The sequence below is a fragment of the Lysobacter sp. N42 genome (assembly GCF_004344885.1).
Genome location: NZ_SKFB01000018.1, coordinates 1 through 57,245, shown reverse-complemented (window position 1 = coordinate 57,245; position 57,245 = coordinate 1). Strand labels below are relative to the sequence as shown.

Genomic DNA, 57,245 nt, shown 5'->3' with positions numbered 1-57,245 from the left:
ATCCGGCTCGAAAGCGACGCCAGGCCGGCGCCACGATGCCGCAATCCGGGCGGCAGAGCGGGTTGTTCAGACCTTCCGTAGCGACGCTCGATGCGCGAATAGCGGTCGGTCTGCTGGTTCACCTCGCTCTTGCGCTCGCCCCGGATCGACAGGATGCCCTTGTCCATCAGGACCTCGACCTCCTGCGGGTCCACGCCCGGCAGGTCGGCGAGGATGACGAAGCGGTTGGGCTCCTCGCGCACGTCCACGCGCGGCGTCCACTGGCTGGTCACCACCGACGACTCGTCGCCATTGGCCTCGCCGATGTTGAAGAAGCGCTCGAAGAGCTGCTTGAACTCGTCCTGCAGCATCGACTGGCCCGGACGCTGCTGCTGGTATTGCATCAGGTTCATGGTCTGTCCTCATGTCCACTGCAATGCGGCAGGTGCCGCGATGCCTACCAATTGGTGGCAGGCGTCGCGGTTTCAAGCCCGCTGCCGCCGTCAACCGGCGGGTCGTACACTGCGTTAATTCACCAGACAGGAGTGGCAGCATGATCCAGCCGGGCGATCGCTTTCCCGAGGTCGTGATCCAGCACATCACCGACAAGGGCATCGAGAAGACCGATACGCACACGCTGTTCGGCACCGGCCGGACGGTGATCTTCGCGGTGCCGGGTGCGTTCACTCCGACCTGCTCCGAGCGGCACCTGCCCGGCTTCGTGGAGAAGTTCGACGAGTTCCGCGCGCGCGGCGTGCGGGTGGCCTGCATGGCCGTCAACGATCCCTTCGTCATGCAGGCCTGGACGCGCAGCCAGGCGGTGCCCGACGGCCTGCACATGCTGGCCGACGGCAATGCCGAGCTGACGCGCGCGCTGGGCCTGGAGCTGGATGCCAGCGCCTACGGCATGGGCATTCGCTCCAAGCGCTTCGCCCTGCTGGTGGAGGACGGGGTGGTGACGCGCGTCTTCGTCGAGGCCCCGGGCGAATTCCGCGTCTCCACCGCCGAGCACATGCTCGAGCGGCTGGGCTGAGCGCTCAGACGGTCGCGGCCGCCGGCTGCGCGCGCACCAGCCAGCGCGCGTAGTCGGCCGAGGCCATGGGGCGGCCGAACAGGTAGCCCTGCAGGACGTCGCAGCCCAGCCCGCGAAGGCAGGCCGCGGTTTCCTCGTTCTCGATGCCCTCGGCGGCCACGCTCAGGCCGAAGCGGTGCGCGAGCGACACCACGAAGCGCACCAGGTCGGCGCTGGGCTCGTCGCCCGGCAGCGGGGTGACGAAGGAGCGGTCGACCTTGAGCTCGTCGGCCGGGATCGAGCGGAAATAGGCCAGGCACGAGTAGCCCGTACCGAAGTCGTCGATGGACACGCGCACGCCCATGGCGCGCAACCGCGCCAGGATGGGGAACGCCCGCGCGGCGTCGACGATCGAGCCCTCGGTGATCTCCAGCACGAGCCGCACGTCCGGCCCAGACCACAGCTTGAGCGCGCTGTCGACGAGCTCGGGAAGGTCCGGCTCCACCGCCAGCATGCCCGGCAGGTTGATGGCCACGCTGTTGGGGCGGCCGTGCGTGGGCCACTGGCCGGCCTGGCGCAGCGCGGTGTTGATCGCCCACAGCGTGAGGCGGCGGATCTCGCCGCTGCGCTCGGCGATGGGAATGAACACGGCCGGCGACACCATGCCGCGGCTGGGCGAGCGCCAGCGCATCAGCGCCTCGGCGCCGACCACGCTGCCGTCGCGCGCGTCGATCTTGGGCTGGTAGAACAGCTCCATCTCGCCGCGCTCGACCGCGCCGGCCAGCTGCATCTCCAGGTCCCACATGTCGGAGATGTCGAGGTCGGCGCCGTCGGGCGCGACGCCGAAGCGCGCGCCGGCCTGCCGCGCGCGCGCCAGGGCCGACTCGGCGCGGCGCAGCAGGTGCTCGGCATGGCTGGCATGGTGCGGGCAGAGCGCGATGCCCGAAGTCACCGCGATGCGCAACCGTACCCCCGCCGCATCGCAGGGCACCTCGAGCAGGCGCGCCAGCTTCTGCAGGGCCAGCTCGACGTGCCCGCGATTGAGCATGCCGGTGAGCACCAGCGCGAAGCGGTCGTCGCCGATGCGGCCGACGTAGTCCTGCTTGCGGGCCACCGCCTGCAGCTGCGCGGCGAGGTGGCGCAGCACGGCGTCGCCCGCCTCGAAGCCGTGCACGGCGTTGACCTGCGCGAAGCCGTCGATGTCGACCACCACCAGCGCCATCGAGCTGCGGTGCTCGCAGGCCACCACCACCTGCCGGCCCAGCAGCTGCAGGAAGGCGCGACGCCCGCGCAGGCCGGTGAGTTCGTCTTCGCCGGGCAGGTTCATGTCAGTCCAGGAAGAGTTGCGCGGGATCGAGCCCGTAGGAACCCAGCGGGAGGCCCGCGCGAACGGTCAGCGGCTCGCCCCGTGCGTCGGTTTCCACGCGCGCCAGGTCGACCACCGCGAATTCCGCCAGCGGCTGCTTGGCGGCATCGAGCAGCAGCATCACCACCGGGCGCAGGCGCCGCAGCGCGTTCACGGCCATCACCACGCCGACCGTGCCGTCGCTCAGCTCCACCAGCGTGCCGGTGGGAAAGACGCCGCAGACGCGGATGAACTGCTCGACCAGCGCGCCTTCGAACAGGCGGTCGCGCACGCGGTAGAGCTCCATCATGGCCTGATGCGGCGAGCGGCGCGAGGCGTAGCCGCGGTCGCTGGTCATCGCGTCGTAGCTGTCGACCAGCCCGACGATGCGCGCCGCCAGCACGATCTGCGGGCCACGCAGCGCGCGCGGATAGCCGCTGCCGTCGTGGCGCTCGTGGTGCTCGGCCACCATGCGGGCGATGGCGTCGGACAGGCCGGCGCTCTCGGCCACGATGCGCCGGCTCTCGTCCACGTGCGCACGGAGGTGGCGGATCTCGTCGGGCTCGAGCGGGCCCGCCTTGAGCAGCAGTTCGGTGGGCAGCCGGACCTTGCCCACGTCGGACAGCAGCGCGCCCAGCGACAGCTCGCGCAATTCGTTGCGATCCAGCCCCAGGTGGCGGCCGAAGGTGGCGGCCCAGATCGAGCAGGCGATGCCGTGCCGGTAGATGTAGTCGCCCTTGCGCTGCATCTCCAGCACCCAGGACATGGCGCCGGGGTTGCGCCCCAGGGAATCGAGCATCGCGTCGACGCCCTCCTGCAGCTTGCCGGCGTCCAGCGCGACGCCGGAGCGGGCATTGTCGAGCGCGCTGCGGATGCCGGCCTCGAGGCGGGCGTGCGCGTCGCGGGCGGCGTCGAGTTCGTCGCCGAAGACCTCGCGACCGACGCGCTGCGCGGCCGGCACCACCGACAGCGCCTCGGGCAGTTCGGACACGGGCGTGGCGACCGCCGACACCCAGCCCTCGAGCACGCCCGGCGGCGCGCCGCTGGCTTCGATGGCCTCGCCCTGCCCTTCCGGGGCCTCCCAGCGCACGACCTGCAGCGGCCTGCCCTGCTCGCCTGCCGGGCCGGGCTCGCGTTCGATGGTCGGCGGCGGCTCGGCGTCGGCCTGCTCCCCGGGCGGCTGCTCCATGTCCAGCACCACGAAGCGCGAGTCGGGCGCCTTGCCGCGCAGGATGTCGACGTGCACGTACCGGCACAGCGCGCGCACCCGGCGCACGTCCTCCTCGTTGCGCAGCATCCAGCCTTCCAGCGCGAAGCCCGCCTCCTTCCAGGGGCGGTCGAGCTGGCTGACGTACATGCCCGGCTCCAGCCCCTCCGTCACGATGCGCAGGTCCATGGAGAAGCCGGGGTCGACGGCGGCGTCGCTCACGGGGCACCTCCACGGCAACAGCGGGCGCTGCGGCCGCATGCGCGGGTGCTCGCGCCGGGCGCATGGGAGCGTGAGCGCGGGATGGCGCGGGCGCGAGCGGGCACGGGGCAGTCCGATGGAGCGTCGCTTCGCTATCGGCCGCGCCGCGCGGGACTGGAGGGCCGGCCGACGGGCGGAAGCCCGACGGCGTCCACAAATACGAACGCCGCCCGAAGGCGGCGTTCGCGTTCGCTCCGGGCGCGTCAGCCCGCCGCGTCGTCTCCCGCGGCGTCGGGGGCGTGGCCCGCGGGGGTCAGCACGTGCTCGTCCACGGTCGGGTCGCCGCCCTCGACCGGCACCACCGGCCCGGACAGCATCTCGTCGTCCTCCTCCAGCGACACGTCCACGCGCTCGATGGCCTGCAGGCACTCGCCCTGCGCCAGCTTGATCAGCGTGACGCCCTGCGTGTTGCGGCTGACCTGCGAGATCTCCGCCGCGCGCGTGCGCACCAGCGTGCCGCGGTCGGAGATCAGCAGCACCTCATGGTGGTCGCTCAGCTGGATCGCGCCGACGAGCTCGCCGTTGCGGTCGGTGGTCTTGAGCGCGATCACGCCCTGCGTGCCGCGGCCCTTGCGCGGGTATTCCTCGAGCGGGGTGCGCTTGCCGAAGCCGCGCTCGCTGGCCGTCAGCACGTCGCCGTCGCCGTCGACCACGACCAGGCTGACGACCTTCGCGCCGCCCGCGCCGTCCTCGCCCTCGCCTTCGGCCAGGCGCATGCCGCGCACGCCGGTGGCGTTGCGGCCCATCGGGCGGACCTCGGACTCCGAGAAGCGCACGGCCTTGCCGTTGCTGGCGAACAGCATGATGTCGCGCGTGCCGTCGGTGAGTTCGGCATTGACCAGCGCGTCGCCCTCGTCCAGCGAGATCGCGATCTTGCCGCGCGCCAGGCGGAACGCGAACTCGGTGAGCGGGGTCTTCTTGACCGTGCCGTTGCGCGTGGCGAAGAACACGAACTTGCCCTCGGTGTACTCGCGCACCGGCACCACGGCCTGCACCTGCTCGCCGGCTTCCAGCGGGATCCAGTTGATGATCGGGCGCCCGCGCGAGGTCGCGCCGGCTTCGGGCAGCTGGTGCACCGGCAGCCAGAACACGCGGCCGGTGCTGGTGAAGGTCAGCAGCGTGTCGTGCGTGTTCACCAGCCAGAGCTGGTCGATGAAATCCTCGTCCTTGGTCTTGGCCGCATTGCGGCCGCGGCCCCCGCGCTTCTGCGCGCGGTAGGCCGCCACCGGCTGGCGCTTCGCGTAGCCGGCGTGGGAGAGCGTCACCACCACGTCTTCCGGCGCGATCAGGTCGAGGATGTCGAGGTCTTCCTCGCTCTCGCGGATCTCGCTGCGGCGCGCGTCGCCGAATTCGTTCTTGAGGTCGAGCAGTTCGGTGCGGATCACCTCGCGCAGGCGCTCGGGATTGACCAGGATCTCGATGAGGCCGCGGATGGTCTCCAGCAGCTCCTTGTACTCGTCGGTGAGCTTTTCCTGCTCCAGGCCGGTGAGGCGGTGCAGGCGCATCTCGAGGATCTGCTGCGCCTGCGTCTCGGTGAGCTGGTAGCGCTGCGCGCCGTTCTCGTCGACGAGGCCGACGCCGGCCGGCAGGTCGTCCGGACGCGACGCGTCCGCGCCGGCCGATGCGAGCAGCGCACGGACCAGGCCCGGCTCCCAGGTGCGCGCCAGCATGCGCTCGCGCGCCTCGACCGGGTTCGCCGACGTCTTGATCAGGTCGATCATCTCGTCGATGTTGGCGAGCGCGACCGTCAGGCCTTCCAAGATATGTGCGCGCGCACGGGCCTTGCGCAGGTCGAAGATCGTGCGGCGGGTCACCACCTCGCGGCGGTGGCGCACGAAGGCCTCGATGATCTCCTTGAGGTTCAGCAGCTTCGGGCGGCCGTCGACCAGCGCCACCATGTTGATGCCGAACACCGACTCCAGCTGCGTCTGCTGGTAGAGGTTGTTGAGCACGACGTCCGCGCTTTCGCCGCGCTTGACCTCGATGTAGATGCGCATGCCGTCCTTGTCGGACTCGTCGCGCAGCTCGGAAATGCCCTCGATCCGCTTTTCCTTGACCAGCTCGGCGATCTTCTCGATCAGCCGCGCCTTGTTCACCTGGTAGGGGATCTCGGTGACGATGATGGCCTCGCGGCCGTTGTCCATCGTCTCGATGTCGGCCTTGGCGCGCATGCGCACGCGGCCGCGGCCGGTGCGGTAGGCGGCCACGATGCCGGCGGTGCCGTTGATGATGCCCGCGGTCGGGAAGTCGGGGCCGGGGATGTGCTGCATCAGGCCGTCGACGTCGATCTCGGGATCGTCGATCAGCGCGATGGTGGCGTCGACCACCTCGCCGAGGTTGTGCGGCGGGATGTTGGTCGCCATGCCCACGGCGATGCCCGCCGAGCCGTTGACGAGCAGGTTCGGCACCCGCGTCGGCATGACGGTGGGCTCGAGTTCCTTCTCGTCGTAGTTCGGCTGGAAGTCGACGGTTTCCTTGTCGATGTCCGCCATCAGTTCGTGCGCGATGCGCGACATGCGCGCCTCGGTGTAGCGCATGGCCGCCGCACTGTCGCCGTCGATCGAGCCGAAGTTGCCCTGCCCGTCCACCAGCATGTAGCGCAGCGAGAACGGCTGCGCCATGCGCACCAGCGTGTCGTAGACCGCGGTGTCGCCGTGCGGGTGGTACTTGCCGATGACGTCGCCGACGATTCGCGCGGACTTGTAGTACGGGCGGTTGCTGTGCGCGCCCAGCTCGTTCATCGCGAAGAGCACGCGGCGATGCACGGGCTTGAGGCCGTCGCGCACGTCCGGGAGCGCGCGGCCCACGATCACGCTCATGGCGTAATCGAGGTAGCTGCGGCGCATCTCGTCTTCGAGGTTGACCGGGATGATTTCGCGGGCGAGTTCCGTCATCGGGCTTCCGTTTGGGCGGTGGACACGCCGGTCCGATGCGACCTCGGACGAGGCTCGGAGAGCCGGTCAGAGGGGCATCCACAGGCGGGGTCCTGAAGATGTGAAATGGTACCACGCGGGGCCATCGAAAGCACGCCGAATCTCGCGAAGAAACAAATACTTACGCGTGCAAGGCGGGGTGTTCAGGCGGGCGTGAGACGGTGGCTGCGCCCGGCGCGCGATCGGACGCGGGGCAAAGGCATGTCCAGCCACGGATGGACACGGATGGGCACGGATTGGTCAGCCGATGCGTGAGCGCGCTCCGAGGCGGGAATTGCCATGGACGCGGGCCTGCATGGACAGGCGCGGATGGAGGCAGCGGGCTTCCACTCCGTGTCCATCCGTGTCCATCCGCGGCTGAAAAACGAACCACACCCCGCGCGCTACCTCCCCGTGCAGGGGCGTGGCGGAGAAGGGCCTTACCCGAACGCCGCCCGCATCGCCGCCTCGTCGGGCCGCTCGATGATGCCCTTCTCGGTCACGATCACGTCGATCAGCTCGTGCGGGGTGACGTCGAAGACCGGGTTCCAGGCTTCGATCATGTCCGCCGCCGTGCGCACGCCACCGAGCGAGAACAGCTCCGTCGGCTCCCGTTCCTCGATGTGGATGGCCTGGCCATCCGGGGTTTCGAGGTCGACGGTGGACGAGGGTGCGGCGACCATGAACTTCACGCCGTGGTGCCGCGCCGCGATCGCCAGCTGGTAGGTGCCGATCTTGTTGGCCGTGTCGCCGTTGGCGCAGATACGGTCGGCCCCGACGATCACCCACTTCACCGCCCCGTGCTGCATCAGGTGCGCTGCGGCGGCGTCGGCGATCAGCGTGGGCGTGATGCCGTCCTGCTGCAGCTCCCATACGGTCAGGCGCGCGCCCTGCAGCCAGGGGCGCGTCTCGCCGGCATAGACCTTGTCGATGCGGCCCTGCGCGACACCGGCGCGGATCACGCCGAGCGCGGTACCGAAACCGGCGGTGGCCAGCGAGCCGGTATTGCAGTGCGTGAGCACGTGGCTGCCCGGCTCGATCAGCGCGGCCCCGAGCGCGCCCATGCGACGGTTCGCGGCGAGGTCTTCGGTGGCGATGGCCTCGGCCTCGCGTACCAGTGCCTCGCGCCAGTCGGCGCCGGCATCGAGCAGCACGCGGCGCATGCGCGCCAGCGCCCATGCGAGGTTGACCGCGGTGGGACGCGCGGCGTTCAGGCGTGCGAACGCGGGTTCCAGCCGCTCGAGCGCGCCCCGCCCATCCGGTGCGTCCACGGTTCGCGCCGCGAGGACGGCGCCCCACGCAGCCGCGATTCCGATGGCGGGTGCGCCCCGCACGGTGAGGTTGGCGATGGCGTCGGCCACCGCCTCGTAGCTGCCGCAGGTGATGTAGGCCACGTCGAAGGGCAGGCGGCGCTGGTCGAGCAGTTCTAGCGCGTCGCCGGTCCAGCGGATGGGACGGACGCGGTCGTAGCGGTCGAAATCGAAGTCGGGCGAGGTCATCGCCCGATTCTAGCTTCGGCGCGGTGATGCCCGGTCAGTCGCGCCAGCCGCGGCCGCTGACCTCGAACTCCGCCCGGCAGCCCTGCCCCACCCAGACGCCGTCGCGCTCGCGGCCCCAGGACTGGCCCTCGATGCAGGGCGCGCGCGAGATCTGCCGCACCATGCGCACGCGTCCGCGCTCACCGGCCGGGCAGAAGCGCGTGGAACCGTTGGTCGACTCGCAGACGAAGCGTCGCGCCGGGGCGTCGTCGTAGCCGTAGCCGCCGCGTGGCTCGACGCGGAACTCGGCGCGGCAGCCGCCGTTGACCCAGATCCCGCGGCCATCGGTACCCCAGGACTGGCCGCGCACGCAGGCGCTGCGCGAGAGCTGTCGTACCAGCTCGACGCGCCCGCGTGGCGCGGGGCAGCGGTTCCAGCGCCCGTTGTCGGACTCGCAGCGGACGTAACGTGCATCGCCGCGGCCGTAGTCGTCATGGCCGTAGTCGCGGTCGCGGCCGCGATCGTCGACGAGGAATTCGCCGCGGCAGCCGCGGGTCACCCAGATCGAGCGGCGGGTCACGCCCCAGGTTTCGCCTTCGATGCAGGCGCTGCGCGAGAGTTGCCGCAGCAGCCGCGCGTCGCGTACGTAGCCGACCGTGCACTCGCGGGTCCGTCCGTCGTTGGATTCGCAGCGGATCGCGCTGCCTGGGCCCAGCTGCGCATGGGCCGGTATGGCGATGCCGGCGGCAAGGCTCGACGCGAGAATCAGGACCGGTTTCATGCGGGCGACTCCGTGGCGGATGAGCCGACTGTAGCGGCGGAGAATGAATGGCGGCGTTCCATGGCGGGAATCCGGCGAACGCGTTGCTTCCGCATTAAGCGGCCGTTGCCCGCCGGCTGGTCAATGGAAGTCCCGCGATCCCATGCGCAGCGGGCCCAGCCATGCATCCAGGCACTGCAGCGAGCGGGCCACCAGGTGGATCACGCCCTGCCTGTGCTCGACGCATCCACGCACCGAGAGGAGCCGTGACTCCACCAGCGCACGCCGCTGGCGCTCGGCGAGGTCGCGCCGTACGACCACGTTGATCAATCCGAACTCGTCCTCGAGCGTGACGAAGGTGATGCCGCTCGCGGTCTGGGGACGCTGCCGCAGCGTGACCAGCCCGGTGCAGGTGACGCTGCTCCCATCCCCTACCCCGGCCAGCTCCTTCGACGAGCGATGGCGGCGTGCCCGCAGGCGCGGCCGCAGCAGCGCGACGGGGTGGTGATCCAGGCTCAGGCCGAGCATGCCGTAGTCGGCCTGCACCTCCTCGCGTGCATCGGGCAGAGGGATGGTGACGGGTGCTTCGACCGGCGCCCGCACCTGTTCGAACAGGGCGCGGCGCGCCTCGATGCCGGCCACTTCCCAGCGCGCGCGATGCCGGTGGCCGGCGAGCGCACGCAGGGCACCGGCGTCGGCAAGCCTGGCCATGTGCCGGGCATCGAGACCGGCACGCATGGACAGGTCGCTGACGTCCGCGAATGGTGCATGCGCGCGCGCGGTCACGATCCGCCCCGCCGCCGCCTCGTCGAAGCCCTTGACCATGCGCAGCCCCAGGCGGATGGCGAATGGCCCGCCATCGTGCGCATCGCCGGACGCGGACGCATGCGCATCCTCCGGGCGGCGTGCGGCACGCACCGCTTCGAGCGTGCAGTCCCATGCGCTGTAGCGCACGTCGACCGGCCGTACCTCCACGCCATGGCGCCTGGCGTCCTGCACGATCTGGCTCGGGCTGTAGAAGCCCATCGGCTGCGAGTTGATGAGCGCCGCGGCGAAGGCGGCGGGGTGGTGGCATTTCAGGTAGCTGCTCTGCCATGCCAGCAGGGCGAAGCTGGCGGCATGCGATTCGGGGAACCCGTAGCTGCCGAAGCCCTTGAGCTGGTTGAAGATGCGTTCGGCGAACTCGGCATCGCATCCTCCGTCCACCAGCCCCCGTACCAGCCGTTCGCGATGCGGCGCCATGTCGCCATGGCTCTTCCATGCCGCCATCGACCGGCGGAGCTGGTCCGCCTCGCCGGGCGTATATCCGGCGACCTTCATCGCGATGGCCATCACCTGCTCCTGGAAAAGCGGCACGCCGAGCGTCCTTTCCAGCACTTCCCTCATGGCGGGCGTGGGGTATTCGGGCAGTTCCTCGCCGCTCCTGCGCTTGAGGTAGGGGTGCACCATTTCGCCCTGGATGGGCCCGGGACGCACGATCGCCACCTGCACGACCAGGTCGTAGTACCTCGCGGGCTTCAGCCGCGGGAGCATGGACATCTGTGCGCGCGATTCGATCTGGAACACGCCGATGGTGTCGGCCCGCTGGATCATCTCCCAGGTCTTCGCATCGTCGCGGGGAATGTCCTGCATGGACATCGGCCTGCCATGCGCACGGAGCAGGTCCAGCGTCCTGCGGATGCAGGTGAGCATGCCCAGTGCGAGGCAGTCCACCTTCATGATGCCCAGGTCCTCGAGGTCGTCCTTGTCCCACTGCACCACCGTGCGCCCGTCCATCGCGGCGTTCTCCACCGGCACCAGCGTCGACAGCGGACGCTGCGAGATGACGAAGCCACCGGGGTGCTGCGAGAGATGGCGGGGGAAATCGCGGAGCAGCAGCGCGGCCAGTTCGACGAGGTGGCGCATGATGGCCGAGTGCGGATCGAAGCCGCGTTCGGCCAGGTAGTCGTCCGACGGCGGATCCATGCCCCAGCGGTCCATGCCCTGCACGATCCGGTCGACCTGGTCCGTGGGCAGGCCCAGGGCCATCGCGACGTCGCGCACCGCGCTGCGTGCGCGGTAATGGATCACGACCGCGACCAGCGCCGCGCGCTCGCGGCCGTACTTCGAGAAGACGTACTGCAGCACCTCCTCGCGGCGCTCGTGCTCGAAGTCGACGTCGATGTCGGGCGGTTCCTTGCGCTCTGCGGAGACGAAGCGCTCGAAGAGCATGTGGGCATCGCCCGGGTTCAGCTCGGTGATGCCCAGCGCATAGCAGACCAGCGAGTTGGCGGAGGAGCCACGCCCCTGGCAGAGGATCCCCTGCGAGCGCGCATGCCGCACGATGTCGTGCACGGTGAGGAAGTAGTGCTCGTAGCCGAGGCTGGCGATGATCGCGAGTTCGTGGTCGAGGGTGCGGCGGACCTGCTGGAAATCGACGTCCTTCCCCGCCGGCACCGGGCGCCGGGTCCGCCAGCGCTCGGCGATGCCTTCCTCGACCAGTTCGCGCAGCCGGGCGGCCGGCTCCTGGCCCGCGGCGACCTCGTGCGGATACTCGTAGCGCAGTTCGTCGAGCTCGAAGGTGCAGCGCCCGGCGATGCGCACGCTCTCCTCGAGCAGTTCCGCCGGGTAGATGGCCGAGAGCAGGCGGCGTGTCCGCAGATGGCGCTCGCCATTGGGGAACAGTGCATAGCCGGCCTCGGAAAGCGGTACGCGCAGGCGGATGGCGGTCAACGTGTCCTGCAGCATGCGGCGCCCGCGGACGTGCATGTGCACGTCGCCGCTGGCGGTGGCGGGAATGCCGAGCGTTGCCGCGAGCGCGAGCAGGGCCTGCAGGCGCCGATCGTCGTCCGGGCCGCGATGCAGCTCGACGGCCAGCCAGGTGCGGCCCGGAAGCCGGTCCCGAAGCCAGCCCCCCTGGGCCGCATCGGGATGCTCACCGGGCAGCCACAGGGCGAAAAGCCCCGGCAGTGGCCGCTCGAAATCCTCGCGCAGGCTGCGGTACCCGCCCTTGGCTGCACGGCGCCTGGCCCGGGTGATGAGGTCGCACAGGACCTCGTAGCCCGCACGGTTCTCCACCAGCAGCACGCAGCGCGGCCCGGCCTCGATCGCGAATTCGCTGCCCACGATCAGGGGAAGGCCGGTTGCCAGGGAGGCGCGGCGCGCCCGCACGATCCCGGCCAGCGTGCATTCGTCCGTGATCGCGAGCTTGGAATAGCGCTGGCTGGCGGCCCGCTCGAACAGCTCGGCGGCCGACGAGGCGCCACGCAGGAAGCTGAAGTTCGAGAGGCAGTGAAGCTCGGCGTATTTCGCGGGCGCGGCCTGCGGACGCACGTGCTCCAGCACGCGCGGAACCGGCAGGTGCCGCGACTCGTCCGGGCCGACCAGGCGCAGGCTCATGCGAACCACCCGTGCAGCATCACGTCCTCGCCCAGGCCGGGCGGCGTGGCACCGACGCTGCAATAGACCCATGCCCGCTGTCCGTCGCGGGTTTCGACCAGGTAGTAGTCGCGACGCACCTCCCGGCCGTCCCACCAGCCCGCTTCGATGCGTTCGGGGCCGGCGAGCACGCGCAGCCCGCGGTCGCGCCATGGCACCGCGTTGCGCAACAGCCAGCCCGGGCGCGGCAGGGGCGGCAGCGGCAGCGGGTGCTGGGGGCCCTGCGTGACCGCGAACTCCGGCCGGTGCTCCGCGCGCCAGCCCAGGTCGCGCACCGCTTCGTCGCCCAGCCGCGCGCGAAGACGCTCGCGAAGCCGCGGCCAGGGCATCGCCTGCTGGGTACGCATGTCGAACAGGTCGCCGGCCGCCGGAACGAAAGGCGGCAAGTCCTCCGCCACCACCAGCAATGCGCGCACGGGTGCGGGCACCCTCGCCTGCTCGAGCCGACCCCGTGCGAGTTCGAACAGCATCGCCGCCTCGCGCTCGGCCGATAGCAGGCCGATGCGGACGTCGGTGGGCGGCAGGCGCTCGTGCTCCATTCGCAGGACGAAGCGCTGCACACCGCCGTCGCGGGCGAGGAGGAACGCGGCCAGGTCGGCCGTCAGCCTGCGCAGCGGGAACAGCAGGCGCGGGCTCGACTCGACTTCCTGCTCGAACTCGATGCGCGCCTCGAACCGGTCGGGCGGGCGATAGAGCGGCAATGGCGATTCGACGTCGCCATACAGGCGATCCAGGTGGTGCAGCACACCGGGAGGAAAGCGGCGCGCGAGGGTGGCGCGCGGCAGGCCACGCACCTGGCCGAGCTGCCGCAGGCCCATGCGCCAGAACGCCTCGCCCACCTCGCGCGCGAAGCCGGCCCGCTCGACGGGTATCCGGCCCAATGCCACGGGCAGCTCCCGCGAGCCGACCGCGACGGAATCCTGCACATGCGCGATCGCATGGGCGGCATGCGGATGCGGCGCGAGCACCACGCGGTGCCGGCACCCCAGCCCGCGCAGGCCTTCGCGCAGCCGTGCCTCCAGGTTCGGCCATGGCCCGAACAGGCGCAGGCTGCGCGCGACTTCCAGCACCACCGCATGCGGCAAGGCCAGGCTTACCTGGGAGCTGTAGCCATACGCCCAGGCCGCGACCAGCTCGCGCGCACGCTCGCAGGCCGCCGCGTCATGGGGTTCCATCTCGAAGCGGGCCCCGATGGCCTGTGCCTGCGCGAGCGGCATGCCGGGCCGCAGGCCCAGCGCACGCGCCGAGGGGTTCACCGCATGCAGTACGCGGCGCTGCAACGGGCCGCTCACCAGCGCGAACGGCGCCCCGGGATCGTCGCGCCTGCGCAGTACGGCATCGAGCGCGAGCTGCGGCAGGAACAGGCAGGCCCACTGCATGGCCTAGCTCCACGGGAAGGCGATCGGCCGCGGCGGCGCCAGGCCACCGCGGCACTTGACGACGCGCAACCGGCGCCCGCCTTCGGGTTCGATGGCGATGCGCAGCGCCGCGGGCGATGGATTGCGCACCGCCGCCAGCGGGCGAATGGCGAATCCATGCGTGCCGCCGGTCTCGGCGGCCACCTGAAGCCGCCGCAGCAGCCTGTCGTCCGACGTGCGTGGCCAGCACAGCACCGCGGCACAGGTACCCGAGCGCATGCACTGCTCCGCCGCCCACAGCGCATCCATGGGGGGCGCTTCGATCAGCTGCAGCATCGGCAGGCGAACACCCGCGGCCTGCCAGGCCGGTGCATAGGGAACGTAGGGAGGCGCGACGAGCACGATGCGACCGCCATCCGCACTCAGGCGCGACAGCGCGGGCCAGAGCAGGTGCAGCTCGCCCATGCCATCGACCGGGATCAGGATTTCGGTGAGCGCCTTTGGCCAGCCCTTCGATGGCAGCACGCTGTCGAGCTCGGCCAGGCCGGTGGGACAGACCACCCCGGGCGCGGGAGTGGCCGGGGCGCCACGGCCCCGCCAGACCTCGCGCGAGGCGAGAACCTCCTCCAGCTGCACCAGGCGCGCCATGTCATCGCCCCCTGGCAGGCGGATGGAAGCCGGACGTGGCGAAGCGGCGGTTCATTAGTAGCAATACTACTAACAAACGGCATGCGCATGCGAGAAATCGATGCCGTCGTCTCAACGGAATCGGAGAACTTCGCCGGCTTAAAGACTTACGCGATCAAGCTCGCGCGAAGTCGAATGCAAGCACGTCCGCGATCCTCGACGTGCCCAGCATCGCCATCAGCAACCGGTCCACGCCCAGCGCGACACCGGCGCAGGCCGGCAGCCCCGTATCCAGCGCGGCGAGCAAGCGCTCGTCCAGCGGGACATCACGATCGCCGCGCATGCGGCGCACCTCGAGATCGCGCAGGAAGCGCCCGCGCTGCTCGCGGGCGTCGGCGAGCTCGTGGTAGCCATTGGCGAGCTCGAGCGGCCCCAGGTAGAGCTCGAAGCGCTCGGCCACCGGTGGATCGCCCTCGCGGATGCGGGCGAGCGCGCACTGCGTGGCCGGATAGTCGTGCACGATCGTAATGGCGTCGGGCGCGAACGCGGGCTGGATCCGGTGCGTCATCAACAGGTCCAGCCAGTCGTCGCGGGTCAGGCCTTCGGGGTCGATCACCACCTCGCCCAGCGCAACGCGCAACACGTCGACGCCGTCGCGGTGCGCATCCACCCCCAGTACCTGTTCGAACAGGCCGGCATAGGTGGTCTCGCGCACCGTCGCCGTACGTCCCGCCAGCGCCAGGCATTCGACGACCAGCTCCGCCACCTCGCGCGCGAGCGCGACGTGGTCGACGCCGAGCCGGTACCACTCGAGCATGGTGAACTCGGGGTTGTGGCGCCCGCCGGCTTCGCCGTCGCGGAAGACGCGGCCGAGCTCGTAACAGTCGCCGATGCCCGCCGCGAGCAGGCGCTTGAGCGGGAACTCGGGCGAGGTGCGCAGCCAGCGCGTTCGCGGCGCGCCGTCGGTGCGGCCGCTGAACTCCAGCGCGAACGACGCGATGTTGGGGTCGGTATTGCCCGCACGCGACATCACCGGCGTCTCGACTTCCAGCACGCCGCGACGCGCGAAGAAATCACGTATGGCCGCATTGACGCCCGCGCGCAGGCGCAGCGCCGCGGGCGTCGCGGATGGACGCCAGTCGACGTGGGCAACCTCGTCCGAGCGGCTCACCGCGGCGCTCCAGCGCGGCGATGCGAGGCCCGGGGGATGCCGGCATTGCGGCGCGCCGACACCGGGTCAGCCGCCATGGGTGTCGAGGAAAGCGAGCAGCCGCGCCTCGTCCCAGACGTCGATGCCAAGCTGCTGCGCCTTCTCGAGCTTCGAGCCGGCCGCTTCGCCCGCGACGACGAAACCCGTCTTCTTCGACACGCTGCCCGACACTTTCGCGCCCAGTGCTTCCAGCCGCTCGCCCGCCTGCTCGCGCGTCATCGAGGAAAGCGACCCGGTGAGCACGACCGTCATGCCGTCCAGCGGCCTGGCGCCGAGCGCATCGGCCTCGGGAATGCGGGCCAGCAGGTCGCGCTGCGCCGCCAGGCAGGCGCGCAACAGCGAGGCATGCGCGTCCTCGTGGCGCCATTGCACGAACGCCGCCGCCACCGCCGACGGCACCCCGCCCGCCTCGAGTGCCGGCGCGCCGATCGTCGCAAGTGAATCGCCGCCGCCACAGGCCGCGACGATCTGCTCGGCCCGGATGCGCGTCACCTTCGGGATTTCCAGGTCGACCAGCAGCGTGGCCGGGTCGAGCCCTTCGCGTGCCCGTGGCGAGGGCGCGCCGGGCTCGGCCGGCGTCACGCCGCGCTCGAGCAGCACGTCGATCACGCGCTGGTTGCCGGGCTGGTCGAAGAAGTGCCCGAGCGAGCGCGCCACCTCGCCACCCACGTCGGGCACGCGCTTGAACAGCGGCCACGGCAGGCGGCGGATCGTCTCCAGCGAGCCGAACCACGCCGCCAGCGCCTTGGCCGTGCTCTCCCCCACGTGCTCGATGCCGAGCGCGAAAAGGAAGCGCTCCAGCGTGGTCGTGCGGCTGCGATCGACGGACGCCAGCAGGTTCTCCGCCCAGCGCGTGGCGATCTTGCCCTTCGCCCTGGGCGCGGGCATCCCGCCTTCGGCCTCGGCTTCGCGCGCATCCACGCGACGCTTCATCTCGACCAGATCATCGAGCGTGAGCGCATACAGGTCGCCCACCTCGGTGACATAGCCGAGGTCGCAGAGATCCTCGATGAGGCGATCGCCCAGGCCCTCGATGTCCATCGCGCGCCGCGAGGCGAAATGCCGCACCGCCTCCTTGCGCTGCGCGGGACAGGCGAGCTCGCCCGAGCAGCGCCACACCGCCTGCCCTTCCTCGCGCACGATCTCCGAGCCGCAGACCGGGCACCGGGAAGGCATCGTCCACGGCTCGGCGCCGTCTGGGCGGCGCTCCTCGACCACGCGAACGATCTCGGGAATCACGTCGCCCGCGCGTCGCACGATGACGGTGTCGCCGATGCGCACGTCCAGGCGCGCGATCTGGTCGGCGTTGTGCAACGTCGCGTTCGTGACCACCACACCGGAAACCTGCACCGGCTGCAGCCGCGCGACCGGGGTGGCCGCGCCCGTGCGGCCGATCTGGATGTCGATGGCCTCCAGCACCGTCGACTGCTCCTGCGCCGGGAACTTGTGCGCGATGGCCCAGCGCGGTGCGCGCGAGACGAAACCCATCTCGCGCTGCGCGGCGTAGTCGTCGAGCTTGTACACCACGCCGTCGATGTCGAACGGCAGGGCCGGCCGGCGCGCGCCGATCCCGCGGTAATAGCCGAGCAGCCCGTCCAGCCCGCGCACCACCGCATTCTCGGTGCAGACGGGAAAACCCCAGTCCGCCAGGCGCTGGAGCGTCTGCGAATGCGTGGCCGGAAGCTTTCCGCCCTCGACGGCACCGACGCCGTACGCGAAGAACGCCAGCGGACGCTGGGCGGTGACGCGGGGGTCGAGCTGGCGCAGCGACCCGGCCGCGCCATTGCGCGGGTTGGCGAGCGGGCGCGCGCCCTCGGCCAGCGCGCGCTGGTTCCAGGCATTGAACTCGGCCACCGGCATGAAGACCTCTCCACGCACTTCCAGCACCTGCGGCCAGCCCGAGCCGAACAGCTCCAGCGGGATGCTGCGGATCGTGCGCACGTTCGCCGTCACGTCCTCGCCGGTGGCGCCGTCGCCGCGCGTGGCGGCCACGACGAGGCGGCCATCCTCGTAACGCAGGCTCAGCGCGAGCCCATCGAGCTTGGGCTCGACCGAGAACACGGGGTCGCGGACGTCCAGGCCCTGCTCGATGCGCCGCACGAAGTCGGCGACCTCTTCATCGCTGAACGCGTTCGCGAGCGAGAGCATCGGCACCGCATGGCGTACGGGTGCGAAGGCCGAGGACGGCGTGGTGCCCACGCGCTGCGTCGGCGACGTCCCGCTCGCAAGTTCCGGATGCGCCGCCTCCAGTGCTTCAAGTTCACGCAGCAGCGCGTCGTACTCCGCGTCCGGGATGGCCGGGTCGTCGAGCACGTAGTAACGGTGGTTCGCCTCGTGCAGGCGGCGACGCAGCGCCTCGACGCGTCGTGCGGGGTCGGCCATGCGTCAGCGGTCGTTCGAGCGGGTGGAGAGCCAGTCGTGCACGGTCTGCGGCACGTCGCGCTGCGCACGGCCGGAGACGTAGATGCCGATGTGGCCGCCGCGGAAGGAGTACTCGCTGTAGTCCTTCGTGCCGACCAGCTTCTCCAGCGGGCGCGAGGCCGAGGGCGGCACGAGGTGATCCTGCGTGGCGTAGATGTTGAGCACGGGCATGTCCACATCGCGCAGGTTCACGGCGCGATCGCCGATGCGCACGCTGCCCTTGACCAGGCCGTTGTCCTGGTAGAACTGCTTGATGAACTCGCGATAGGCCTCGCCGGCGAGATCGGGCGAGTCGAAGATCCAGGTCTCCATGCGCAGGAAGTCCTCGAGCGCGCGCCTGTCGTCCAGGATGTCGACCAGCCCCACGTACTTCTGCACCAGCAGCCGCCAGGGTTTCAGCGTGAGGTAGCACCAGTTCATGACGTCGGCCGGCACGTTGCCGAGCGTGTCGACCATGAGGTCCACGTCGATGCGGCGCGCCCAGCCGGCGAGCATGTTGTCTTCGGTATGGAAGTCGACCGGCGTCACCATGGTGACGAGGTTGCGCACCTTGCGCGGATTGAGCGCGGCGTAGCAGAGCGAGAACGCCCCGCCCTGGCAGATGCCCAGCAGGTTGATCGCGTCCACGCCGTGGCGTTCGCGCAAGGCGTCGACGGCGCCGCCGAGGAAGCGCTGGATGTAGTCCTCGAGGGTGAGGTAGCGGTCGGAACGGTCGGTATAGCCCCAGTCGATGATGTAGACGTCCTGCCCGCGCTCGAGCAGGCCGCGCACGATCGACTTGTCGCTCTGCAGGTCGACCATGTAGGGCCGGTTGACCAGCGCGTAGCAGATCAGCAGCGGCGTCTTCTGGGTGGGCTCGCCCTCACCGCGGAAGCGGTAGAGCACGACCTTGCCGTCGCGCCAGACCTCCTCGCGCTCGCTGGCGCCCACCTGCACGTGATCGAGCGAGCGCAGCGTTTCCAGGCCGGCCCGCAGCTTGGCCTGGGCCTGCAGCGCCTCGCGGGTGAGTGCTTCCAGGCCCATGTTGATCGGCGACGTGAATCCGTCCATCAGCGCTTCTTCCCCGTGCTCTTGGCGGCCCTGGCGCGCGCGGGCCCGGTGGGCGCGGCGGCATCCCCGGGAACGGACGACGAAGCCGGCCCCGCGCCCCCGCGGCGCTCGAGCGCGTCGAGCCGGTCGCGCAGGCGACGCAGCTCGCGCTCCAGCCCGGCCACCTTGCGATGCGCGGCGTCGACCTCCGCCCGGCCGGGAATGCCCCACTGCGCGCAGGCCAGCTCGACCTCCTTCTGCATCGCCGCGCGCAGGCGCATCTGTGCGTTGACGTAGTCACCGAACGCGCGCTGGAAGCGTTCGCCCAGCGCCATGTCGGCATAGGCGTCCTCGGCGGCGTCGATCCACAGGTCCAGCAGGGCACGCGAGCTTTCCAGCGGCTTGCCCTCGCCCATGCGGCGGACCAGAAGCGACTCGAATCGCGAGAACGCTTCCTGCCCGACATCCGCGAGCAGCGACTGGAAAGCCTGCGCCGCCTGCTGGAAATCGGCAGCGGCGCGCGCGAACGCCTGCAGGCGCTCCTGGTGCTCGCGGGCATAGCCGAAGGCGGGCATGTCGAAGGGGCCGCGGCCGGGCGTGCCGAAGAACGACATGGGCATGAACGCCGACGCGGCGGCGCCCGCCCCGAAGGGGTTGTCGCCCAGCATCGCGCGCCAGGCCCGTGCGATCTCCGCCGGCCCGGCCTCGCGGCCGGCGAACTGCGCGGCCAGCTGCTGCATCCGGGTCATCCACTGGCTGGCCAGATCGCCCGGATCGGATGCGCCCTGCGCGGCCGGTTCGGCCGGTCGCCACCACGCGAACGGATCGACCGCCGCGGGCCGTGCGGCCGCCGGGGCGGGCGGGGTGAACCACTGGCGCGCCAGGCGCTCCCAGTCGCCCGGATCGAACGGTGGGAATCCGAAGCCCGCGGCTCCGAAAGGCGCTGTCGACATGGGGTCCTCCGGCTGTGCGTCGATGATACCAACGCGTGCGGGGCCGCCCCGTTACGGCTTGGGGATGCGCAGCGTCTTGCTGATCATCAGCGAGCCCGAGAGCGCGAACAGCAGCACCAGGGGATGCAGCTGCCAGGGCCCCAGGTGCACGACGCCGAACCAGACGTCCTCGCCGATGTTGCCGGTGAGCGCGGCCGCCGCCAGGACCACCACCAGCACCAGGCTGGTGGGGATCGGCGTGCCCTCGAAATACGGCACCTTGTCCCCGTCCCCCGCCAGCTGCTCGGCGGTGACGTTGTAGCGCGCCAGGCGGCTGACGCCGCAGCCGACGAAGTAGCTGAGCACGATCCAGTCCCAGCCGCCCTGCAGGCCGCAGGCGTAGGCCAGCGCCGCCGGCGCCAGGCCGAACGAGATGACGTCGGCCAGCGAGTCCAGCTCCCGCCCCAGCGTGGATGCCGCCTTGCGCCAGCGCGCCACCCGCCCGTCCAGCGCGTCGAAGACGAAGGCCAGCGGGATCAGCGCCATGCCGGTGAGCAGGTCGCGCACCACCCCGTCCTGCAGGAAGCGCATCGCCGCGAAGACCGCGCCCGTGCCGCAGAAGGCGTTGGCGAGCGTGAACCAGTCCGCAAGATGGAAGTCGCGGATCATCGAGAAGTGGCGCTTCATGCGGCTCGCCTCCGGGGTGGTCGCTCCAGCCTGCCAACGAAAGTGTGAAGCACGCAACATTGCCGCCTGAACCGATCCATTGCTGCGCCTGCGCGTCACCTTTGGCGTGACAGCGACCCCGGTTTGACGCGCAGCGTCACGCCACCATGCCGTCCACTGGAGGGGGATCCAGGGACAGGTGATGAAGCAATCGATCCTTGCGGCGCGCCGCATGCGCGCCCAGCCCCGTGCAACGTTCTGGGTGCGCAACCGCCCCGTACAGGCCGGCAACAAGACACTGGCGCAGCGCTATGGCGACGGCCGGCGCATCGCGGCGCAGCCGTTCCAGCGCAGCGTGGCGGACGGAACGCAGCTGGCCGGGGCGGGCGCGATCTCGTCGGCCGAGATCCTCACGCTGGCACCCCCGCCGTTCGCGGTGCGCATGCTGCGCAACCTGAGCTTCGGCCCCACGCCTGCGACGATCGCCGAGTTCAACGCACTGGGCTCGACCGACGTGCAGCGCCTGGCGAACTGGGTGGACTGGCAGCTGGACTGGCGCAACATCGACGACGGCGCGCTCGACGCCCGCATCGCCGCGCAGGACTACACCACCCTGGCCAAGAGCGTGCCGCAACTGTGGGCGGACCACGTCGTGCCCAACCCCGACTGGCTCGTTCGCCTGCGGCCGGCGTTCGAGATCCAGCGCCTGCAGTGGGTTCGCGCGACCTACTCCCGCCGCCAGCTGCGTGAGATGGTCGTCGCGTTCTGGCACAACCACTTCCACGTGCAGGGCACGCACTGGTCGGCCGGCCCGCTGTTCGTGCATTACGACCGCGACGTCATCCGCCCCAATGCCCTGGGCAACTTCCGCACGATGCTGGAGGCGGTCGCGTCGAGCCCCTCGATGCTGTACTACCTCAACAACAACTCCAATACGCGCAACGGGCCCAACGAGAACTACGCCCGCGAGCTGATGGAGCTGCATACGCTCGGGGCCATGCATTACTTCGGCTTCGCGGACCCGGCCACGCTGCCGCGCGACCCGATGGATGCGAACGTCCCCGCCGGCTACACCGACATCGACGTCTACGAGGTCGCCCGCGCGTTCACCGGCTGGACGGTCAGGGACGGCCACTGGCAGTTCCCCGCCGAGAACGACGGCACCTTCACCTACCGGCACACCTGGCACGACACCAACGCCAAGACGGTGCTCGGCATGTCGCTGCCGGCGAACCAGACGGCGATGAAGGACGGACGCGACGTGCTCGACCGGCTCGCCAGCCACCCGGCCACCGCACGCTTCGTCTGCACCAAGCTGATCCGCCGCTTCGTGACCGACGCGCCGCCGGCCTCGCTCGTGGCGAGCGCGGCGCAGGTGTTCCGCCAGAACTGGCAGGCGCCGAACCAGATCGAGCTGGTGCTGCGGCACATCCTCAACTCCACGGCGATGTTCAACACCTGGGGCCAGAAGGTGCGCCGCCCGTTCGACTCGCTCGTCGCCGCCATGCGCGCGGGCGGCTCGGACTGGACGCTGAGGATGGGCGCGGATGGCGATACCTCCAGCCACTTCGCATGGCTGGCCGGCCTCACCGGCCACACGCCCTTCAACTGGGCGCCGCCCAACGGCTATCCAGACGTGGCGGGGGCATGGTCCGGATCGAGCGCCATCGCGATGACCTGGAAGATGCTGAACTGGCTCACCGAGGCCAGCGACAACGGCAGCGCGCTGCTGCCGGTCGTCGCGCTGACGCGTGCCAACGTGCCCACGTGGACCGCGAACGCGCTGGTCGACTACTGGTGCATGCGGCTGCTCGGCTACCTGCCCGCACCGGAGCGCCGGCAGACGCTCGCGAAGTTCATGGCGCAGAACGGCGACCCCGCCACCTACGTCATCACCGACACCGACGCCTGGGCAGGCAACGACCTCAAGCGCCACTACAACCACCAACGGCTGCGCAGCATGGTTTCCCTGATCATGCTCTCGCCGGAATTCATGAGCCGGTGACGCCATGAACACGCCCCGCATCACGCGTCGCCAGTTCCTCAAGGGCTGCTGCACGGCCGCCGCCGTGGGCGCGGTCGGCCCCCGCCTCGTATTCGGTCCGGAAGCGCATGCGCAGTCGGCAGGCAGCGACCACACGGTGGTCATGCTGTTCCTGCGTGGAGGCATGGACGGCCTGAACTTCGTCGTGCCCCTCTCCGGCGCGGACCGCACGCACTACGAGACCGCCCGGCCCACGCTGCGCATCGAAACCAGCGGCACGTACGGCGCATTGCCGCTCACGCTCGCCGGCGGAACACCGACGGGATTCGGCCTGCACCCCTCGGCCAGCGGCCTGCGCGACCTCTGGCAGGCCGGCCGGCTCGCCATCGTGCATGCCTGCGGCGTGCTCGGCTCGGCCTCGCGCAGCCATTTCGACGCGCAGATGGCGATCGAGCGTGGCCTTGCGGTCGGCACCACCTCCGGTTGGCTCGCGCGCGCGGTCGACCAGGACGCCGTCGCTGCAGGCAGCGTGATGCCGGCGCTGGCGGCCGGCTACAACACCCCGAGCTCGTTTGCCGGATCGTCGGCGCCGATCGGCATGGACAACCCGGCCGACTTCCGGCTCAACCACGGCGCCTGGGCCTGGCAGACCACCCGGTCCGACTCCCCGCCGGGCCACGTCGGGCTCAACGAGACGTTGGCCAGCCTGTGGGGCGGCTCGACCGGCCTGGAGATGGCCGGCGCGCGCGCCGATCGCGCGCTTCGCGTGATCGCGCAGCAGCCCTACTCGGCCGTCCCGGCCGGCTGGCCCACCACGACGGTGGCGCGCCAGCTGTGGACCATCGCCCAGTCGATCAGGTTCGGCATCGGCCTGCGCTATGCCACCCTCGACCTCGGCGGCTGGGACACGCACGACGGCCAGGGCACCGCAGGCGCCGGCTACAACTACTACCAGAACAAGATCGCCGAGCTTTCCCAAGCACTCTCGGCCTTCCAGGCCGAGCTCGAAGCCAGTGGCATGGCCGGCCGCGTGACCACCATCGTGCAGTCGGAGTTCGGCCGCCGCATCAAGCAGAACAGCTCGGGCGGCACCGACCATGGCTACGGCAACCCGGTGCTCGTGATGGGCGGCAGCGTCGTCGGTCGCCGCTTCTTCGGCACGTGGCCGGGGCTTGCACCGGAAATCGTGGCCGCGGCCAACGGCGACGTCCCGGTCACCACCGACTACCGCCGCGTGCTGTCGGAGATCCTCGTCAGCCGGATGGGCCTGTCCAACCCCGGCCAGGTCTTCCCGCAGCTGGCCTACAGCCCGCTGGGCCTGATGCAGGGCACGGGGGCCTCCGCATCGGTGCCCATGGCGGCCAGCGGCGCGAGCCTGGCCGATCCGGAAGGGGCCGTGCAGAGTCCGGAGGATCTCGCGATGGAGCAGCAACTGCGCTCGCGTGGCAGCTTCCGCGACTACGTGCTGCGCCGGCACTTCTGACGCAGCCGTCTTCCGGCCGCACAAACGAAAAGCGGGCCTCGCGGCCCGCTTTCGCGGTTCCGGCGCTGGCCGTGGCGTCACTCGGACGCCACGCCCTCGCCTTCCTCGACGGCCTTCATCGACAGGCGGATGCGGCCCTGCTTGTCGACTTCCAGCACCTTGACCTTCACCACGTCGCCTTCCTTGAGCTTGTCGGACACCTTCTCGACGCGCTCGTTGGAGATCTGCGAGACGTGCACCAGGCCGTCCTTGCCCGGCAGGATGGTCACGAACGCGCCGAAGTCCATGATCTTGGCGACCTTGCCCTCGTAGATGCGGCCCGGCTCCACGTCCGAGACGATCTGGTCGATGCGCGCCTTGGCAGCCTGCGCGGCGGCGGCGTTGACCGAGGCGATGACGATCGTGCCGTCGTCCTGGATGTCGATCTGCGTGCCGGTCTCCTTGGTGATCGCCTGGATGGTCGCGCCACCCTTGCCGATCACTTCGCGGATCTTGTCCGGGTGGATCTTCATCGTGAGCAGGCGCGGCGCGAACTCGGAGAGCTCGGCGCGCGGCGCGGTGATCGCCGCTTCCATCTCGCGCAGGATGTGCAGGCGGCCTTCCTTCGCCTGCGCCAGCGCGATCTTCATGATCTCCTCGGTGATGCCCTGGATCTTGATGTCCATCTGCAGCGCGGTGATGCCTTCCGCGGTGCCGGCCACCTTGAAGTCCATGTCGCCGAGGTGGTCCTCGTCGCCCAGGATGTCCGAAAGGACGGCGAAGTCGTCGCCTTCCTTGATCAGGCCCATCGCGATGCCCGCGACCGGCGCCTTGATCGGCACGCCCGCGTCCATCAGCGCCAGCGACGAACCGCAGACCGACGCCATCGACGAGGAACCGTTCGACTCGGTGATCTCCGACACCACGCGCACGGTGTAGGGGAACTCCTCGATCGTCGGCATGACGGCCAGGACGCCGCGCTTGGCCAGGCGGCCGTGGCCGATCTCGCGGCGCTTGGGCGCCAGCATGCGGCCCACTTCACCGACCGAGTACGGCGGGAAGTTGTAGTGGAACAGGAAGTTCTCGCGGTACTCGCCGGCAACGGCGTCGATGATCTGGCCATCGCGCGCGGTGCCGAGCGTGACCACCACGAGCGCCTGCGTCTCGCCGCGCGTGAACAGCGCCGAGCCGTGCGTGCGCGGCAGCACGCCCACCTTCGAGGTGATCGGGCGGACGGTGGTCAGGTCGCGGCCGTCGATGCGCTTGCGGGTGCGCAGCACCGACTGGCGCATCGTCTGGTATTCCTGCTCGCCGAACTCCTTCGACAGCTCGTTCGGGTTCCAGCCCTTCGCCTCGGTATGCGGCTGCAGCAGCTCCATCGCCGCCTTCTTCAGCGTCTGGATGGAGGTGCGGCGCTCGGCCTTGTTGACGATCTGGTAGGCGGCGCCCAGGCGATCACCGATCGCATCGCGCAGCGCCTCGATCATCGACTGGTCCTTGGCGGGGGCCTGCCAGTCCCACGGCTGCGTGCCGGCCTCGGCGACCAGCTCGTTGATCGCATTGATGGCGACCTGCTGCGCCTGGTGGCCGAACATCACGGCACCGAGCATCACGTCCTCGGACAGCACGTCGGCTTCCGACTCGACCATCAGCACGGCGTCCTTCGTACCGGCGACGACGAGCTCGAGCTTCGACTCCTTCAGCTGCGAGGCGGTCGGGTTCAGCACGTACTGGCCGTTGATGTAGCCGACCTTCGCCGCGCCGATCGGGCCCTGGAACGGCGCGCCGGTGAGCGCGAGCGCGGCCGAGGCGCCGATCATCGCGGGGATGTCACCGTCGATTTCGGGGTTGAGCGAGACCACCGTGGCGATGATCTGCACTTCGTTCTTGAACTCTTCCGGGAAGAGCGGACGGATCGGGCGGTCGATGAGGCGCGAGATCAGCGTCTCCTTCTCGGTCGCACGGCCCTCGCGCTTGAAGAACCCGCCCGGGATGCGGCCACCGGCGTAGAAACGCTCCTGGTAGTCGACCGTGAGGGGGAAGAAGTCCTGGCCTTCGCGCGCCGTCTTGGCCGCGACGGCCGAGACGAGCACCACGGTGTCGTCCATCTTGACGATGACGGCGCCGCCCGCCTGGCGGGCAATTTCGCCAGTCTCGAGCGTGACCTGATGGGCGCCGTACTGGAAGGTTTTGGTGATTTTCGCCACGTTGGTTTTTTCCTGGTCTCTTGATGCGTTCGGCGCGGGGCCCCTGCCCCGCCCGGTGGCCGGCTCGCGCCGGCCGTTCTCGTTGGTCACGGCTGCCGTGCAGGCGCCGCGGTGTCACCGTCCTGCCGCCGCCGGGGCAGTGCCCGGGGCGCGCAAAACAAGACCGCGGCGCATCGCTGCGCCGCGGTCGGGTATCGTCTTATCGACGCAGGCCCAGCTTCTCGATCAGGGCCTTGTAGCGCTCGTTGTCCTTGCGCTTGAGGTAGTCGAGCAGGCTGCGACGGCGGTTGACCATCTGCAGCAGGCCACGACGCGAGTGGTGGTCGTGCTTGTGCTGCTTGAAGTGCTCGGTCAGCTGCTCGATGCGGGCCGTCAGCAGGGCCACCTGGACCTCGGGCGAGCCCGTGTCGTTGGTGCCGCGGGCGTGCTCGCCGATGATCTTTGCGGTATCGATGGACATCAGTTTTCCTTGAGTCGCGGGACCCGCAGGAACGTTCCGGCACGGAAATCGCCGTGCCGACGCACCGCCTGGTCCGCCGGTTGGTAGAGAGGGGTGCCCGAAAGGGCGCGCGTATTGTAGCCGCCGGCGTCCCGGCCCAACAAGGCAAGCTTCAGGCCAGCCGCCCGGCGGTCGTGCCGTCGAGGTGGAACAGCCGCTGCGGCAGCAGGCGCCCGCCCTCGGCGCGTGCCAGGCCCAGGAGCCGGTGCCCGTCGGCCTTCACCACGACGGGAGCCTCGGGATCGGACATGGCCAGGCCGCTCGCGTCGAACGCCACGGGCTGGCCGTGCGCGAAGCGTCGCGCCGCCTCGGCATCCAGATCGACCGCCGGGAACCCGGCCAGGCCGTCGGCGACCGGCAGCAGATGCGCCATCAGCCGCTCCTCGTCGTCCGCCGCTTCGGCCTGGAGGGTTTCGAGATCGACCATCCCGGGGGTGCGGAAGGGCTCGACCCACAGCCGCCGCAGTTCGGACACGTGGGCACCGCAACCCAGCGACTCGCCGAGGTCGCGGACGAGGCTGCGCACATAGGTGCCGGAGCCGCATTCGACGTGCAGGCGAAGTGCATCCGGCGAGCGCGCGATCACGCGGAGATCGAAAACCTCGACATCGCGCTCGGGCGCTTCGACCGGCAGGCCTTTCCGCGCCATGGCATACAGCCGCTCGCCTCCCTGCTTGAGTGCGGAGTAGATCGGCGCGCGCTGGCGGATCGGGCCGCGAAGCGGCCGCAGCGCGGCTTCGATGTCGTCGTCATCCAGGGGCGGCACCGGCCGTTCGAGCAGGACCTCGCCGGCCGCGTCGTCGGTGTCCGTGGTCCTGCCGAGCCGGGCGACGGTCTCGTAGGCCTTGCGCGAACCCAGCAGCAGCCCGGCGATCTTGGTCGCTTCACCGAAGCAGACCGGCAGCAGGCCGGTGGCCAGCGGGTCGAGGCTTCCCGTGTGCCCGGCCTTCTCGGCGCGGAACAGGTGCCGGACGCGCTGCAGGGCCTGGTTGGAACTCATGCCCGCGGGCTTGTCGAGCAGCAGGATTCCGTCCACGCGACGGAAGCGCGACTTGCGGCTCATGGGGCCGGGCGGCTCAGGCGTCGCTGCGTTCGTCGCCCGGCTCGTCGCCTGCCGGACGGATCTGCTGCAACAACCGGTCGATCTTCTCGCCGCGGTCCAGCGACTCGTCGTAGACGAAGTGCAGTTCCGGCACATGGCGCAGTTTCACGGCGCGCGCCAGCTCGTAGCGGATCTCCTTCGCGGCCTCGCGCAGCCCCTTCACCGCCTCGGCGGAGCGCTCGGGCTGCAGGGCGGTCACGAAGACCTTGGCATGCGCCATGTCGCGCGTGACTTCCACGTCGGAAACACTCACCGACGGCAGGCCAAGCTCGCGCACCGCCTCGTGCACGAGCGTACCCAGCTCACGGCGGAGCTGCGCGGCGACACGGTCGGTGCGGTGGAAGGACTTGGAAGGCACGTGATGGGCGGTTCGTGAGGAGGATGGATGACGGGTAACGCGGAGCGGAACGACCAGCAAGTCCGGCTCGGTCCGTGAACCGCCTTCGCGGATCACGGATCCCGAGCCGGGACGTCACAGCGTGCGCTGCACCTCGATGCGCTCGAAGCACTCGATCTGGTCGCCCGGCTTGACGTCGTTGTAGGCCTTGACGCCGATGCCGCACTCGGTGCCCATGCGCACCTCGTCGACGTTCTCCTTGAAGCGACGCAGCGATTCCAGCTCGCCCTCGAAGATGACCGTGTTCTGGCGCAGCACGCGGATCGGCTTGCTGCGCTTGACCACGCCCTCGACGACCATGCAGCCGGCCACCGCGCCGAACTTCGACGAGCGGAACACGTCGCGCACTTCGGCGATGCCGATGATCTCCTCGCGGATCTCCTTGCCGAGCAGGCCCGACGCGACCTGCTTCACCTGGTCGATGACGTCGTAGATGATCGAGAAGTAGCGCAGGTCCACGCCCTGGTTCTCGATGACCTTGCGCGCCGAGGCGTCGGCACGCACGTTGAAGCCGATCACCGTGGCCTTCGAGGTCGCGGCCAGCTGCGCGTCGGACTCGGTGATGCCGCCCACGCCCGAGCCGATCACGTTGATGCGGATCTGCTCGTTCGACAGGCCGGTCAGCGCGTCGCGCAGGGCCTGCACCGAACCCTGGACGTCGGCCTTGACCACGAGGTTGAGCGTCTGCTGGCTGGCGCCCTCGCCCATCTGGGCCAGGATGTCCTCCATGCGGTTGCCGGTCTGCGCGACGAGGCGATGCTCGCGGCGCTTGGCGTCGCGCTGCTGCGCGACGTCCTTGGCCAGGCGCTCGTCCTCGACGACCACCAGGTCGTCGCCCGCGTCAGGCACGCCCGACAGGCCGAGCACCTGCACCGGAATCGACGGCCCGGCCGACTGTACCTGCCGCCCGCCCTCGTCGAACAGCGCACGGACGCGGCCGTACTGCACGCCGCAGACCACGTAGTCGCCCTTCTCCAGCTGGCCCTGCTGGACCAGCACCGTCGCCACCGGGCCGCGGCCCTTGTCGAGCGAGGACTCGATGACCACGCCCGTGGCGCGGCCGGTCGGAACCGCGCGCAGCTCGAGCACTTCCGCCTGCAGCGTGATGGCATCGAGCAGGTCGTCGACGCCCTGGCCGGTCTTGGCCGAGAGCTCGACCATCTGCACGTCGCCACCGAATTCCTCGGCCACGAGCTCGTGCGCGAGCAGCTCGTTCTTGACGCGGCTGGGGTCGGCGTCGGACTTGTCGATCTTGTTGATCGCCACGACCACCGGAACGCCGGCCGCCTTCGCGTGCTGGATCGCCTCGATCGTCTGCGGCATGACGCCGTCGTCGGCCGCCACGACCAGCACGACGATGTCGGTCAGCTTCGCACCGCGTGCGCGCATCGCCGAGAACGCGGCATGGCCCGGGGTATCGAGGAAGCTGATGACGCCCTTCGGCGTTTCGACGTGGTAGGCACCGATGTGCTGCGTGATGCCGCCGGCCTCGCCGGAGGCGACCTTCGTGCGGCGGATGTAATCGAGCAGCGAGGTCTTGCCGTGGTCGACGTGGCCCATGATGGTCACCACCGGCGGACGCGGCGTCTTCTCGCCCTGCGCTTCCTCGACGTGGGCGATCAGCAGGTCCTCGGCCGTGGTGTCGTCGGCGCGCACGGCGGTGTGGCCGAGCTCCTCGGTCACCAGCACCGCGGTGTCATGGTCGATGGTCTGGTTGATCGTCGCCATCACGCCCATCTTGAAGAGGGCCTTGACCACGTCGCCGCCCTTGAGCGCGAGCTTCTGGGCAAGTTCGGCGACCGTGATGGTCTCGCCGATCGCGACCTCGCGCCTGACCGGTGCTGTCGGCCTCTGGAAGCCGGCGCCGGTGCGCGACTGGTCGAGCTGGCGGCGCTGCTGCGGCCTGCCACCCGGCTTGCCCCGGCCGCCCGCACCGCGGCGCGCACGGTCGGCGGCACTGAGGTGCATCTGGCCGGCGAAGCGGCTGGCGCGGTCGTCGTCCTCGGGGCCGGCCACCATCGCGTGCGAGCCGCGGGTCTTGTGCTTGGGATCGTGGTGAGCGCGAGCCGGCTCGGCTGCGCGCGGCGCGGGGCGGGCGTGGCCGCCCTTGCGGGCCTCGTCGCCGGTTTCGGCGGACGCGGCTGCAGCGCGCTCGGCCTCCAGGCGCGCACGCTCGGCCTCCTCGGCCTCGCGACGGGCGCGCTCGGCCTCCTCGGCGCGACGACGGTCGGCCTCCTCCAGGCGTCGCTGCTCCTCGAGGTTGCGCTGGCGCGACTCCTCGAGCTTGCGCAGGATCTCGGCACGCTCGTCGCTCACCGGGCCCTGCGATGCCGCCGACTCGGCGTCCGGCCGGACCAGCGTGACCTTCTTGCGCACGACGACGTCGACCGTCTGCTTCGCCTTGCCGCCGCCGACCGTGATTTCCTGCTTGCGGCTGCGGTTGAGCGTGATCTTCTTCGGCGCGTCGACCTCGACGCCCGCGTCGCTCTTGCCGTGCGCCCGCTTGAGGAAGCCGAGCAGCTTCACTTTCTCGATGCTGGTCACCACCTGGTCGGGGCCGCTGAACTTCATGCCGGCCTCGGCCAGCTGTTCCAGCAGCTTCTCGACCGGCGTATTGACCAGTTCGGCAAGCTTGCGAATGGTGGTTTGCTGCGACATTCGGATTCCGTTTCTCGTGGCGCGGCCGGAGGCCGTGCGTGAATTCGTGATTCTACCGCGGGGGTGGCGGGGGCCGACCGGCCACCCGCCGCTCACGGCGGCCGCAGCCGCCGCTTCCGCTTACTCGCCGCGCTCCAGGCGCGCGATCTCCTCGGCACGGGCGGCGAGGATGAGCTTCGCCGCGCGCTCCTCGTCCAGCCCTTCGATGCCGAACTCCAGCACCTCGTCGGCGCCCAGCTCGGACAGGTCCTCGCTGGTGCGCACGCCGTGCAGCGCGAGCGCCCGCGCGGTGTCCTCGTCCATGCCCTCGAGCGCGAGCAGGTCCTCGGACGGCTGCTGGCTCTCCAGCTGCTCTTCCTCGGCCAGTGCGTCGTTGAGCAGCGAGTCGCGGGCACGCGAGCGGAGTTCCTCGACGATGTCCTCGTCGAAGCCCTCGATCGCCAGCAGCTCGCCGACGGGCACGTAGGCGATTTCCTCGACCGTATTGAAGCCTTCGGAGACCAGGATGCCGGCGATCTCCTCGTCGACCTCCAGCTTGTCCTGGAACAGCTGGCGGGAGGCGGCCTGCTCGGCCTCGCTCTTGGCCTGCACCTGGTCGGCGGTCATGACGTTGAGCTGCCAGCCGGTCAGGCGGCTCGCCAGGCGGACGTTCTGGCCGCCCTTGCCGATCGCCTGCGCGAGGCGCTCTTCGGCCACTGCGAGGTCCATCGAATGCTTGTCTTCGTCGACGACGATCGACTGCACCTCGGCCGGCGCCATCGCGTTGATGACGAACTGCGCCGGATTGTCCGACCACAGGATGATGTCCACGCGCTCGCCGTTGAGCTCGTTGCTCACGGCCTGCACGCGCGAGCCGCGCATGCCGATGCAGGCGCCGATCGGATCGGTGCGGTTGTCGTGCGCGAGCACGGCGATCTTCGCGCGGTCGCCCGGGTCACGCGCGCAGGCCTTGATCGAGACCAGGCCCTGGCTGACTTCCGGCACCTCGAGCTTGAACAGCTCCATCATGAATTCGGGCGCGGCGCGGCTGATGAAGATCTGCGGGCCGCGCGGCTCGGGGCGCACGTCGTAGAGGTAGCCACGCACGCGGTCGCCGGTGCGCAGCACGTCGCGCGGAATGCCCTTGTCCTTGGGGATGATCGCCTCGGCGTTGCCGCCCAGGTCGACGTAGATGTTGCCGCGCTCCACGCGCTTGACGATGCCGGTCACCAGCTCGCCCACGCGGTCCTTCCACGCGTCCACCACCTGCTGGCGCTCGGCCTCGCGCACGCGCTGCACGATCACCTGCTTGGCGGCCTGCGCGGCGATGCGCCCGAACTCCGGGTTCTCGATCTGTTCCTCGATGAAGTCACCGACCTCGACGCCCTCGACTTCCTCAATGGCATCCATCAGCCGGATCTGGCGGTCGGGCGACTCCATGACGACGTCGTCGGCCACGACCTCCATGCGCCGGAACGTCTCGTAGCTGCCGTCCTTGCGGTCGATCGAGACGCGCACGAGCACGTCCTCGTCGTGGTAGCGCTTCTTGGCGGCCGAGGCCAGCGCGGCCTCGATGGCCTCGAAGATGACCTCGCGCGGTACGCCCTTTTCGTTGGCGACCGCGTCGACGACCAGCAACAGTTCCTTGCTCATCTCGCTTTACTCCGCACGGGACGGCCCATCGGCCGCCGGCTTCTGGTTGGTGTTCTTCTTTGGCGCCTTGCCGCGCCCCCTGGATTCCTTCGACGGCGCATAGCCCAGCGCGACCCAGTCGGGTACCAGGCGCGCCTTCTCGACATTGCCCATGCCGAACGCGATCTCCTGCGGCACTCCGCCCGGGCCTTCGACCTGCACGTGCACCGTCTCCTCCTCGACCTTGAGGATGCGGCCCTGCAGGCGGCGGCGGCCGTCCTGCGGCAGCTTGAGCGTGACCTTGGCCTCCTCGCCGACGAAGCGCGCGAACTGCCCGGCGGTGAACAGCGGGCGGTCCACGCCCGGCGAGGACACCTCAAGCGTGTAGTGGCCGCTGATCGGATCCTCGACGTCGAGCTGGGCCGAGACCTCGCGGCTGACGGACTCGCAGTCGTCGATGGTCACGCTCCGCTCGCCTTCGCCGCCGGGGACGTCGATGTACAGGCGCAGCGTCGCGCCGCCCGGCGCGGGCAGGTATTCGACGCCCAGCAGTTCGACGCCGAGGGCCTCGACCGTCGGCGCGAGCAATTGGGCGATTTGGGTGGCCTTGTCCGCCATGTCCGCCTCCGTGGGCAGGAAACGCCCGAAAACAACAAGGGGCCCGATGGGCCCCTTGTCCGGTACTGCTGGATGTCGGTCGATCGCGTGGAGCCGCGACCGTCGAGCCCAAGCATCGGTTCGAGATACTGCAATCGAACCTGAAGCTGGTAGCGGGGGCAGGATTTGAACCTGCGACCTTCGGGTTATGAGCCCGACGAGCTGCCAGACTGCTCCACCCCGCATCAGGCCGACGATTGTACGGTCGGCACGTTTTCAACGCAAGCCCCGGGACGAACTTCCGGGCCGTTTCGCATCACTCCATGAACGCGCGCTGGCACCAGGCCATCAGCGGATTCCACGCCAGCCCCAGCGCGAGCAGGGAAAGCGCGTTCACGCCGAACACGAGGCGCAGTGGACGGCTGGCCGTGCCGGGCACCGTGGAAGGATCGGGTTCGTCGAAGTACATGGCCTTCACCACGCGCAGGTAGTAGAACGCGCCGACCACCGCGAACACCACGCCCACCAGCGCCAGCCACAGCATCCCGCCCTCGAGCGCCGCACGCAGCACGGCGAGCTTGGCCCAGAATCCGAGGAACGGAGGCAGGCCCGCCAGCGATGCCATCACGCAGAGCACCAGGCCGGCCATCCACGGACTGCGGGCATTGAGCCCGCGGTAGTCGTCGATGCGATCGGCCTCGAAGCCGCGCGAGGACAGCACCACGATGGTGCCGAAGGCCGCGACCGCCATCAGCGCGTAGCTCATCGCGTAGAACATCGCCGCCGCGAAGCCCTGCGCGCCGCCGCCGGCGATGCCGATGAACAGGAAGCCGACGTGCGATACCGTCGAGTAGGCGAGCATTCGCTTGAAATTGCCCTGCACCATCGCCGCCAGGTTGCCGATGGCCAGCGACGCCACCGCGATGATCGCGAACAGCAGGCGCCAGCGATCGTCCAGCCCGCCCGCCCCCACCTCGAACAGGCGGTAGGCCATGCCGAACGAGGCCAGTTTGGGCGCCGAGCCGACGAACAGCGTGACCGGCGTCGGCGCGCCGGTATAGACGTCCGGCAGCCACATGTGGAACGGCGCGCCGCCGAACTTGAAGGCCACGCCAGCCAGCATGAACACCACGCCGGTGAGCAGCAGCATGCCCTGCCCGGTGCCGCCGTCGGCCGCCTGCGCGATCACCTGCAGGTCGAGCGAGCCGGTGGCGCCATAGACCAGCGACATGCCGTAGAGCAGCAGGCCCGAGGCCAGCGAGCCGAGCACGAAGTACTTGATGCCGGATTCGGAAGCGAGCGGGCTGTCGCGATCGATCGCGACCAGCGCGTACGAGCACAGGGCCAGCATCTCGAGGCCCAGGTAGATCATCACGAGGCTGCCCGCCGAGACCAGCAGCATCATGCCCAGCGTCGCGAACAGCACCAGCACCGCGACCTCGCCCCGGTACAGGCCACGCTGGCGCAGGAACGGCCACAGGTAGAGCATGGAGAGCGCCGCCGTCACGAGGATCGCGACCTTGAGCACGTCGGCGGCCACGTCGCGCACGAACATGCCGCCGAGCACCGTGCCCTGCCCGCCCACGCCGGCCAGCACCAGCAGGGCGACGCCGACCAGGGTGGCGACGGCGGCCGCATGCGTCACGATCCGACGGCCCTCGTCGAGGAACATGTCGAGCATCAGCAGGGCGAAAGCGGCGCCCACCAGCACCAGCTCGGGAATGAGCGGCGCGAGGTCGGCGGCGGTGGGCATCGTGGCGATCATGGGTGGCGGTATTCCGTCAGCGGAGTCACAGCTTCGAGGACGCGACCTGGGCCGCGAGCTGTGCGATCGAAGGTTCCATCAGGTCGGTCAGCGGCTTCGGCCAGATGCCCAGCAGCAGCACGCCCACGGCGAACGCGCCCAGGACGAAGGCCTCGCGGCGGTTGACGTCCGTGAGCTCGGCCACCTGCGGATTGCGGATCTCGCCCCAGACCACGCGCTTGACCAGCCAGAGCGTGTAGGCCGCGCCGACGATTAGCGTGATGGCGGCGAAGAACGCGAGCATCGGATGTCGCTGGAAGCTCGCGAGCACCACCATGAACTCGCCAACGAAGCCCGACGTGCCCGGCAGGCCGGAGTTGGCCATGGCGAACAGCACCATGAAGCCGGCGAACCAGGGCATCACGTTCGCCACGCCGCCGTAGTCCCGGATCATGCGGCTGTGCATGCGGTCGTAGAGAACGCCCACGCAGCTGAACATCGCGCCGGAAACGAAGCCGTGGCTGATCATCTGCACCATCGCGCCCTGCAGGCCCAGCTGCGCGGCGGCCGCATTGCCCTGGTCGCGGACCAGGCCCATGGCGATGAACGTGCCGAGCGTGACGAAGCCCATGTGCGAGATCGACGAATAGGCGATCAGCTTCTTCATGTCGTCCTGCACCAGCGCGACCAGACCCACGTACACGACGGCGATCAGGCTCAGCGCGATGGCCAGCCAGGCCCATTCGGCGCTGGCGTCGGGCACGATCGGCAGGTTGAAGCGCAGGAAGCCGTAGCCGCCGATCTTCAGCATGATCGCGGCCAGCACCACCGAGCCCGCGGTGGGTGCTTCCACGTGCGCATCCGGCAGCCAGGTGTGCACCGGGAACATCGGCACCTTCACCGCGAACGCCACGAAGAAGGCGAAGAACAGCCACGTCTGCTCGGTCATCGACAGCGGCAGCGCGTACATGTCGGCGAGCTGCCAGCTGCCGCCCTTCAGGTACAGGTAGACCAGGCCGACCAGCATGAACAGCGAGCCGAGGAACGTGTACAGGAAGAACTTGATCGACGCATAGACCCGGCGCGGGCCGCCCCAGACGCCGATGATGATGAACATCGGGATCAGCATGCCTTCGAAGAAGACATAGAAGAGCATCGAGTCCAGCGCCGCGAACACGCCGACCATGAGCCCCTCGAGGATCAGGAAGGCCGCGTAGTACTGGCTCACCCGCTCGTCCACCGAGCCCCATGCCCCGATCAGCACGAGCACGGAGGTGAACGTCGTCAGGCCGACCAGCGCCGCGGCGATGCCATCCACGCCGAGGTGGTAGCGGATGTCGTACGCGGCGATCCAGCTGCGATCCTCGACGAACTGCATGCCGGGATTGGCGTAGTCGAAGCCGGTGAACAGCGGGATGCTCAGCGCGAGCGTGGCGACGGCCACGAGCAGCGCGAACCATCGCGCGCCGTTGGGGCGCTTGTTGCCGAACGCGAGGGTGGCGGCGCCACCGAGGATCGGCAGCCAGATGAGGAGGCTCAGCAAGGGAAAGGTCCCGTTGAGGGGCGCGGGGGTCACGTGGTCGTCCCTCTCAGATCAGTTCCAGCCGCGGATGACGAAGGCCAGGAGCACGATCAGGCCGACGATCATCGCGAACGCGTAGTGGTAGAGGTAACCCGACTGCAGGCGTCGGGCCAGTCGCGCGACGACTTCGACGATGCGCGCGCTGCCGTTGACGGCGACGCCATCGATCACCGCGCTGTCGATGGCCCGCGACACGCGGCCCAGGCCGATGCCGCCGCCCGCGAAGCCGTCGATCCACAGGTTGTCGAAACCGTACTTGTTCTCGAGCACGCGCACCGGCAGCGCGAAGGTGCGGCGCGCGGCCGAGGCCCACTCGGGCTTGACGAGGTAGAGCAGCGTGGCCGCGAGGAAGCCCATCACGGTCAGCCAGAACGCCGGCGTCTGCACGCTGTGCAGGGCGAGCTGCCACGGGCCGTGCCAGAGCTGGTCCTTCAGGAGCATGACGGTGTCACGCGCCGGCGCCAGGTCGATCGCGCCGAGGAAGAACGGCCACTGCGGGTGATGCCCCGTCCAGTCGGTGCCGAACAGCATGGGCCCGGCGGTGAACAGACCGATGAAGATCGACGGGATCGCCAGCAGGATCAGCGGGACCGTGACCACCCAGGGCGACTCGTGCGGCTCGACGGGACCGTGATGGTCGTGGTGGCCATGGCCGTCGTCGTGCAGGGGCTCGTGCAGCGTCTGGCTGCCCTCGTGCTCCGCGTCGACGTTGGCATGCGTATCCGACGGCACGGCGTGGCGGAACCGTTCCTCGCCATGGAAGGTCAGATAGAGCAGGCGGAAGCTGTAGAACGCCGTCACGAACGCGCCGAGCAGCACGGCCCAGTAGGCATAGTGCGCGATCCAGGACGCACCCTCGCGGCTCGCCGCCAGATGCGCGGCCTCGATGATCATGTCCTTCGAGTAGAACCCGCTGAACAGCGGCGTGGCCACCAGCGCCAGCGTGCCGATGAGGCTGGTCCAGTACGTGATCGGCATGTACTTGCGCAGGCCGCCCATCTTGCGCATGTCCTGCTCGTGGTGCATGCCGATGATCACGCTGCCCGCCGCGAGGAACAGCAGGGCCTTGAAGAAGGCGTGGGTCATCAGGTGGAAGACAGCCGCGGAGTACGCCGAGACGCCGAGAGCGACCGTCATGTAGCCCAGCTGCGACAGCGTGGAGTACGCGACGACGCGCTTGATGTCGTTCTGCACGATGCCGATCAGGCCCGTCCAGAACGCCGTGGTCGCGCCGATGAACAGCACGAAGTTCAGCGCCGTCTGGCTCATCTCGAACAGCGGCGACATGCGCGCCACCATGAAGATGCCCGCGGTCACCATGGTGGCCGCATGGATGAGCGCGGAGATCGGCGTCGGGCCTTCCATCGAGTCCGGCAGCCAGACGTGCAGCGGCACCTGCGCCGACTTGCCCATGGCGCCGATGAAGAGGCAGATGCACGCGACCGTCATCGCGTCCCAGGCCCAGATCCCGGCGGTGGGATCCTGGCCGAACAGCCCGCCGAGCGTCTGGTTGGCGAGCGTCGGCGCGCGGGCGAAGACCGTGCCGTAGTCCAGCGAGCCGAAGGCCATCAGAAGCAGGGCGATGCCCAGCAGGAAGCCGAAGTCGCCCACGCGATTCACGAGGAACGCCTTGAGGTTGGCGAACACCGCCGTCGGCTTCTTGAACCAGAAACCGATCAGCAGGTACGACACCAGGCCAACCGCCTCCCAGCCGAAGAACAGCTGGAGGAAGTTGTTGCTCATGACCAGCATGAGCATGGAGAAGGTGAACAGCGAGATGTAGCTGAAGAACCGGTGGTAACCCGGGTCCTCTTCCATGTAGCCGATCGTGTAGATGTGCACCAGCAGCGACACGAAGGTCACCACCACCATCATCATCGCCGTGAGCTTGTCGACCATGAAGCCGACGTGCGCCTGGAGCCCGCCGACGTCGAACCACGTGTAGAGGTTCTCGTTGAACGGCGCCGCGCCCTGGCCGGCGAGCTGCCAGAGCACCTGCATCGACAGGACACAGCTGACCGCCACGCCGATGATGGTGACCCAGTGCGCGCCGGAGCGGCCGATCTTCCGGCCGAAGAGCCCGGCGACGATGGAGCCGATCAGCGGCGCCAGGACGATGGCGACGAGGATGGACTTGGAAATGGCGTATTCCACAGGCGATCAACCCTTCATCGAATCGATTTCGGCCACGTTGATCGTGCGCCGGTTGCGGAAGAGCGTGACGAGGATCGCCAGCCCGATCGCGGCCTCCGCGGCCGCCACCGTCAGGATGAAGAAGACGAAGACCTGGCCCGACGCATCGCCAAGGTGGCGCGAGAAGCCCACGAAGTTGATGTTGACCGAGAGCAGCATCAGCTCGATCGACATCAGCAGCACGATGATGTTGCGCCGGTTGAGGAAGATGCCGGCGACGCTGATGCACAAGATCACCGCGCCGAGCGCCAGGTAGTGGCCGAGCGTGATGCCACCTTCGAGCAGGTTCATGCCTGGCCTCCGTCGTTGGAGCGGGCCGGCGCCGGGCGGACGGGCGCCATCTTCACCATGCGAAGGCGGTCGCCCGCCTTCACGCGCGCCTGCCAGGCGGGATCCTGCGAACGCACGCCCTCGCGATGGCGCAGGGTGAGCATGACGGCCGCCACCACGGCGATCGTGAGGATCACCGCGGCCACCTCGAACGGCAGCATGAAATCGGTGAACAGCGTGCGCGCCAGCCAGACGGTGTTCGGCACGTCGCCATCCGCCGCGGCATTCGCCGGGAACGCCTGCGTGGACGCTGCACGCACGCCGATGAGGGTCACGATCTCCACGAGCATGACGACGGCGACCAGCAGGCCCACCGGCAGGTAGCGCACGAAGCCGCGGCGCAGCGGCCCCACGTCGATGTCCAGCATCATCACGACGAACATGAAGAGGACCATGACGGCGCCGACGTAGACGAGGATCAGCGCGATGCCCAGGAACTCGGCGCCGGCGATGATCCACGTGCAGGCGACCGAGAAGAACGTCAGCACCAGCGACAGCACGGCATGGACCGGATTGCGCAGGCTGATGACGGCGATGGCCGAGACCGTGGCGGTCGCGGCGAAGAACAGGAAAGCGATGGTCGCGAAGTCCATGGCGGCCTCAGCGGTAGGCGGCGTCGGCGGCGCGACGCTCGGCGAGCTCGGCTTCGAGGCGATCGCCGATCGCCAGCAGCTGCGGCTTGGTCACGACGTTCTGTCCGCGCGCATCGAAGTGGTACTCGAGGATGTGCGTCTCCACGATCGAGTCCACCGGGCACGACTCCTCGCAGAAGCCGCAGTAGATGCACTTGAACAGGTCGATGTCGTAGCGCGTGGTGCGGCGCGTGCCATCGGCCCGCTTTTCCGAATCGATGGTGATCGCCAGCGCGGGGCAGACGGCCTCGCACAGCTTGCAGGCGATGCAGCGCTCCTCGCCGTTCGGGTACCGGCGCAGCGCATGGATGCCGCGGAAGCGGTGCGACTGCGGGATCTTCTCCATCGGGTACATGACCGTGTACTTCGGCTTGAAGAGGTACTTCAGCGTCAGCCACAGGCCCTGCAGCAGCTCGAGGAGCAGCAGGCTCTTGAAATAGGCGGCAATGCGGTTCATGGAGTGCTCGCGTCCCTCACCGGCCCGGCTCGAAGACGCCGTAGTACGCCATCAGCGCGGTGGCGCAGATCCACGCGATGGTCAGCGGAATGAAGACCTTCCAGCCCAGCCGCATGATCTGGTCGTAGCGGTAGCGCGGGAACGACGCACGGAACCAGATGAACGCGCTGGCGAAGAACGCCACCTTGATCAGCAGCCACCACCAGCCATCGGCCGACAGGAACGGAATGCCGAGGCCGTGGAACGGGCTGAGCCAGCCGCCGACGAAGAACAGCGACGTCAGGAAGCTGATGAGGATCATGTTCGCGTATTCGGCCAGGAAGAACAGCGCGAACTGCGATCCCGAGTACTCGACCATGTGGCCGGCGACGATCTCCGACTCGCCCTCGACCACGTCGAACGGAGCGCGGTTGGTTTCCGCCACGCCCGAGATGAAGTAGACGACGAACAGCGGCAGCAGCGGCCACATGAACCACTCGAACAGCGCCGCGTCACCCGCCTGCGCCATCACGATACCGCTCAGGTTCAACGTGCCGGCCGCGATGAGCACGCCCACCATCGCAAAGCCCATGGCGATCTCGTACGAAACCACCTGCGCCGCGGCGCGCATGGCACCCAGGAAGGCGTACTTCGAGTTCGATGCCCAGCCGGCGAGGATGACGCCGTACACGCCCAGCGAGGTCATCGCCAGCAGGTACAGCAGGCCCGCATTGACGTCGGCGAGCACCAGGCGCGTGTCGAAGGGCACCACGGCCCAGGCCGCGAACGCCGGAACCAGCGCGAGCAGCGGCGCGAGCACGTAGAGGCCCTTTTCCGCACGTACGGGCTGGATCACTTCCTTGAACAGCAGCTTGAAGACGTCCGCGAACGCCTGGAAGATGCCCATGCCCACGTACATGGGCCCGTGGCGAACGTGCATCCAGCCGATGAGCTTGCGCTCCCAGACGACGTAGAACGCCACCGCGATGATCACGGGCATCGTGATCGCGAGGATCTTGAGCACGATCCACGCCACGGCGCCTGCCGCACCGAGGCCCAGCAGCCAGTCGCGCAGCGGATCGACGAGTTCGTTACCGATCATCGGCCTCAGGCCCTCCCGACTTCGACGCGTCCCGCGCCCAGCGGCGCGGTGGCGGCATGGCCGCCCTCGACGTACACCGTGCCCGGCGCCACCTTGGTGCTGAGTTCCACCGGCAGCGCCGCACGGCCGCTGGCCACGGCGAAGCGCGCCATCGCGCCGGACTCGATGCCGAGCGCGTCGGCGTCCTGCGGGTTGAGCAGCGCGCGCGGCGCATGGTTGAGCGGATGCGCCTGCAGCGCGGGCGAGCGGCGCACGACCGCGTCGCTGCGATAGATCGCGGGCGACGTGGCGATCTCCAGCCCGCCGCCCTGCCCCAGCGTCGGCGCGGCTTTGGCCGCGGGCACGACCGCGCGGGGCGTCACGAGTGCACGCGCGCCCGCGAAATCGACGAAGTCGAAACCGGATGCGCCGAGTTCACCGGCAAGTGCGCGGATGACGCGCCAGCCCGGCCGTGCATCGCCCGGCAGCTTCCCACCCGCCACGGCGACCTGGTCACGGCCGTCGAGGTTGGTCAGCGTGCCGTCGATTTCCGGCAGCAGGCCGATCGGCAGGATGACGTCGGCCACCGCGCGCGTAGACTCGCAGGCGAAGTGGCTGAAGGCCACGACCTGCGCGCCATTCAGCGCGGCCAGCGCCTGTGCCGGCGACGCGAAATCCAGGCCCGGCTCGATGCCGTAGAGCAGATAGGCCGAGCGGGGCTCGACGAGCATGGCCACGGCGTCGCGCGACGTCGGCAGCACGCCGTGGCGCGCGAGCCCGAGCGCGTTCGCACCCTGGGGAACGCGGCAAAGCCGGGCATCGGTCGCCGTCGCCAGCTCGCGGGCGGCGCTGCGGATGGCCGAGGCATGCGGGCCGTTCTCCGCGATGGCACCCACGATGACGGCAACCGACTCGACACCGTGCAGCGCATCGCGAAGCCCGGCATCACCGAGCACCTGCGCGATCGCGGAAGGCGCGACGATGCGTCGGCTGGCGACCTCGAAGGTGAAGTCGAAATCGACCGGGTTGACGACGTGGACCTTCGCGCCGCGCGTCCAGGCCTTGCGGATGCGCGCATGCACGAGCGGCAGCTCGTGGCGGATGTTGGAGCCGACGATGACGATGGCGTTGGCCCGCTCGATATCGGCGACCGGCATCGCGAAGGGCTCGGCGACCGCCCCATCGGAAAGATCGACCTGCGACAGGCGGTGGTCGATGTTCCCCGTGCCCAAGGCCTCGGCAAGGCGCGCCAGCAGCGCGCCTTCCTCGTTCGAGGTCGACGGATGCACGAGCATGCCGAGCTCGTCGGCACCGTTGTCGCGAAGGATCTGCGCCGCACGCGCGAGCGCCTGCTCCCACGAGACCTCGCGCCACTCGCCGCCTTCCTTGACCATCGGCGCGACCGCGCGGTCGCCCGCGTACAGGCCTTCATGCGAGTAGCGGTCGCGGTCCGACAGCCAGCACTCGTTGACCGCCTCGTTCTCGCGCGGGACCGTGCGCAGCACCTCGCCGCGGCGCACGTGCAGGAACAGGTTGCTGCCGAGCGCATCGTGGTAGCCCAGCGACTCGCGCGCCATCAGCTCCCACGGACGGGCGCGGAACTGGAACACCTTGTTGGTCAGCGCGCCGACCGGGCAGACGTCGATGACGTTGCCGGAAAGCTCCGTCGTCAGCGGCTTGCCGTCGTAGGTGCCGATCTGCAGGTTCTCGCCGCGGTACATGCCGCCGAGTTCGTAGGTGCCGGCGACTTCCGCGGTGAAGCGCACGCAGCGCGTGCACTGGATGCAGCGCGTCATCTCGGTGGCGACCAGCGGACCGATGTCCTCGTCGGGCACCGTGCGCTTGCGCTCGGAGAAGCGGCTGATCGACCGGCCGTAGCCCATCGACAGGTCCTGCAGCTCGCACTCGCCGCCCTGGTCGCAGATCGGGCAGTCGAGCGGATGGTTGATCAGCAGGAACTCCATCACGTTGCGCTGGCTCTTGAGGGCCTTCTCGCTGCGCGTGGCGACCTTCATTCCGTCCATCACCGGCGTGGCGCAGGCCGGTGCGGGCTTGGGCATCTTCTCGACCTCGACCAGGCACATGCGGCAGTTCGCGGCGACGCTCAGCTTGTCGTGGTAGCAGAAGCGCGGGATCGGGATGCCCGCCTTGTCGGCGGCCTGGATGATCATCGAGCCCTTCGGCGCGGCCGTCTCGACACCGTCGATGAAGACGGTGACGTGGTCGGGCGGAAGGTTCGGGTTGACGGGTTGCGCACTCATGCGGCGGCCACCTGCTGCACGACCGTGCCCGCGGCCTCGTCGTCAACGAGGAAGCGCCTGTTCACGATCGCGTATTCGAATTCATGCCAGAAGTGGCGCAGGAAGCCCTGCACCGGCCACGCCGCAGCCTCGCCGAAGGCGCAGATGGTGTGGCCCTCGATCTGCCCGGCAACCGCGCGCAGCATGTGCAGGTCGTCGAGCGTGGCGGTCTTCTCGACAATGCGCGTGAGCATGCGGTACATCCAGCCCGTGCCCTCGCGGCAGGGCGTGCACTGGCCGCACGACTCCTTGAAGTAGAAGCGCGCGATGCGCTGGCAGGCGCGCACCATGCAGGTCGTCTCGTCCATGACGATGACCGCGCCCGAACCCAGGCCCGAGCCCGCCTTCTGGATCGAGTCGTAATCCATCGTCAGGCCGAGCATGGTCTCGCCCGGAAGCACCGGCATCGACGAGCCGCCCGGGATCACCGCCTTCAGCCTGCGGCCGCCGCGGACGCCCCCGGCCATCTGCAGCAGCTCGGAGAACGGCGTGCCCAGGCGGATCTCGAAGTTGCCCGGGTTGTTCACGTGACCCGAGACCGAGAACACCTTCGGGCCGCCGTTGTTGGGCTTGCCCAGGCCCGCGAACCATTCGGCGCCATTGCGGATGATCGCGGGCACCGAGGCGTAGGTCTCGGTGTTGTTGATGGTCGTCGGCTTGCCGTAGAGGCCGAAGTTGGCGGGGAACGGCGGCTTGTAGCGCGGCTGGCCCTTCTTGCCTTCCAGCGACTCCATCAGCGCGGTCTCTTCGCCGCAGATGTAGGCGCCTGCACCGAGTGCGCCGAAGATGTCCACGTCGACGCCACTGCCGAGGATGTTCTTGCCCAGCCACCCGTTCTCGTAGGCTTCCTTGAGGGCCTGCTCGAAGTGCTCGAACGGCTCATGGTGGAACTCGCCACGCAGGTAGTTGTAGGCGACGGTCGAACCCGTCGCGTAGCAGGCGATCGCCATGCCCTCGACGACGGCGTGCGGGTTGTAGCGCAGGATGTCGCGATCCTTGGCGGTGCCGGGCTCGGACTCGTCGGAATTGCAGAGGATGTACTTCTGGCCCGGGCCCTTGGGCATGAACGACCACTTCAGGCCCGTCGGGAAGCCCGCGCCGCCGCGGCCGCGAAGGCCCGAGGCCTTGACCATGTCGATGATCGCGGCAGGCTCGATCCTCTCGGTGAGGATCTTGCGCCAGGCTGCGTAGCCGCCGGTCTTGAGGTAGTTCTCGTACGACCAGGGCGTGTCGAAGTGCAGCGTCGTGTAGACGACGTTGTGCTCCTGCGGCGCCGGGCCGACCGGGCCGTAGCCCTTGGAATAGTCGTGGTGGGAATGCGCCATCGCGCCTTACTCCAGCCCGTCGAGCAGCTCGTCCACCTTCGCGGCGTCGAGCTTCTCGTGGTAATGGCCGTTGATGACGACGACCGGCGCCCCGCAGCAGGCGGCGAGGCATTCCTCTTCGCGCTTGAGGTACACGCGGCCGTCGGCCGTGGACTCGCCCAGCCTGCAGCCGAGCTTCTTCTCCGCGTGCTCGACCAGTTCCTGCGCACCGTTGAGCCAGCAGCTGATGTTCGTGCAGAAGGCGACGTTGTGGCGGCCGACCTTCTCCGTCTCGAACATCGAGTAGAAGCTCGCGACCTCGTAGGCCCAGACCGGCGGGATGCCGATGTACTTGGCGACCGCCGCGATGATCTCGTCCGACAGCCAGCCGCCGTTCTGCTCCTGCGCCGCGTGCAGCCCCTGGAGCACGGCCGAGCGCCGGCGGTCGGCGGGGAACTTCGCCAGCCAGTGGTCGATGTGCGCGCGTGTGGCGTCCGTTAACGCGACCATCGGGTCGACGTTCTGGCAGGCCTCGAAATTGCCGGTCGCTTTCATTGCAGTCCGTAATCCGGTCGTCGCCGCGTCAGCGGTCGATTTCGCCGAAGACGATGTCGTAGGTGCCGATCATCGCGACCACGTCGGCCAGCATGTAGCCCTTGACGATCGCGTCCATCGACGAGAGGTGCGCGAAGCCGGGCGCGCGGATCTTCAGGCGGAACGGCTTGTTCGCGCCATCGGAAACCATGTAGCAACCGAACTCGCCCTTGGGCGCCTCCACCGCGGCATAGGTCTCGCCCGGCGGCACGCAATAGCCTTCGGAGAAGAGCTTGAAGTGGTGGATGAGGGCTTCCATGTCGTCCTTCATCTCCTCGCGCTTGGGCGGGGCGACCTTGAAGTTGTCGACGATCACGGGGCCGGGATTGGCGCGCAGCCACTTCACGCACTGCTGGATGATCCTGTTCGACTCGCGCATCTCGGCCACGCGGACCAGGTAGCGGTCGTAGCAGTCGCCGCCCGTGCCGATGGGGATGTCGAAGTCGACCTGGTCGTAGCGCGCGTACGGCTGGGTCTTGCGCAGGTCCCAGGCGATGCCCGAGCCGCGCAGCATCGGGCCGCTCATGCCCCACGCATGCGCCTGCTCCGGCGTCACCACGCCGATGCCGACGGTGCGCTGCTTCCAGATGCGGTTGTCGGTGAGCAGCGTCTCGTACTCGTCCACGCGCGCCGGGAACTCACGCGTGAAGTGCTCGATGAAGTCGAGCAGCGTGCCCTCGCGCGCCTCGTTGAAGCGCTTGAGGTCCTTCCCCTTGCGCCACGGCGACTCGCGGTACTTGGACATGCGGTCCGGAAGGTCGCGGTAGACGCCGCCCGGGCGGTAGTAGGCCGCGTGCATGCGCGCGCCCGAGACCGCCTCGTACACGTCCATGAGCTCTTCGCGCTCGCGGAACGCGTAGAGGAAGACGGCCATCGCGCCGAGGTCGAGCGCGTTCGATCCGATCCACATCAGGTGGTTCAGGATGCGCGTGATCTCGTCGAACATCGTCCGGATCCACTGCGCGCGCTCCGGAGCCTCGATGCCCAGCAGCGTCTCGATGGCACGCACGTAGGCGTGCTCGTTGCACATCATCGAGACGTAATCCAGCCGGTCCATGTACGGCACCGACTGGTTGAACGGCTTGGACTCGGCGAGCTTCTCGGTGCCGCGGTGCAGCAGGCCCACGTGCGGATCGGCGCGCCGCACGACCTCGCCGTCCATCTCCAGGATGAGGCGGAGCACGCCATGCGCGGCCGGGTGCTGCGGGCCGAAGTTCAGCGAGTAGTTGCGGATCTCGGGATCACCGACGCGCTTGGCCGGTGCCCCCATGTCGTCGGCCAGGCCGACCGGAGTGACAGCGCTCATCGACGGGCCTCCGTGCGCTGGGCCTGTTCGCCCTGCGAGGTTTCGTAGCGCGCGTCGTCACGGATCACGCGCGGGACGAGCACGCGCGGCTCGATGGTGACCGGCTGGTACACGACGCGGCGGCGCTCGGCGTCGTAGCGCACCTCCACGTTGCCGATCAACGGGAAATCCTTGCGGAAGGGATGGCCGACGAAACCGTAGTCGGTGAGGATGCGACGCAGGTCCGGATGCCCGTCGAAGACGATACCGAACAGGTCGAAGGCCTCGCGCTCGAACCAGTTCACGCCCGGCCAGACGTCGACCAGCGACGCCACGGCCGGCACGTCGTCGTTCGGCGCGAAGGTGCGGACACGCAGGCGCAGGTTGTGCTGCACCGAGAGCAGGTGCGCGACGACCGCGAAGCGGCGCTCGGGCGCGGCGGCCGCGCCATTGGGAAGCTCGCCCCAGGCGAAGCGGCCGGGGCCCTTGCCTTCCACACCGCGCGAGAAGCCCTCCGAGGACACCGAGGTATCCCACTCGTCCGTGCCGTAGCCGAGGTAGTCGACACCACAGAGGTCGACCAGCTGCTCGAAGCCGAACTCGTCGCGCAGCGCCACGGCCGTGGCCAGCCAGGACGCGTGCAGCACGTCGAGGGTCACTTCCCCACGCGGCTCGGCCACGTGGACGCCGGCTTCGGTGAACCGCGCCGCGAGGCGCGCAGCCAGCGGATTTCCGACGGCGGTGACGGACTCGCTCATGCGCGCACGCCCTGGCGCTGCTCGCCGAAGTTGGTGCCGCGACGGATCTTCTTCTGCAGCTGCAGGATGCCGTAGGTCAGCGCCTCCGCGGTCGGCGGGCAGCCGGGCACGTAGATGTCGACGGGCACGATGCGATCGCAGCCGCGCACCACCGAGTAGGAGTAGTGGTAGTAGCCGCCGCCGTTCGCGCAGCTGCCCATCGAGATGACCCACTTGGGGTCGGGCATCTGGTCGTAGACGCGGCGCAGCGCCGGCGCCATCTTGTTGACCAGCGTGCCCGCCACGATCATCACGTCGGACTGGCGCGGCGACGGGCGGAACACGACGCCGTAGCGGTCGAGGTCGAGGCGCGAGGCGCCCGCGTGCATCATCTCGACGGCGCAGCAGGCCAGGCCGAACGTCATCGGCCACATCGAGCCGGTGCGCGCCCAGTTCCAGAGCGCGTCGAGATTGGTGGTCACGAAGCCCTGCTGCATGACCGGGTTCTGGTCCTCGGGCAGCAGGATGTCGTCCAGCCGCCCCTCGGGCAGCGGGTTGTGCATCAGGTTTGAGAATTTCTCGAGGGCGCCCATGGCGTCACTCCCACTCGAGGGCACCCTTCTTCCAGACGTAGGCGAATCCGATCACCAACAGCGCCAGGAAGATGCCCATTTCGATCAGGCCGAAGACCCCGAGTTCGCGGAACACGAGCGCCCACGGGAAGACGAACGCGATCTCCAGGTCGAAGACGATGAAGATGATCGCGATCAGGTAATAGCGCACGTTGAACTGCATGCGCGCGTCTTCGAAAGCGTTGAAGCCGCTCTCGTACGGCAGCAGTTTCTCTGCGGACGGCGTCTTCGGGCCGAGAAGGCGGCCGATGACGATCAGGGCGACGCCGATACCGCCGGCGACGATCAGGAACAGCAGGGTCGGCAGGTATTCGGCCAGCACTCGTGTTCTCTCGGTCTCGCGGCGGCAGACCTCGGGGTGCCTCTGCGGCCGCTGGCCGCATGGCGCCCCCGCACGCGTCGGGGTTGCTTCACTATGGTGCCCAAGGGGGGACTCGAACCCCCACGACTTGCGTCGCTACCACCTCAAGGTAGTGCGTCTACCAATTCCGCCACCTGGGCAAATCTCGCGTCGTCCGTGACTGTGGGAGGCCTTTGCCGCCCCGCCCCGGTGATCCCTGACCGGAGTTCACTATTGTAACCGAATTACACGAATCAACCACCCGTCGGAGCGGCCGGCTGCGGCGCAGTCGTCGCCTGCGGAGCCGGTTGCGTGGTCGTCGGGGGAGCGGCAGGCGCGGCAGGCGCGGCAGGTGCGCCGCCCGGCTGCGCAGGCAGCGCCGGGACGGCGCCGTCGACCGGGGCCGCGGGCACGGCGCCCGCAGGCACCGCCGGCAGCTCGGACATGAGACCGCCCGCTTCCGTCGCCGGGGTGCGCGTGGCGCGCGTGGCCTGCCAGGCCATGAAGAGGCTCAGGCCGAAGAAGGCGATGGCCAGCCACTTGGTCGACTTGGACAGGAAGTTCGCCGAGCCGCGGGCCCCGAACACCGTGCCGGAGGCACCGCCGCCGAAGCCGGAACCGGCCTGCGCGCCCGCGCCACGCTGCATGAGGATCAGCGCGATCATCGCGATCGCCAGCAGCACGTAGATGATGTTGAGGAACAGCATGGGCAGGAACCCGTCGAAGGCTTAGCGTGCGGCCGCCTGGGCGATCGCGAGGAAGTCGTCGGCCACCAGCGAGGCGCCGCCGACCAGTCCGCCGTCCACGTCCGGCTGCGCGAAGAGCGCGACGGCGTTGTCGGGCTTCACGCTGCCACCGTAGAGGATGGGCAGCGAGCCGGCGATTCTAGCATCGTACTCGGCGATCTCGCCACGGATGAAGGCGTGGACCTCCTGCGCCTGCTCCGGCGTGGCGGTATGCCCCGTGCCGATGGCCCAGACGGGCTCGTAGGCGATCACGGCACCGTCCAGCGGCGCGGCGCCGTGCGCCTCCAGAAGCGGCTCCAGCTGCTGCTCGATGCGCCACCAGGTCTTGTCGTCCTTGCGGTCGTCCAGGGTCTCGCCGACGCAGAGGATGGGCGTCAGGCCCGCCTTCTTCGCAGCCAGGAACTTGCGCACGACGAGCTCGCTGGTTTCATGGTGGTACATCCGCCGCTCCGAATGGCCGACCAGGCCGAAGCGCGCGCCCACGTCGACCAGCATCGAGGCCGAGACCTCGCCGGTGAAGGCACCCTTCTCGTTCGCGCTGACGTCCTGCGCGCCGAAGGCGAGATCGCGCCCACGGCAGTGCTCGACCAGCTCGCCGAGGTAGGGAAGCGGCGGCAGGATCACCCGTTCGACGCCTTGCGGCGCCGGCTGCGCGGCGATGGCATCGACGAGGCCGAGGGCGAACCCGCGGTCTCCGTGCAGCTTCCAGTTTCCGGCGACAATCCGACGGCGCATGCGTGACTCCTGGTGTTCGGGCGCGGGGATGTTACTTGAGCTTGATCTCGCGCAGCCGCTCCTCGAGATAGCCCTGCGCGGTGATCGGTTCCGGATAGCGGCTCGGGTTGTCCGACGTGATGCACGAAGGCAGCACGTCGATCACGAAGTCCGGGTTCGGATGCAGGAAGAACGGCGTGGAGTAGCGCGGCTGGCGTGCCTTCTCGCCCGGCGGGTTGACGACGCGGTGCGTGGTCGACGGGTACACGTGGTTGGTCAGGCGCTGCAGCATGTCGCCGATGTTGACGACGATGGTGTCGGCCTGCGCGGTGTAGGGAATCCACTCGCCCTTGCGCGACAGCACCTCCAGGCCTTCGGCGCTGGCACCGACCAGCAGCGTGATGAGGTTGATGTCCTCGTGCGCGCCCGCGCGGACGTTGGGCACGTCCGGCGTGGTGATAGGCGGGTAGTGGATGGGGCGCAGGATCGAATTGCCCTGATCGGTCTTGTCGGCGAAGTAGTGCTCCGGCAGCCCGATGTGCAGCGCGAGCGCCGAGAGCATGCGCGAGCCCAGGGCATCCAGCGCGTTGTAGAGGCGGTAGCCGACGTCGCGGAACTCCGGCACCTCCTCCGGCCAGACGTTCGGCGGCATCACGTCGGCGTACCTGGAGTCGCGCGGGATCTCGCGACCGATGTGCCAGAACTCCTTCAGGTCGTAATGCTGCGCGCCCTTGGCAGTCTCGATGCCGAAGGGCGTATAACCGCGCGCGCCGCCGCCGCCTTCGATGTGGTACTTGCGCTTGACCTCTTCGGGCAGCGCGAAGAACTCGGCGAAGACGCGGTAGGCGTCGTCGATGAGCTGCTGCGGGATGCCATGGTTGCGCACGCCGGCGAAACCCCACTCGCGGTAGGTGGCGCCGAGTTCGGCGACGAAGGCGTCGCGATCGGCCTGCGAAGCGGCGTTGTCGAAGCGCTGGATGTCGAGGGTGGGGATCTGGCTCATGGCGGGACCGGCAGATGGGACGCGGCAGGATGGCCGGCGTCGGGGAATCAGGACTTGACCGCGGTCAAGGCGGCCGCGCGGACCGCATCGGCCAGCGCGTCGAGGGTGGACTGCACCAGCGTCGCGTCGTCGGCCTCCACCGTCACGCGCACGACGGGCTCGGTGCCGGACGGGCGCAGGAAGGCGCGCCCCCTCCCCTGCACGGCCTGCTGTGCGACGGTGAGCGCGGCCTTCACCGACTCGGCCTCGGCCGGCTTGGTATCGCCGGCATAGCGGACATTGACGGTCTTCTGCGGCACCTTCCGCAGGCCCGCCAGCGCTTCCGCGAGGCCGATGCCGCGGCGACGCAGCACCTCGAGCACCTGCAACGCGCTGACGATGCCGTCGCCCGTGCTGACGCGATCCAGGCAGAGCAGGTGGCCCGAGGCCTCGCCGCCCAGCACGCCGCGGTTGGCGATCAGCTGCTGGTGCACGTAGCGGTCGCCGACCTTGGCCCGGATGAAGTCGATGCCCAGCGCGCCCAGCGCCTGCTCCAGGCCGAAGTTGGTCATCAGCGTGCCGACGACCGGACCCTGCAGGCGGCCGCTCTCGCGCCAGTCGGTGGCGAGCACGTAGATCAGGTCGTCGCCGTCGCGCACGACGCCTTCGGCGTCGACGAACAGCACGCGGTCGCCGTCGCCGTCGAAGGCGATGCCGAGGTCGGCGCCACTCTCGACCACGTGGCGCGCGAGCGTTTCCGGGTGCGTCGAGCCCACGCCGTCGTTGATGTTCACGCCGTTGGGATCCACGCCGATCGTGGTCACGCGCGCACCGAGCTCGCGGAAGACCATCGGCGCGATCTGGTAGGTCGCCCCGTTCGCGCAGTCCATCGCGATGCGCATGCCGCCGAGGTCGAAGCCCTTGGGCACGGAGTTCTTGCAGGCCTCGACGTAGCGGCCCAGCGCGTCGCGCGTGCGCACGGCCTTGCCGAGTTCCTCGGAGGCGACGGTGCGGAAGGGCTCGTCCAGCGCGGCCTCGATGGCCAGCTCGGTGGCGTCGTCGAGCTTCTCGCCTTCGGCCGAGAAGAACTTGATGCCGTTGTCGTGATGCGGGTTGTGCGAGGCGGAGATGACGATGCCGCCGTCCATGCGCAGCGAGCGCGTGAGGTGGGCGACCGCGGGCGTGGGCATGGGGCCCATGAGCTGCACGTCGACGCCGGCGGCGACCAGGCCCGCCTCCAGCGCGGCCTCGAACATGTAGTTCGAGATGCGCGTGTCCTTGCCGATGATGACCACGGGCTTGCGCCAGGCCGGCGCGCGCGAGCGCAGGGCGTGGCCATAGGCATTGCCCAGGCGCAGGACGAAGTCGGCGGAGATCGCGCCTTCGCCGACGCGGCCGCGGATGCCGTCGGTGCCGAAGTACTTGCGGGTCATGGAGTGTTCGGGTCCGTTTCGGGGGGCGCGGCGATGTCGACGCCGCGTCGGGCGGCTCAGGCCGTCGCCGCCTCGGGCGCCGGCTGGCGCATGAGGAGGGCGAGCAGCGCGGCGAGCTTGTCGCGCATCTCGCGGCGGTCGCAGATGAGGTCGATCGCGCCGTGCTCGAGCAGGAACTCCGAGCGCTGGAAGCCCTCGGGCAGTTTCTCGCGCACGGTCTGTTCGATCACGCGCGGGCCGGCGAAGCCGATCAGTGCCTCGGGCTCGGCGATGTTGATGTCGCCGAGCATCGCGAAGGAGGCCGAAACGCCGCCGGTGGTGGGATGCGTGAGCACCGAGATGTACGGCAGGCCGGCTTCGCGGAGGCGACCGAGCGCGGCCGAGGTCTTGGCCATCTGCATGAGCGAGAACAGGCTCTCCTGCATCCGCGCGCCACCGGAGGCGGAGAGGTTCACGAACGGACAGCCGAGCTCGAGCGCGGTCTCGGCCGCGCGCGTGAAGCGCTCGCCGACCACCGAGCCCATGGAGCCGCCCATGAAGGCGAAGTCGAACGAGGCGGCCACCAGGTCGCGGCCGGCCAGCTTGCCCTGCATGGCGACCAGCGCATCACGCTCGCCGGTCGACTTCTGCGCGGCCTTGATGCGGTCGGCGTACCTCTTCTGGTCGCGGAAGCGCAGCACGTCGGTGGGGCCGAGCTCGGCCGCGATCTCGCGCGTGCTGCCCGCATCGAACAGCGAGGCCAGCCGCGCGCGGGCGCGGATGGGCATGTGGTGGTTGCACTTGGGGCAGACCTCGAGGTTCTCCTCGAGCTCGGGGCGGTACAGCGCGGCAGCGCAGCGGTCGCACTTCTCCCAAAGGCCTTCGGGCACGCTGCGGCGGCGCGCGGCGCCGGCATCGGTGCGGATGCCGGAGGGCATGAGCTTCTTGAGCCAGGACATGCTGGGGCTCTCTCCTGTTCAGCTTGGGGCCGCCGTGCGGCCAGCAGGTCAGTGTAGCTCAGCGGCAGCAGCGCCCTGCGCGCCTCAACCGTCGAGCGCGGTGCGAAGCGGGGCGAGGAAATCCCGGGCCGCGGCGGCCGGGTCGGAGGCATCGGCGATCGCGTTCACCAGGGCGCTGCCGACCACCACGCCATCGGCGTCGACCGCCATCGCGGCGGCGCTGGCCGCGTCCCGGATGCCGAAGCCGGCCACCACGGGCACGGTGGTGACCGCGCGGATCGTGCGGAGCCGCTCGCCCGCCGCGCCGGTGTCCAGGCGGTCCGCGCCCGTCACGCCCGCGAAGCTCACGTAGTAGAGATAGCCGCGGGCGAGCGACCTGAGCATCGACAGGCGCGCGTCGGACGTGGTCGGCGAGGCGAGCAGGATCAGCGCGACGCCGGATGCTTCGAACGCCTCGCGGAACTCAGCGGCTTCCTCGGGCGGGAGGTCGACGAGCAGGATTCCGTCGACGCCGGCTTCCGCCGCCTGCGCTGCGAAACGCCGCGAACCGCGGATTTCGACGGGATTGAGGTAGCCCATCAGCACGACCGGCGTGCGCGCATCACGGGAGCGGAACTCGCGCACGCAGCCGAGCACGTAGTCCAGGCCCACGCCACGGGACAGCGCACGCTCGGAACTGCGCTGAATGGTCGGGCCATCGGCCATGGGATCGGAGAACGGCACGCCCAGTTCGATCACGTCGGCACCCGCCTCGACCAGGGCGTGCATCACCGGGACGGTCGCCGCGAGCGACGGATCACCCGCGGTGACGAAGGGGACGAGGGCCTTGCGGCCGGCGGACGCGAGCTGGGCGAAGCGGGTGTCGATTCGATTCACGGTGGGTCCGGAGAGCTGTGTTCGAGCCCGGCGCCGAGCCGGAGGTGTCGGCGCAGAGGCATGCGATGTTGCGGAGGCGGGTTGGCGACCGGATCGGCTCGGGCGCACTTCCGCTTCGCCGAAGCCTCGCCCGCCCTTGGCTTCTTCTTCCCGGTAGACGGACAAGTGCGGGAAGCGACCGGGGCCGCCGTACGTTACGGCATCAGAACGTGATGCCGTCCCGTGCGGCAATGGTGTGCACGTCCTTGTCGCCGCGGCCCGACAGGTTGCACAGCACCAGCGCGTCCTTCGGGAGTTCGTGGGCCAGCTTGATCGCCTGCGCGATGGCATGGCTCGATTCCAGCGCGGGCAGGATGCCCTCGGTGCGCGCCAAGCGGTGGAAGGCGGCCAGCGCCTCGTCGTCGGTCACGCCCACGTAGTCCGCGCGGCCCGTCTCCTTGAGGAAGGCGTGCTCCGGGCCGACTCCGGGATAGTCCAGGCCCGCGGATACCGAATGCGTTTCGATGATCTGGCCGTCGTCGTCGCAGATCACGTACGTGCGGTTGCCGTGCAGTACGCCCGGGCGGCCCGCGGCGAGCGAGGCGGCGTGGCGGCCGGTGTCGATGCCGTCGCCCGCCGCCTCGGCGCCGACCAGGCGCACCGAGGCATCGTTGAGGAAGGCGTGGAAGATGCCGATGGCATTGCTGCCACCGCCCACGCAGGCGGTGACGGCATCGGGCAGGCGCCCGTATTCGGCCAGCATCTGCGCCCTCGCCTCGCGCCCGACCACCGCGTTGAAGTCGCGCACCATGCGCGGGTACGGGTCAGGCCCGGCGACCGTGCCGATGATGTAGAACGTATCGGCCACGTTCGTCACCCAGTCGCGCATGGCCTCGTTGAGCGCGTCCTTGAGCGTGGCCGAGCCGCTGCTCACGGGCACCACGGTCGCGCCCAGCAGCTTCATGCGGTAGACGTTGATCTTCTGGCGCTCGATGTCGGTCGCGCCCATGTAGACCACGCATTCCAGGCCCAGGCGCGCGGCCACCGTCGCACTGGCGACGCCGTGCTGGCCCGCGCCCGTCTCGGCAATGATGCGCTTCTTGCCCATGCGGCTGGCGAGCAGCGCCTGGCCGATGGTGTTGTTGATCTTGTGCGCGCCGGTGTGGTTGAGGTCCTCGCGCTTGAGCAGGATGCGCGCGCCGCCGACCTCGCGGCTCAGCCGCTCGGCGAAGTAGATCGGGCTGGGGCGACCGACGTAATGCGCGAGGTCGCGGTCGAAGGCCTCGATGAACGCCGGGTCCACGCGCGCGGCGTCGTAGGCGGCCGCCAGCTCCTGCAGCGGCCCGATCAGCGTTTCGGCGACGAAGCGCCCCCCGAAGCGGCCGAAATGGCCCTCGGCGTCGGGAAAGGCGTGGAAATCGAGCGGGCTTGCAGCGGACATTCGGCGATCACCAGCATGCCGCCGGGGAGGCGGCCCTCAAGTCTAGGCGATCGCGGGCAAGGCTTTCCTCAGCAGACCGGCACCGCACTGTCCGTGTGGCAGTCCGCGCGCCGCACTTCCTCGACGAAGCGGCGCATCCGGTCGCCGTCCTTGATGCCCGGAGCGCTCTCGATGCCGCTGGACACGTCCACCGCCCAGGGCGTGGCGGTGATGACGGCGTCGAAGACGTTTTCGGGCGTAAGGCCGCCGGCCAGCGCGTAGGGCTTCTGCAGGTCCCTGGGTATGCGCGTCCAGTCGAACGTCTTCCCCGTGCCGCCCTGCCCGCCCTGCACGTGGCTGTCGAGCAGGAAGCCCGCCGCGCCCGGCCAGCGCAGCTGCAGGTAGTGCGGGGCCTGGATCTCGTCGCCCATGGGCACGGCCTTGAGGTAAGGCAGGCCAAAGCTGCGGCAGAAGGCGTCGTCCTCGCTGCCGTGGAACTGCAGCAGGCTGGGCCGTACCTGCCGCACCACGTCGCGCACCTCGTCCAGCGAGTTGTCGGCGAACAGCGCGACCGCGTCCACCAGCGGCGCGAGCGCCTGGCGCATCGCACGGGCTTCCTCGGGTGCGATGCGGCGCGGGCTCCTGGCGGAGAACACGAAGCCGATGCCGTCGACCCCGAGCTCGCAGGCCAGGCGCACGTCGCCCGGACGGGTGAAGCCACAGAACTTGATGCGGGTGCGGAACAGGGTTCGATTCACAGGCTGACCTCGGAGGGAAGGTTCCAGCTGGCCGGATAACGGGGGCCGATGAAGACGAGCCCGGTCGGCGGTGCCGTCGGACCCGCCAGGGTGCGGTCGCGACCTTCGAGGACCTCGCCGATCCAGTCCTCCGGCCGTTCTCCGCGCCCGACGAGAAGCAGGCTGCCGACGATATTGCGGACCATGTGATGCAGGAATGCGTTGGCCTGCACATCCACCTCCACGACGTCGTCGACGCGGCGGACCTCGATCCTCTGCAGCTCCCGGCGTGCGTGCGCGGCCTGGCAGTGCACGGTGCGGAAGGCGGAGAAGTCGCGTTCGCCGAGGAGCGACTGTGCCGCCCGGTGCATCGCGGCCGCGTCAAGCGGCCGTCGCTCCCAGGACAGGTACTGGCGTTGCAGGGCCGGCCGCACCGCGCGGTTGAGGATGCGATAGACGTAGCGCCGGGTCCGTGCGGAAAAACGCGCATGGAAATCCCGGGCGACCGGCACGCACCAGCGCACGCACACCTCCGGCGGCAGGCGCGACGTGGTGCCGAGCACCCAGCCGCGCGGCTCGCGGCGGACGCTCGAGTCGAAGTGCACGACCTGCCCCGAGGCATGCACGCCCGCGTCGGTGCGGCCGGCGCAGACCGTCTCGACGGGGCGCCCCGCCACAAAGGACAGGGCGTTCTCCAGCGTAGCCTGCACGGTGGGCAGCGGCGTGCGCTCGGGCTCGCTGTGCGGGCTCAGGCGCTGCCATCCACTGAAGGCGCTGCCGTCGTACTCGACCGCCAGCGCGTACCGCTGCAGGCCCTCCCCGGCCGGCGCCGGGGCGTCGGCATCGGTCATCCGAGGCCCTGGCGCATGCGCGAGGCGACGCTGCGCGCCGTGGCGTCGTCGCTGGACTCGACTTCCGACAGCAGCTGCCGCGCACGCTCGGTGTCGCCCGCGTCCAGACAGGCCTGTGCACGTTCAAGGCGCTCGGCGTTGGCGGGCTCGACCTGCGGTGCGAGCGCGTCGGCCTCGCCGCTGGAGATGCTCGAGCAGGCCGCGCCCGGCGAACCGCTCGACTGCTGGCTCAAGCTCGACAGCGGCAT

At 69.5% G+C, this 57,245-nt stretch carries 48 protein-coding genes and 2 tRNA genes; 3 read left to right on the top strand and 47 right to left on the bottom strand.

Annotation, left to right across the window (positions count from 1 at the left end; genetic code table 11):
* Window positions 1–392: Hsp20/alpha crystallin family protein (locus tag EYQ95_RS18310; RefSeq protein WP_132328982.1), on the bottom strand; the 392-nt coding region annotated here is incomplete at its 3' end.
* A gap of 140 nt (window positions 393–532) precedes the next feature.
* Here EYQ95_RS18310 and EYQ95_RS18305 point away from each other — a divergent pair.
* A complete protein-coding gene (locus tag EYQ95_RS18305; RefSeq protein ID WP_132328980.1) occupies window positions 533–1,012 on the top strand; it encodes a peroxiredoxin in 480 nt (159 codons plus the stop codon).
* Between the two features lie 4 nt (window positions 1,013–1,016).
* Here EYQ95_RS18305 and EYQ95_RS18300 read toward each other — a convergent pair whose 3' ends face one another.
* The 13 genes from EYQ95_RS18300 to EYQ95_RS18240 all read right to left on the bottom strand — a co-directional run bounded on the left by EYQ95_RS18300 (window position 1,017) and on the right by EYQ95_RS18240 (window position 20,635).
* Window positions 1,017–2,318, bottom strand: a complete 1,302-nt coding sequence (locus EYQ95_RS18300) for a bifunctional diguanylate cyclase/phosphodiesterase (protein WP_132328978.1) — start codon at window positions 2,316–2,318, stop codon at window positions 1,017–1,019.
* Between the two features lies 1 nt (window position 2,319).
* Window positions 2,320–3,765 carry an HD-GYP domain-containing protein gene (locus EYQ95_RS18295; protein WP_165924775.1) on the bottom strand — a complete coding sequence of 482 codons (1,446 nt, stop codon included), beginning with the start codon at window positions 3,763–3,765 and terminating at the stop codon, window positions 2,320–2,322.
* Window positions 3,766–4,007: 242 nt separating this feature from the next.
* Complete coding sequence (gyrA, locus tag EYQ95_RS18290; protein ID WP_132328974.1) at window positions 4,008–6,698, bottom strand: DNA gyrase subunit A; 2,691 nt, start codon at window positions 6,696–6,698, stop codon at window positions 4,008–4,010.
* A 458-nt stretch (window positions 6,699–7,156) separates the two neighbouring features.
* Entirely contained in the window at window positions 7,157–8,215 is a 1,059-nt protein-coding gene (gene mtnA, locus EYQ95_RS18285) for an S-methyl-5-thioribose-1-phosphate isomerase (protein WP_132328972.1), read from the bottom strand.
* A 34-nt stretch (window positions 8,216–8,249) separates the two neighbouring features.
* Window positions 8,250–8,975, bottom strand: a complete 726-nt coding sequence (locus EYQ95_RS18280; RefSeq protein ID WP_132328970.1) for a DUF3011 domain-containing protein — start codon at window positions 8,973–8,975, stop codon at window positions 8,250–8,252.
* A 120-nt stretch (window positions 8,976–9,095) separates the two neighbouring features.
* Entirely contained in the window at window positions 9,096–12,332 is a 3,237-nt protein-coding gene (locus EYQ95_RS18275; RefSeq protein ID WP_132328968.1) for an error-prone DNA polymerase, read from the bottom strand.
* Window positions 12,329–13,750 carry a DNA polymerase Y family protein gene (locus EYQ95_RS18270; protein WP_132328966.1) on the bottom strand — a complete coding sequence of 474 codons (1,422 nt, stop codon included), beginning with the start codon at window positions 13,748–13,750 and terminating at the stop codon, window positions 12,329–12,331. The genes EYQ95_RS18275 and EYQ95_RS18270 overlap by 4 nt, the downstream gene beginning before the upstream one ends.
* A gap of 3 nt (window positions 13,751–13,753) precedes the next feature.
* Window positions 13,754–14,377 carry a translesion DNA synthesis-associated protein ImuA gene (gene imuA, locus EYQ95_RS18265; RefSeq protein ID WP_132328964.1) on the bottom strand — a complete coding sequence of 208 codons (624 nt, stop codon included), beginning with the start codon at window positions 14,375–14,377 and terminating at the stop codon, window positions 13,754–13,756.
* Window positions 14,378–14,531: 154 nt separating this feature from the next.
* Entirely contained in the window at window positions 14,532–15,527 is a 996-nt protein-coding gene (gene epmA, locus EYQ95_RS18260; protein ID WP_132328962.1) for an EF-P lysine aminoacylase EpmA, read from the bottom strand.
* Between the two features lie 66 nt (window positions 15,528–15,593).
* Window positions 15,594–17,948 carry an NAD-dependent DNA ligase LigA gene (ligA, locus tag EYQ95_RS18255; protein WP_132328960.1) on the bottom strand — a complete coding sequence of 785 codons (2,355 nt, stop codon included), beginning with the start codon at window positions 17,946–17,948 and terminating at the stop codon, window positions 15,594–15,596.
* A 3-nt stretch (window positions 17,949–17,951) separates the two neighbouring features.
* Entirely contained in the window at window positions 17,952–19,037 is a 1,086-nt protein-coding gene (gene phaC, locus EYQ95_RS18250; RefSeq protein WP_132328958.1) for a class III poly(R)-hydroxyalkanoic acid synthase subunit PhaC, read from the bottom strand.
* On the bottom strand, window positions 19,037–19,969 hold the full coding sequence (gene phaE, locus EYQ95_RS18245) for a class III poly(R)-hydroxyalkanoic acid synthase subunit PhaE (protein ID WP_132328956.1): 933 nt from the start codon (window positions 19,967–19,969) through the stop codon (window positions 19,037–19,039). Before phaE ends, phaC begins: the two co-directional genes overlap by 1 nt.
* A gap of 51 nt (window positions 19,970–20,020) precedes the next feature.
* On the bottom strand, window positions 20,021–20,635 hold the full coding sequence (locus tag EYQ95_RS18240) for a phosphatidylcholine/phosphatidylserine synthase (protein ID WP_132328954.1): 615 nt from the start codon (window positions 20,633–20,635) through the stop codon (window positions 20,021–20,023).
* Between the two features lie 181 nt (window positions 20,636–20,816).
* On the opposite strand from EYQ95_RS18240, the gene EYQ95_RS18235 reads away from it, so the two are divergent.
* Complete coding sequence (locus EYQ95_RS18235) at window positions 20,817–22,619, top strand: DUF1800 domain-containing protein (protein ID WP_132328952.1); 1,803 nt, start codon at window positions 20,817–20,819, stop codon at window positions 22,617–22,619.
* Between the two features lie 4 nt (window positions 22,620–22,623).
* Window positions 22,624–24,081, top strand: coding sequence for a DUF1501 domain-containing protein (locus EYQ95_RS18230; RefSeq protein WP_132328950.1), 1,458 nt, complete (start codon window positions 22,624–22,626; stop codon window positions 24,079–24,081).
* A gap of 77 nt (window positions 24,082–24,158) precedes the next feature.
* Here the strand turns inward: EYQ95_RS18230 and pnp are convergent, their stop codons facing one another.
* From pnp to EYQ95_RS18065, 33 genes are all read right to left on the bottom strand, one after another.
* Window positions 24,159–26,267, bottom strand: coding sequence for a polyribonucleotide nucleotidyltransferase (pnp, locus tag EYQ95_RS18225; protein WP_132328988.1), 2,109 nt, complete (start codon window positions 26,265–26,267; stop codon window positions 24,159–24,161).
* A 199-nt stretch (window positions 26,268–26,466) separates the two neighbouring features.
* Window positions 26,467–26,727, bottom strand: coding sequence for a 30S ribosomal protein S15 (rpsO, locus tag EYQ95_RS18220; protein ID WP_132328948.1), 261 nt, complete (start codon window positions 26,725–26,727; stop codon window positions 26,467–26,469).
* Between the two features lie 151 nt (window positions 26,728–26,878).
* On the bottom strand, window positions 26,879–27,829 hold the full coding sequence (gene truB / locus EYQ95_RS18215; protein ID WP_132328946.1) for a tRNA pseudouridine(55) synthase TruB: 951 nt from the start codon (window positions 27,827–27,829) through the stop codon (window positions 26,879–26,881).
* A 13-nt stretch (window positions 27,830–27,842) separates the two neighbouring features.
* Window positions 27,843–28,226 carry a 30S ribosome-binding factor RbfA gene (gene rbfA / locus EYQ95_RS18210; protein ID WP_132328986.1) on the bottom strand — a complete coding sequence of 128 codons (384 nt, stop codon included), beginning with the start codon at window positions 28,224–28,226 and terminating at the stop codon, window positions 27,843–27,845.
* Between the two features lie 114 nt (window positions 28,227–28,340).
* Complete coding sequence (gene infB, locus EYQ95_RS18205) at window positions 28,341–30,923, bottom strand: translation initiation factor IF-2 (RefSeq protein ID WP_132328944.1); 2,583 nt, start codon at window positions 30,921–30,923, stop codon at window positions 28,341–28,343.
* A gap of 120 nt (window positions 30,924–31,043) precedes the next feature.
* Window positions 31,044–32,555 (bottom strand): transcription termination factor NusA, encoded by a 1,512-nt coding sequence (gene nusA / locus EYQ95_RS18200; protein WP_132328941.1) that lies wholly within the window; start codon window positions 32,553–32,555, stop codon window positions 31,044–31,046.
* 6 nt (window positions 32,556–32,561) lie between these two features.
* Window positions 32,562–33,152, bottom strand: coding sequence for a ribosome maturation factor RimP (rimP, locus tag EYQ95_RS18195; protein ID WP_132328939.1), 591 nt, complete (start codon window positions 33,150–33,152; stop codon window positions 32,562–32,564).
* A 147-nt stretch (window positions 33,153–33,299) separates the two neighbouring features.
* Window positions 33,300–33,376 (bottom strand) — tRNA-Met (locus tag EYQ95_RS18190).
* A gap of 71 nt (window positions 33,377–33,447) precedes the next feature.
* Window positions 33,448–34,908, bottom strand: a complete 1,461-nt coding sequence (gene nuoN, locus EYQ95_RS18185; RefSeq protein WP_207916510.1) for an NADH-quinone oxidoreductase subunit NuoN — start codon at window positions 34,906–34,908, stop codon at window positions 33,448–33,450.
* 13 nt (window positions 34,909–34,921) lie between these two features.
* Window positions 34,922–36,451, bottom strand: a complete 1,530-nt coding sequence (locus EYQ95_RS18180; protein ID WP_132328935.1) for an NADH-quinone oxidoreductase subunit M — start codon at window positions 36,449–36,451, stop codon at window positions 34,922–34,924.
* Between the two features lie 18 nt (window positions 36,452–36,469).
* Window positions 36,470–38,611 (bottom strand): NADH-quinone oxidoreductase subunit L, encoded by a 2,142-nt coding sequence (gene nuoL, locus EYQ95_RS18175; RefSeq protein WP_132328933.1) that lies wholly within the window; start codon window positions 38,609–38,611, stop codon window positions 36,470–36,472.
* A 6-nt stretch (window positions 38,612–38,617) separates the two neighbouring features.
* On the bottom strand, window positions 38,618–38,941 hold the full coding sequence (gene nuoK / locus EYQ95_RS18170; protein ID WP_132328931.1) for an NADH-quinone oxidoreductase subunit NuoK: 324 nt from the start codon (window positions 38,939–38,941) through the stop codon (window positions 38,618–38,620).
* Window positions 38,938–39,573, bottom strand: a complete 636-nt coding sequence (locus EYQ95_RS18165) for an NADH-quinone oxidoreductase subunit J (protein WP_132328929.1) — start codon at window positions 39,571–39,573, stop codon at window positions 38,938–38,940. The genes nuoK and EYQ95_RS18165 overlap by 4 nt, the downstream gene beginning before the upstream one ends.
* 7 nt (window positions 39,574–39,580) lie before the next feature.
* Window positions 39,581–40,069, bottom strand: a complete 489-nt coding sequence (nuoI, locus tag EYQ95_RS18160) for an NADH-quinone oxidoreductase subunit NuoI (protein WP_132328927.1) — start codon at window positions 40,067–40,069, stop codon at window positions 39,581–39,583.
* Window positions 40,070–40,085: 16 nt separating this feature from the next.
* Complete coding sequence (gene nuoH / locus EYQ95_RS18155; protein ID WP_132328925.1) at window positions 40,086–41,150, bottom strand: NADH-quinone oxidoreductase subunit NuoH; 1,065 nt, start codon at window positions 41,148–41,150, stop codon at window positions 40,086–40,088.
* Window positions 41,151–41,155: 5 nt separating this feature from the next.
* A complete protein-coding gene (nuoG, locus tag EYQ95_RS18150; RefSeq protein WP_132328923.1) occupies window positions 41,156–43,390 on the bottom strand; it encodes an NADH-quinone oxidoreductase subunit NuoG in 2,235 nt (744 codons plus the stop codon).
* Window positions 43,387–44,754 carry an NADH-quinone oxidoreductase subunit NuoF gene (nuoF, locus tag EYQ95_RS18145; RefSeq protein WP_132328921.1) on the bottom strand — a complete coding sequence of 456 codons (1,368 nt, stop codon included), beginning with the start codon at window positions 44,752–44,754 and terminating at the stop codon, window positions 43,387–43,389. The genes nuoG and nuoF overlap by 4 nt, the downstream gene beginning before the upstream one ends.
* Window positions 44,755–44,760: 6 nt before the next feature.
* Complete coding sequence (nuoE, locus tag EYQ95_RS18140) at window positions 44,761–45,288, bottom strand: NADH-quinone oxidoreductase subunit NuoE (RefSeq protein WP_132328919.1); 528 nt, start codon at window positions 45,286–45,288, stop codon at window positions 44,761–44,763.
* Between the two features lie 28 nt (window positions 45,289–45,316).
* Window positions 45,317–46,597 carry an NADH-quinone oxidoreductase subunit D gene (locus tag EYQ95_RS18135; protein ID WP_132328984.1) on the bottom strand — a complete coding sequence of 427 codons (1,281 nt, stop codon included), beginning with the start codon at window positions 46,595–46,597 and terminating at the stop codon, window positions 45,317–45,319.
* 32 nt (window positions 46,598–46,629) lie between these two features.
* Window positions 46,630–47,370, bottom strand: a complete 741-nt coding sequence (locus EYQ95_RS18130) for an NADH-quinone oxidoreductase subunit C (RefSeq protein ID WP_132328917.1) — start codon at window positions 47,368–47,370, stop codon at window positions 46,630–46,632.
* Window positions 47,367–47,942 carry an NADH-quinone oxidoreductase subunit B family protein gene (locus EYQ95_RS18125; RefSeq protein ID WP_132328915.1) on the bottom strand — a complete coding sequence of 192 codons (576 nt, stop codon included), beginning with the start codon at window positions 47,940–47,942 and terminating at the stop codon, window positions 47,367–47,369. Before EYQ95_RS18125 ends, EYQ95_RS18130 begins: the two co-directional genes overlap by 4 nt.
* 4 nt (window positions 47,943–47,946) lie before the next feature.
* On the bottom strand, window positions 47,947–48,303 hold the full coding sequence (locus tag EYQ95_RS18120) for an NADH-quinone oxidoreductase subunit A (protein WP_132328913.1): 357 nt from the start codon (window positions 48,301–48,303) through the stop codon (window positions 47,947–47,949).
* Window positions 48,304–48,397: 94 nt separating this feature from the next.
* Window positions 48,398–48,482 (bottom strand) — tRNA-Leu (locus EYQ95_RS18115).
* 93 nt (window positions 48,483–48,575) lie between these two features.
* Window positions 48,576–49,028 (bottom strand): preprotein translocase subunit SecG, encoded by a 453-nt coding sequence (secG, locus tag EYQ95_RS18110; protein WP_370451290.1) that lies wholly within the window; start codon window positions 49,026–49,028, stop codon window positions 48,576–48,578.
* 21 nt (window positions 49,029–49,049) lie between these two features.
* Window positions 49,050–49,802: a triose-phosphate isomerase gene (tpiA, locus tag EYQ95_RS18105; RefSeq protein WP_132328909.1), complete on the bottom strand. Its 753-nt coding sequence runs from the start codon at window positions 49,800–49,802 to the stop codon at window positions 49,050–49,052.
* Between the two features lie 31 nt (window positions 49,803–49,833).
* Window positions 49,834–50,784 carry an isopenicillin N synthase family oxygenase gene (locus EYQ95_RS18100; RefSeq protein WP_132328907.1) on the bottom strand — a complete coding sequence of 317 codons (951 nt, stop codon included), beginning with the start codon at window positions 50,782–50,784 and terminating at the stop codon, window positions 49,834–49,836.
* Window positions 50,785–50,831: 47 nt separating this feature from the next.
* Entirely contained in the window at window positions 50,832–52,196 is a 1,365-nt protein-coding gene (glmM, locus tag EYQ95_RS18095; RefSeq protein ID WP_132328905.1) for a phosphoglucosamine mutase, read from the bottom strand.
* A 56-nt stretch (window positions 52,197–52,252) separates the two neighbouring features.
* Complete coding sequence (gene accD / locus EYQ95_RS18090) at window positions 52,253–53,134, bottom strand: acetyl-CoA carboxylase, carboxyltransferase subunit beta (protein WP_132328903.1); 882 nt, start codon at window positions 53,132–53,134, stop codon at window positions 52,253–52,255.
* A gap of 84 nt (window positions 53,135–53,218) precedes the next feature.
* Complete coding sequence (gene trpA / locus EYQ95_RS18085) at window positions 53,219–54,010, bottom strand: tryptophan synthase subunit alpha (RefSeq protein WP_132328901.1); 792 nt, start codon at window positions 54,008–54,010, stop codon at window positions 53,219–53,221.
* A 202-nt stretch (window positions 54,011–54,212) separates the two neighbouring features.
* A complete protein-coding gene (trpB, locus tag EYQ95_RS18080; RefSeq protein WP_132328899.1) occupies window positions 54,213–55,430 on the bottom strand; it encodes a tryptophan synthase subunit beta in 1,218 nt (405 codons plus the stop codon).
* A gap of 68 nt (window positions 55,431–55,498) precedes the next feature.
* Window positions 55,499–56,167: a phosphoribosylanthranilate isomerase gene (locus EYQ95_RS18075; RefSeq protein WP_132328897.1), complete on the bottom strand. Its 669-nt coding sequence runs from the start codon at window positions 56,165–56,167 to the stop codon at window positions 55,499–55,501.
* On the bottom strand, window positions 56,164–56,997 hold the full coding sequence (truA, locus tag EYQ95_RS18070) for a tRNA pseudouridine(38-40) synthase TruA (protein WP_132328895.1): 834 nt from the start codon (window positions 56,995–56,997) through the stop codon (window positions 56,164–56,166). Before truA ends, EYQ95_RS18075 begins: the two co-directional genes overlap by 4 nt.
* The coding region (locus tag EYQ95_RS18065) for a FimV/HubP family polar landmark protein (RefSeq protein WP_132328893.1) at window positions 56,994–57,245 on the bottom strand (252 nt) is incomplete at its 5' end. The genes EYQ95_RS18065 and truA, both read right to left, overlap by 4 nt.

Coding starts and splice junctions, on each gene's coding strand:
- EYQ95_RS18305 (WP_132328980.1), top strand. CDS start 533: ATGATCCAGCCGGGCGATCGCTTTCCCGAGGTCGTGATCCAGCACATC.
- EYQ95_RS18300 (WP_132328978.1), bottom strand. CDS start 2,318: ATGAACCTGCCCGGCGAAGACGAACTCACCGGCCTGCGCGGGCGTCGC.
- gyrA (WP_132328974.1), bottom strand. CDS start 6,698: ATGACGGAACTCGCCCGCGAAATCATCCCGGTCAACCTCGAAGACGAG.
- mtnA (WP_132328972.1), bottom strand. CDS start 8,215: ATGACCTCGCCCGACTTCGATTTCGACCGCTACGACCGCGTCCGTCCC.
- EYQ95_RS18280 (WP_132328970.1), bottom strand. CDS start 8,975: ATGAAACCGGTCCTGATTCTCGCGTCGAGCCTTGCCGCCGGCATCGCC.
- EYQ95_RS18275 (WP_132328968.1), bottom strand. CDS start 12,332: ATGAGCCTGCGCCTGGTCGGCCCGGACGAGTCGCGGCACCTGCCGGTT.
- EYQ95_RS18270 (WP_132328966.1), bottom strand. CDS start 13,750: ATGCAGTGGGCCTGCCTGTTCCTGCCGCAGCTCGCGCTCGATGCCGTA.
- imuA (WP_132328964.1), bottom strand. CDS start 14,377: ATGGCGCGCCTGGTGCAGCTGGAGGAGGTTCTCGCCTCGCGCGAGGTC.
- ligA (WP_132328960.1), bottom strand. CDS start 17,948: ATGGCCGACCCCGCACGACGCGTCGAGGCGCTGCGTCGCCGCCTGCAC.
- phaC (WP_132328958.1), bottom strand. CDS start 19,037: ATGGACGGATTCACGTCGCCGATCAACATGGGCCTGGAAGCACTCACC.
- phaE (WP_132328956.1), bottom strand. CDS start 19,969: ATGTCGACAGCGCCTTTCGGAGCCGCGGGCTTCGGATTCCCACCGTTC.
- EYQ95_RS18240 (WP_132328954.1), bottom strand. CDS start 20,635: ATGAAGCGCCACTTCTCGATGATCCGCGACTTCCATCTTGCGGACTGG.
- EYQ95_RS18235 (WP_132328952.1), top strand. CDS start 20,817: ATGAAGCAATCGATCCTTGCGGCGCGCCGCATGCGCGCCCAGCCCCGT.
- EYQ95_RS18230 (WP_132328950.1), top strand. CDS start 22,624: ATGAACACGCCCCGCATCACGCGTCGCCAGTTCCTCAAGGGCTGCTGC.
- rpsO (WP_132328948.1), bottom strand. CDS start 26,727: ATGTCCATCGATACCGCAAAGATCATCGGCGAGCACGCCCGCGGCACC.
- truB (WP_132328946.1), bottom strand. CDS start 27,829: ATGAGCCGCAAGTCGCGCTTCCGTCGCGTGGACGGAATCCTGCTGCTC.
- infB (WP_132328944.1), bottom strand. CDS start 30,923: ATGTCGCAGCAAACCACCATTCGCAAGCTTGCCGAACTGGTCAATACG.
- nusA (WP_132328941.1), bottom strand. CDS start 32,555: ATGAGCAAGGAACTGTTGCTGGTCGTCGACGCGGTCGCCAACGAAAAG.
- rimP (WP_132328939.1), bottom strand. CDS start 33,152: ATGGCGGACAAGGCCACCCAAATCGCCCAATTGCTCGCGCCGACGGTC.
- nuoK (WP_132328931.1), bottom strand. CDS start 38,941: ATGAACCTGCTCGAAGGTGGCATCACGCTCGGCCACTACCTGGCGCTC.
- EYQ95_RS18165 (WP_132328929.1), bottom strand. CDS start 39,573: ATGGACTTCGCGACCATCGCTTTCCTGTTCTTCGCCGCGACCGCCACG.
- nuoI (WP_132328927.1), bottom strand. CDS start 40,069: ATGAACCGCATTGCCGCCTATTTCAAGAGCCTGCTGCTCCTCGAGCTG.
- nuoH (WP_132328925.1), bottom strand. CDS start 41,150: ATGATCGGTAACGAACTCGTCGATCCGCTGCGCGACTGGCTGCTGGGC.
- nuoG (WP_132328923.1), bottom strand. CDS start 43,390: ATGAGTGCGCAACCCGTCAACCCGAACCTTCCGCCCGACCACGTCACC.
- nuoF (WP_132328921.1), bottom strand. CDS start 44,754: ATGGCGCATTCCCACCACGACTATTCCAAGGGCTACGGCCCGGTCGGC.
- nuoE (WP_132328919.1), bottom strand. CDS start 45,288: ATGAAAGCGACCGGCAATTTCGAGGCCTGCCAGAACGTCGACCCGATG.
- EYQ95_RS18135 (WP_132328984.1), bottom strand. CDS start 46,597: ATGGGGGCACCGGCCAAGCGCGTCGGTGATCCCGAGATCCGCAACTAC.
- EYQ95_RS18130 (WP_132328917.1), bottom strand. CDS start 47,370: ATGAGCGAGTCCGTCACCGCCGTCGGAAATCCGCTGGCTGCGCGCCTC.
- EYQ95_RS18125 (WP_132328915.1), bottom strand. CDS start 47,942: ATGGGCGCCCTCGAGAAATTCTCAAACCTGATGCACAACCCGCTGCCC.
- secG (WP_370451290.1), bottom strand. CDS start 49,028: ATGCTGTTCCTCAACATCATCTACGTGCTGCTGGCGATCGCGATGATC.
- tpiA (WP_132328909.1), bottom strand. CDS start 49,802: ATGCGCCGTCGGATTGTCGCCGGAAACTGGAAGCTGCACGGAGACCGC.
- EYQ95_RS18100 (WP_132328907.1), bottom strand. CDS start 50,784: ATGAGCCAGATCCCCACCCTCGACATCCAGCGCTTCGACAACGCCGCT.
- glmM (WP_132328905.1), bottom strand. CDS start 52,196: ATGACCCGCAAGTACTTCGGCACCGACGGCATCCGCGGCCGCGTCGGC.
- accD (WP_132328903.1), bottom strand. CDS start 53,134: ATGTCCTGGCTCAAGAAGCTCATGCCCTCCGGCATCCGCACCGATGCC.
- trpB (WP_132328899.1), bottom strand. CDS start 55,430: ATGTCCGCTGCAAGCCCGCTCGATTTCCACGCCTTTCCCGACGCCGAG.
- truA (WP_132328895.1), bottom strand. CDS start 56,997: ATGACCGATGCCGACGCCCCGGCGCCGGCCGGGGAGGGCCTGCAGCGG.